The organism is Pacificoceanicola onchidii (assembly GCF_004804335.1).
Classification (GTDB): Bacteria; Pseudomonadota; Alphaproteobacteria; order Rhodobacterales; family Rhodobacteraceae; genus Pacificoceanicola; species Pacificoceanicola onchidii.
The window spans coordinates 225,397-280,667 of the sequence record NZ_SRXY01000007.1; the positions used below are offsets into that span (position 1 = coordinate 225,397).

Consider the following 55,271-nt stretch of genomic DNA (forward strand, 5'->3'; position numbering starts at 1 on the left):
CTTCATCTCGGCCTGTGCGCGGTTGAGATCGTCTTCATCCAGCTCGACCAGCATGGACAGACGTCCGATGACCTCGTCCACGTCCCCCGCATCCTCGCGCACCAGCGTGATCCGGTACGTCGGCTCGTTCTCGGCAATCACCCGGCCGTTGCGGTCAAAGATGCGCCCGCGCGACGGCGGGATAAGGCGGATGTTGATGCGGTTCTCTTCGGCCAGGAGGCGGAACTCATCCGCCTGATCCACCTGCATATGCCGCATCCGAAGGCCGAGCAGCCCGGCAAACGCCAGCTGCCCCCCGCCAAGGATCAACCCCCGGCGGGTGATGCGCAGGGCGCTTTCCGATGTCTCGCGTTGCGTCCGTTTCATAGGCTGCGTCCCATGGGATCGACCTCACCGGGCGCGCTGCGGCGCACCCGGAAAAGCACATGGCTCAGACCCACCACCAGCGGATAGGCCAGAACCGTCATGATATATTGCGTGATATACAGGAAAAGCGCACCAGCGGGCACGATCAAGATCCCGAGAGTGAGCCGATAGGCAAGAGTCAGCACAAAGAGCAACGTCGCCACGGTCAGCCATTCCGCGACAAAGGTGGTGTCGCGCATCCGCCGGTCGCGCCTCTTGAGCCATTCGGCACCGATCAGGATCGTCAAGGCCCAGAGCCCCGGAGGGCGACCAAAGAGCAGGTCCGCAAGCAGCATGACCCCGGCAATGAGCAGGGCGGGCACGTAGTCCGGGCGGCGCAGCGACCAGGCAAAGGTCAGCGCCACCAGAAGATCCGGCCCGGCGAACTGGCGGGGCAGGGTCTGGAGCGGCAACAGATGCAGGAAGATCACCAGCGCGGTGAGCGCCAGATAGGCCCCGCGCATGGCCCAGATATGGCCCGGCCCGCGCTCAACCATCGCCGCCCGCGCCCTCGTCTGTTGCAGGCAGCGGCTCGCCCGCGTCGGGCAGCTCTTCGGGCAGGATCAGGGCGCTGGGGCTGGAGACGCGGCGCGCGCCGTGATCGCGCAGCACCCGCAGGAATTCGAGCCGTTCATAATCCGCCGCCAGCCGCGCGCGCAGCCGCCCGCCGGGGTCTTTGGCCACCTGACCCACCAGCAGACCGGGCGGGAAAACCTCGCCATCGCCGGAGGTCACGATCCGGTCGCCCGCGCGCACCTGATCGGGGTCTTCGAGAAAGTCGATGGGCGGCGCGGCTGTGTTGTCGCCTGCCACCAGAGCGCGCTGGCCAGAAGGTTGAATTTCCACCGGAATCCGGCTGGTTGTGTCGGTCAGCAGGATCACCCGGCTGGTCTGTTTGCCCACGCCGCTGATCCGCCCCACAAGCCCGATTCCGTCCATGGTGGCCCAGCCATCGACAATGCCATCGCGGGAACCGACGTTGATCAGGACCGATTGCCGGAAGGGTGAGCCGGAGTCGGCCAGCACCACGCCGGTGATATAGGTCAGGCGCGGATCAAGCTGCACGTTGTTCAGGTCGCGCAGGCGGGCGTTTTCCTGTTCGAGCTGAAGCGCCGCCTCTTTCCACGCTGTCATCTGACGCAGCTCGCGCCGAAGTTCCTGATTCTGTTCGTGAATGCGCTGGTAGCTCTGGAAGTCGCGCAGGATGTTCACCGCGCCTGTCACAGGGGCCATGGCCCAGTCCATGCTCGGCACCACCGCGTCGATCACCTGGGCGCGGAAGCGTTCCACGCGGGGGCTGTCGATGCGCCAGACAAGGAAGATTCCCAGAAGACAAAGCACCAGAATCGCCAGAAGCAGACGCTTCAGCGGCGTGGTGAAATCATCGCTTTGTCGGTCCTGGGCCAAGGGCGCTCCGCTGCTGTGGTGTCAAAAGACTACAAGACGCGGCGCGCCCGGTACAGCCGGGCCGTCGCGCGGCGTCAGCTGTCGTAATCGATGGCGTGGCGGAGCTGCTTTTCGTATTCCAGCGCTTTGCCGGTGCCAAGCGCCACGCAGTTCAGGCTCTCGTCCGCGATGGAGACCGCGAGGCCGGTCTGTTCGCGCAGGGCCAGATCGAGATCGCCCAAAAGCGCGCCGCCGCCGGTGAGCATGACGCCCCGGTCGACGATGTCCGCTGCCAGATCCGGCGGGGTGGATTCGAGCGCGGTCATCACCGCTTCGCAGATGGATTGCACCGGCTCGGACAGGGCCTCGGCCACCTGGGCCTGGCTGATTTCCGTTTCTTTCGGGACGCCGTTCAGAAGGTCACGCCCGCGAATCTGCATCGAAGAGCCGCGCCCGTCGTCGGGCATGCGCGCGGTGCCGATGGACGTCTTGATCCGCTCGGCGGTGCTTTCGCCCACCAGCAGGTTCTGCTGACGGCGCAGGTAGTTGATGATGGCTTCGTCCATACGGTCGCCGCCGACGCGCACGGAGCGCGCGTAAACGATGTCACCCAGAGACAGGACCGCCACCTCTGTGGTGCCGCCGCCGATGTCGACAACCATGTTGCCGGTGGGATCGGTGATCGGCATGCCTGCGCCGATGGCCGCTGCGATGGGCTCGGAGATCAGGCCGGCCTTGCGGGCTCCGGCGGACAGAACCGATTGGCGAATCGCACGTTTTTCAACCGGGGTCGCGCCGTGGGGCACACAGACGATGACCTTGGGCTTGGAGAAGGTGGAGCGTTTGTGAACCTTGCGGATGAAGGCCTTGATCATCGCCTCGGCGGTGTCAAAATCCGCGATCACCCCTTCGCGCATCGGGCGGATGGCCTCGATGCTGCCCGGCGTGCGGCCCAGCATCAGTTTCGCGTCCTCGCCAACGGCCAGAACCTTCTTCACGCCGTCCTTGACGTGATAGGCGACCACCGAAGGCTCGCTCAGAATGACGCCGCGTCCCTTCACGTAGACAAGCGTGTTCGCCGTCCCGAGGTCAATCGCCATATCCGACGAAAACGCGCCAAGGAGTTTGTCCAGTCCAAACATTCGAGCTCTGCCCCATAATCCGATGGGCCCGCGACTCCCCAAGTCCGGACCGGGTGCTCTTATAGGGCCGCGCCTCCAAAGGGGGAAGGGGATGAATGACCCAAATCAGCGTGAAACCGCCGCAGGCGGGCCGCCTGATCCGCGCGCAGAGGAAAAACAACCTCAAATTGTCGAAACACGGTCCTGATATTGCCGAAATTCGCGGCTTCCTTGGGCGGAGTTTCTGAATGTGTCGCAAAATGGAGTGCGCGTCTTGTTTCGTAAGGGTTTGGGGATGGCGGCAAACTACATTGCCGGAATGATTGGCACCTTTGGGCTGGCCATCGCGGCGATCCTTTGGCTGGATTTCCATGAGCAGGCGATCGAGGCGCGGGTTTCGTCCGAGGATTACTCGATCGGGCAGTGGATGGGCACCTTTGTCTCGCGTGGGCAGTCCGTGGTGCGGCGCGGTGCCATGATGGTCAACCTCGGCGGGTCTCTGAACAGCTATTTCCCGGATACCACATCGGGTTGGCATCGCCGCGCGTGGAGTCCGTCTTATGAGCAGGCGCTGCACAAGGTGCGTAGCATGTCCGGCGATCTCACGGATGATCAGATCGGAATCCGGGACGACCCGCTGGGCTGGGCCGAGGAGAACGCCGAGCGCGCGTTGAAGGGAGCTTATGACAAAAGTCCGAAGTCGCGCGCGGCGGTCTATGTGAAAGGCGACAAAGTCCTCGTCCTGACTGCGCGCTACGCCAAGGCCAACCCCTTGTCGCAAACCGAACGCTGGCAGGCGAAGGCCATGCAGTACGAGTTTCGAGACGGCAAGTTGGCGCGGAGCTTTGGGGGCTATGCGTTTCACTACCTCAAATCTTTCGGCTGGCAGCACGAGTTGTCCGGCAAGGGCTATCGTCTGCGCGCGTCGATGGGGGGCGAACTGGAGCTGATCGTCGTCACCAACGCGCCGCTGTCGCAGGCCAGCCAGGTGCTGGCATCCATTGACTACGCGGGGCTTGGTTCCGTTGTTGGCATCTCCGAGGAAGACGCGCAGGCCCGGCAGGGCGAGCTGAACGCACAGCTTGAACGCCAGACCCGCGAGGCGCAGCAAAAGCAGGCGCGTATTCAGGCCGATATCGAAAGACGGCTGGCGTCCAAGGCACGGCGCGCGCGGGGAAGTGGTGTTCAGGAGGTCTGCATCACGCAAGGCGGTCAGAACTACTGCGCTTGGGTGGACAATTGATCCACAGCCGCAGGGCAGCCGTGATTGCGGTGACTCTCTGAAATTTCAGAAAAATTGCGTCAAATCGCCGGGGCAATGCCCCGGTCTTGCCGTTTTTCGGCGTTTCTAATGTGGAAACAGACGGCGGATTCGACAAGGAGTGAGTTGCGGTGTTTCGTGCAGGTTTTGGAACGGTGGCGAATTTCATCATCGGCAGCCTTGGTGCGATCTTTCTGACGATCATCGGGCTGGGCGTGATGGATTATCACCGGCAGGCCGTGGTTGCGGGGGTTGCGCCTTCGGAGTTCGGCCTTGCGGGCTGGACCCAGAGCTTTGTCGAACGCGGCAAGGACGCCGCGCGCCGGGCACAGATCGAAACCCGCCGGGACGGGCCGATGAACAGCTACTTTCCGGGCGATACCGGAGGCTGGCAGCGCTTTGAGTGGAACGAAGGGTTCGACATTCTGCTGGCCGGACCGGACCGGGAAATGCCGGATTGGGAAAAGGATTTCAGGGCGGAGCTGGAAAGCAATACACACTTCAAGGCGCTCAAGGCCGTGGATCATGCCGCGGGCAGTCTGCGCAATCGCGGTAAGGGGCGGAACATTGCGGTCTACCTCAAGGGCGAAAAGGCCATCATTCTGCGTGCCCGGATGAAGGCGGGAAAGTCCGGCTTCATGGCCGCGCTGGAGGCCAATATCGCGGGCTCGGCCCTGACTGACAAAAAACGGCTGGTCAAAGCCTACAGCGGCGTGGCCTTCGAGCAGATCTCCCGCTCGCGCAACAAGAGCGGCGGCTACACCACGCGCCTCAAGGCGCTGATCGGGGATGAACTGGAGATTTCCGTAAAGACCAACACATCGCTGTCCGACATCGACAGCGTGCTGCGCCATATCCGGTACAAGGATCTCAAGGCGCTTGTCGGTGCCGAAGCGGACAACTCCGGAACCCGGCAGCGAGATCTGACGGCGGAACTGCGACGGCAGGAGATGGAGCGCAAGCGCAAGGCGGCGGAAACCAGACGCCGGATCGACGAGCGTCTGGAACGCGAAAAACGCTTTGCGCGCGGCAGGGATATCGCCGAGGTCTGCATCACCGAAGGCGGCAAATCCTATTGCGCCTGGGTTGATTGACCGGACCGCCGACCCATCGAAGAAAAGTATTTGAGAATATCGGACAGAAAATGAGCAGTCACCCCGATCCCCAGTTTCGCAAACCCGCCGTGCCCGCCTTTGTCTGGGCCGGGCTTGTGGTGGCCGTCTTCCTGATGGCCCTGCCGATCGTCGATTTCATGATGTTTTCGGTTGCGGGCAAGAAGTTCGGCCGGCCGACGTCTTTCATGGCCTACGTGGAATACCGGCTTGATATCGACATTCCCGGTGTCGGCGCAGAGCAGGTGGCGCAGACGGCGGAGCCGGAGTTCTCCGACAAGCCACTTGGCGCGATGACTATCGAGGAAAAGCGCGCCTTTGCCAAACATCTGGATGATGTTCTGCCCGCTTCGCATGATGGCTGGACGCGGCGGTCCTATGAGAAGGCGGACTACTACCGCCTGAACCCCGATCTCGCGCGTTGCATGGACCACAAGATCCCCGCCTGTCCAAGCGGGACGTCCGGCAGCTACGTCACGGTCTATGAAAAAGGCGACAAGCTGATCGCCGTGCGCCTGCAATTCCAGCGCGACCGCGATTTCCGCAAGCCCGGCGTGTACATCCCGCCCGGCAAGATCAAGTCGCGCGGCAAACGCCGGGGCATGATCAGCCACATGTTCGGCGGGGTCGGGAATGGCTCGTATTGGGACTACAAATACTACAAACCCTTCATGCGGCGCGGGCAGTTCAACTTCGTGCAGCGTGAGCGGCAGAACGCGGACTATACCGGCGTGCTGATCAACTATCCCTACCGGATTTTCATGCGCCAGCGGCATGACGGTGTGTTTGACGCCTTCATCGTGTCCAACGCCGAAGGCTATGAGGTCAAACGCTTTATCCAGAAATGGGACTGGGAGCAGATCTCTGCCATGATCGCCCCGGTCGCCTCTGGCCTGCGCAGCGGCTCCCAGATCGAGGCGGAGACAGGGGGCAGCGCCCATACCAGCGTTTGGCGCAAACCGGCCCCGGCCAGCAGCGCGACACATCAGGATTCGGGCAATGACAACTGCCCGAAACTCAGCTCGGACGAATACCGTGAACAGGCTGAACAGTTGCAGCGTCTTCTGCGCGAGCAGCGCCAGATGGGCGAACACGGCGGGCGCGTGGTGCGGCGCAATTGCCAATACGTGGTGGTGCGGAACTGATTGCCCACAGGTCCAGGGCCTGTGAGCAATCACCAGACCGCGCCAGTTTCAGTCAAAAATTGCTCAGTTCCAGGCATTTGAGCGCAGGAGTAGCCAGCTACTGCAAGCTCAAATAACGCGGAAATGAGCAATTTTTGCGAAATCCCTGAAGGGACGCGGCAGATTTTGCCTCCACCCTCCCGTCTCTTCGCTTCCGGGGATTTGCCCTGCTGCACTCAGAGACGGGCGCTGGCGGCAAAATCTGTCTCGCGCTGGCGCGAACTGGTGATTGCCCACAGGCCCTAAACCGACGTCCAAGTCGGTTTTGAACCGGCAAAGGTCGGCTGGGCCGCGCAGGAATCGGCTCATCCTGTAAACGTCTTTGTCAAAGAAGCGTTTGTCGGAGTCCCGCACTGATGAAAACCCATGTGAAAGCTCTCGTTGTTGGCGGCGGTGCCGTCGGCACCTCCATCGCCTATCATCTTGCCAAGGCCGGTTGGGACGATGTCATGCTTATCGAACGCGATGAGCTGACCTCGGGCAGCACATGGCACGCCGCCGGCCTTCTGCCGCTGTTCAACATGTCCTATGCGACAACCCACATTCACAAGTATTCGGTCGATTTCTACAAGACGCTTGAGGAAGAGACCGGGCTGAATGCCGGCTTTGCCGTGGTGGGCAACCTGCGCATGGCGCAGACGCAGGATCGCATGGACGAATACATGCTCTATGCTTCCACCGCCGAGACCTGCGGCGTGGCCTATGAGTGGCTGACCCCGGAGCAGATCAAGGAGCGCTGGCCGCTGATCGAGACCGGCGATCTCAAGGGCGCGATCTATCACACCGAAGACGGCTACATTAACCCCGCTGACGTGACCCAAGCCATGGCCAAGGGCGCCCGCCAGCGCGGCGTCGAGATCGTGCGCAAGATGCAGGCCGATGCCTTCCACTGGACCGGCACCCATTGGGAAGTCACCTGCACCAAGATGGTGGAAAAGGGCGGCAACCTGATTGAATCGGATGAGCAGGTTGTGATCACCGCCGAGCATGTTGTCACCGCCAGCGGCAACCACGCGCAGCGCACCGCCAAGATGCTGGGTATCAAGATGCCCGCCATTCCGGTGGAGCACACGTTTATCGTGATGGACAAAGACCCGGAGCTGGTCAAATGGCGCGAGGCGGGCAACCCGGAGCACCCGGTTGTGCGCGATGCGGACAATGAGAGCTATGCCCGCGAAGAGCGCGGCGGCTGGATCCTCGGTATCTACGAGCACGGAGCACCTGCGCGGTTCGAGCATGGCGTGCCGGACAGCTTCCGCGCCGACCTCTTCCCGCTCGATCTGGACCGGATTGCCGATCAGTACATGGCCATGGCCGAGCGCGTGCCCTCCTGTGCCGAGAGCGGTCTCAAGGACGATTTCAACGGCCCGATCTGCTACACGCCCGACGGCAACCCGCTGGTCGGCCCGGCGCCGGGGCTGCGCAACATGTGGCTGGCTGAGGGCTTCTCCTTCGGGATCACCGCCGCAGGCGGCACCGGCTATTACCTCGCGCAGATGATGGTCGATGGTGAGGCCGAGATCGACATGGCCTCGCTCGACCCCAAGCGCTATTCGTCGAACTGGATGACCACCGAGTTCGCGGCACGCAAGAACGAAGAGTGTTATGAGCACGTTTACATCCTGCACCACCCGGACGAAGAGCGCCCCGCCGCACGGCCGCTGCGCTGCTCCCCCGCCTATGACCGCCAGGCCGCGCGCGGCGCGCAATTCGGCTGGGTCAACGGCTGGGAACGCCCGAACTACTACGGCCCCGTCGGCGCGCCGGAGGACTTCGATGCGCAGGCCCGCTCGTTCCGCCGCGGCGGTTGGTGGCAGCATGCCGTGGAAGAGGCCAAGGCGATCCGTGAGGGTGTTGGCCTGATCGACGCCACCGCCTTCACCAAGCATATCGTAAAGGGCGCGGGCGCAACCGCGTTCCTTGATTGGTTCACCTGCAACAAGCTGCCGAAAGTGGGCCGCATCAACCTGACCTATGCGCTGACCGCGCTGGGCACCACGCGCACGGAATACACCATCGTGCGCCTGAGCGAGGACGAATATTACCTCGTCTCCGCCGGGGCCTGGTCCGAATATGACGCCGACTATCTCAGGAAGGCGATCGAGGACAAGGAAGCCGAGTTTGGCCGCATCGAGATGCAGGACGTGACCACGCAATGGGGCGTTTTTGCCATCGCCGGGCCGAAATCGCGCGATGTGCTCAAAGAGGTCATCAAGGACGCCGATCCCGAAACCGCCCTGTCGAACAAGCGCTTCCCCTGGCTCTCCGCCCGCCAGATCGAACTGGGCATGTGCCCGGTCAACGCGATCCGCGTGGCCTACACCGGCGAGCTTGGCTGGGAGCTGCATCACCCGATCGAGATGCAGAACTACCTCTTCGACCTGCTTGAGAAAGCCGGTGAGAAGCATGGTATGAAGCTGGTCGGCGCACGGGCGCAGAACTGGCTGCGTCAGGAGAAATCCTACCGCGCCTTTGGCAACGAACTGGGCCGCGACGCAACCCCGGCGGAGGCCGACCTGCCGCGTTTCATCGACCTGGGCAAGGACTTCTACGGCAAGGACAAGCTGGTCGAGACCGGCGTGCGGGTGAAGTGCTGCACGCTGCTGATCGACGGGCCGGAGGACGCCGATCCCTGGGGCCGCGAGGCGCTCTATACGCCGGAAGGCGAGCGCGCGGGGCGTCTGACATCGGGCGGCTACTCCGTGGCCTTCGAGAAGTCCATCGGCATGGGCTATGTGAAGCCGGAGCAGGCGGTGGAAGGGACCAGGCTGAAGGTCAAAATCCTCGACCAGCTGTGGGACGCGGTTGTCACCTGCGACAGCCCCTATGATCCCAAGAACGAGACCATCCGCAAGGATGGGTGAGCTATCGGATTAAAGATCGAAAGGCCGGGCGCGCAAGTGCCCGGCCTTTTGCATTACATCGGGAGCCGCGCCACGCTCAGCGCCCGCCCCAGAAGACTGCCGGACAAAAGCCCGACTGGCACGCCCCAGCCGAAGCCAAAGGCCAGCCCAGCCGTCACCTCCGGCGCGATGCTTTGCCCGGCCCCTGCAATGAAGTTCGCGCAAAAGAGCACCAGCAGCGTGACAAGCGTCAGCCGCTCCCCGCGCAAATGCACCCGCGCGCCTTCCCGCCGGACGGTCCAGCGTGGTTGCAGGTGCAGACCCACCCAAACCCCGGCGCAGGCGGCCAGAAGCAAAAGCCCAAGCGCAACCGGGCCAAGAGACAAGGCACGATTGACGGACAAGAGCCCAAGCAGCGGCATCAGGTATAGCACCCAGACCGGCGTGAGGCGGTCCTTGCAAGCGCGCAGACCAAGCAGGATCAGGACAATGAAAAGGGGGTAAACCCAAAGCGGGATGTTCACAAATATCTGGGCCATGGTGGTCTCCTTGAAGGCGTGACACCATCAAACCGGCATGGGGCGAGGGCTCCAGCGCGGATGCGCGAACAGCGGCGCCATCGCGCCTGTGACAGCTCCCGTAACTGGCGCATCGCGAATGGCGGGTTGTGTTTGAGCTTTTCGGACCTAGGTTCGGGACAACGCAATCCAAAAGGAGACCCGACATGGGCCTGAATGTTTACCTGTCCGGCGAGATTCACACCGACTGGCGCGAGCAGATCATCGAGGCCTGCCAAGGGCTCGACGTGAGTTTCTCTGCCCCCGTCACGGACCACGCCGCCAGCGATGATTGCGGCGTGGCGATCCTTGGCGAGGAGCCGAACAAGTATTGGCACGACCACAAAGGCGCGATGGTCAACGCCATCCGCACCCGCAAAGGAATCGAGGATGCGGATGTGGTCGTGGTGCGCTTTGGCGAGAAATACAAACAGTGGAACGCGGCGTTTGATGCGGGGTTTGCGGCGGCGCTGGGCAAGTCGCTGATCATCCTGCAACAACCCGAGCATGACCACGCCCTGAAAGAGGTGGACGCCGCCGCGCTCGCCATGTGCCGCACGCCGGGGCAGGTGGCGGAGATCCTGCGCTATGTGCTGACCGGCGGTTTGCCAGCGTAACCTGATTTGATTCTTTCGCATCAGTGGAACAGCCGGTAGGGCGGGGCTAAAAAGCGCTTCGGGCTTTTGTTGTGACACGAATGCTCTGCCGCGCCTGAGGCGCTCTCAAGCCATTCGTGTCGCATTTTTTGGTAAGCCCGAAACGCGGCAAGCCCCGCGCCCGCCGCAGCAGGAGCGCTGGACGGGTTTGAGCAATTCCATGATGTGAAGCCTGAAAAGAGGCGGCCGCCAAGATACGGATAACGTGGCCGGGGCGTTTATCTCCCGGCGTATTCGCCTGATCAGATCGAACATCCCCCTGTGGGGCTGCCCGCGCAGCGTGGTGAAGGCCGCGCGGATCAATCCGAGTTTTCAGTTTGGATCCGGGGGTGATCCTGCGCGCAGGCAGTGAACAAGTGCTTACACCACCGCGCGGAGGTCCCGGGTCAGGCCCGGGACGCGCGCCCTCAACGGGGCGGTGTGTTCAGCCCGATCTGCACCGCGGGGCGCGCAAGGAAACGCTCCACATAGGCCACGCAGTTCGGGAAATCGCTCCAGCCGACGATCTCCTGCGCGCCATAGAATTCCAGCCCCCGCAGCCATGGTGCCAGCGCGATATCGGCGATGGAATACTCCCCCGCGATCCAGTCCCGCCCTTCCAGCGCGCCGTCGAGCACCGCCAGAAGGCGCTTTGCTTCGTTGATGTAGCGCTCGCGCGGGAGCGGGTCTTCCACCGCGCTGCCGGCGAATTTGGTGAAGAACCCGAGCTGGCCGAACATCGGGCCAACCCCGCCCATCTGGAACATCAGCCACTGGATTACCTCGGCGCGCTTTGCCGCGTCGGAGCCGATCAGCCGGCCCGCCTTGTCCGCCAGATAAATCAGGATCGCACCGCTTTCGAACAGGCCCAGAGGCGCGCCGGTTGGCCCGTTCGGGTCAATGATCGCGGGGATCTTGTTGTTGGGGTTTAGGCTCAGGAACTCCGGACTTTTGACATCCGCATCCGACAGCGTCACCCGGTGCGCCTCGTATGGCAGGCCAAGCTCTTCGAGCAAGATGGCCACCTTCACCCCGTTCGGCGTGGGGAAGCTATAGAGCTGAATGCGGTCCGGGTGCTGCGCGGGCCAACGTTTGGTGATCGGGAAGTCTGACAGATCCGACATGGGCGTTTCCTTGGAATTTGCAAAAAGGGGGGAGGGCGGAAGGTGGTTTCCCACTGCCGCGATGCTGCTTTTGTGGGGATATGGGGCGGTAAATGGTTAAGATCAACAGGCGGCGTTTGTCCGCGATGCGAACAGGACAGTGAGGGGCACATCCATGCTTCAGGAATTCAAGGACTTCATCGCCAAGGGCAATGTCATGGACATGGCCGTTGGTATCATCATCGGCGCGGCCTTTACCGCGATTGTCACGTCGCTGGTGGGCGACATCATCAACCCGCTCATCGCGCTGTTCACCGGCGGGATGGATTTCTCGGGCTGGTTCTATGCGCTGGACGGCGGCGAGTATGCCTCGATCACCGCAGCCGAAGAAGCAGGCGCGCCGATCTTTGCCATTGGCCGGTTTGTCATGGCGATCACCAACTTCCTGATCATCGCCTTCGTGGTGTTCATGCTGGTGAAAACGGTTAACCGCGTCAAGGAAGCCGCGGAAGAGGAAGAAGCAGCAGCTGAAGAAGAGGCACCGGCGGGCCCGAGCGAGCTGGACGTTCTTCTCGAAATTCGCGACTCGCTCAAGAAGTGACGCGAATAGGTTCGGTAACGAGTTGGCCCGCCTTTTGGCGGGCCTTTTTCATCTGTGGCACTCTTCGAGCGCCATATAGGCAGCCAGCCCCTGTTCCGGGTGATTATCGAAATGCGCATCGGTCTCCCAAAGCGAGACGATGCGGTCATTGCGGAAGGTTCGGAAGTCCTGCCGCAGGCGGCACCAGCCCGCGACCATCCAGCCCACGGGCAGATCCCACACCACCAGCGGGTTGATCTGGCGTTCCTGCGCGGGGGCATCGTTGGTGCGGTAAGACAGGCCAAGCACGCGCCGCTCCCGGATGGCTTTGCGCACGGTAGAGAGCGCCTCAAGGCTGCTGTCCTGCCGGTGCAGCGAGTAGTAGGGCGCATCCAGAAGCCGCCGCTCTTCGGGGGCGGGCAGACCGGCCTGAATCTTGGCGCGGGCTTCACGGGCGGCGGCGGCGAGGGACGGATCGCCGGTACGCTCGACAAAAGCCAGCCCGACGGCGAGTGCGTCAAGCTGGTCATGGGTGAAGGTCGGGTTCGGCAGATCGAAGCCGGGGCGCAGCACATAGCCAACCCCGGCCTCCCCGTCGATTGGCAGGCCGGACGCCTGAAGGTGAGCAATGTCGCGGTAGACCGTGCTGAGACTGATCTCGAACCGCTCTGCCAGATCGGAGGCGCGGGTGACGCCGGAGGCGCGCAATTCGTTGACCATTCGGAAAAGGCGTTCGGCGCGGCGCATGGCGGTCTCCTTGGTTTGACGGGAGCATGACCCTGGGGCGGGTCATGCCACACGAGGTACGAAGTCAGGCCAGAGCCTCTGCCTCAATCTCGAACATCAGAGGCGCGATGGCCAGCCGTGTCACGCCGAGCAGGGACATGGGCGGGCGGACACCTTCCGGGCCGAAGGTCCTGCCGAGCAGGTCGAAGTTCTTCAGGGCGGCGTCCACATCGGTGGCGTATATGCGCAATGAGACCACGTTGGCCGGGCTCATGCCAGCCTCAGTCAGAACGGATTTGAGGTTCTCCAAAGCCAGCGCGATTTGCGCGCGCATGTCGCCGGGGTGCTTCGGCGCGCCGGTTTCATCGACGGCGGTCTGTCCCGCGACGATGAGCCGCCGGGAGGCTCCTGTCACCACTTCACCCTGATTGTAGCCAAGCGGAAGAGACCAGGGCCAGGGGTTGATTGCGTTTCGTTCCATGGGGTTACAGCCTTTCGTGCCTGTTGTGATAGCTCCTTTGACCACAGCCCTCCTGTCACCGTGGTGAGAGGAGTGTTTTGCAGCGATTGAGGACTGGTTGCCGCCCTGCGCGGGGGAGGCTATGACGCAGGCGGATTGCGGAGCCCCGGTATGACCAACGCCAAGACACTCGCTTTCGGCAGCGTGGCCGTTGCCCTGATCGTTCTGGCGATCAAGGCGCTGGCGTGGTGGGTGAGCGGCTCTGTGGCGCTGATGTCCGACGCGCTGGAAAGCGTGGTGAACGTGGCCACCGCCGCCGCCGCGCTCTGGGCGGTGCATGTGGCCTCGCAACCGGCGGACGACGATCACCCGTTCGGGCATCACAAGGCGGAATACTTCAGCGCGGTTCTGGAAGGGGTGCTGATTGTCATCGCGGCGATTTTCATTCTGCGCGCGGCCTGGGACGGCTTTACCAGTCCGCCGCCGCAGATCGAGGCCTGGCCTGGGCTCGCGATCAACATTCTGGCCTCGGTGATCAACGGCGCGTGGTGTTTTGTGCTGCTGCGACGGGGGCGCGCGCTGCGCTCGCCCGCGCTGGAGGCGGACGGGCGGCATCTGTTGACCGATGTTGTCTCTTCTGTCGGGGTGACGATCGGGGTGCTTCTGGCGGTGATGACCGGCTGGCTCTGGCTCGACGCCGCGCTGGCGGCGCTGGTCGCGGTCAACATCCTGTGGTCCGGCTGGCGGGTGATCCGCTCCTCGGTGGGCGGGCTGATGGACGAAAGCGTGCCGGTGGCAGACCTTGACGAGATGCGGGCGCTGATTGCGCAGAACGCGGACGGGGCGGTCGAGGCGCATGACCTCAAGGCGCGCCACGCGGGCCGCGCGACCTTCATCGAATTTCACCTCGTTGTGCCGGGCGAGATGACGGTGGACGAGGCGCATGACATCTGCGACCGGATCGAGGCGGCCCTGCAGGGCGCGATCAGCCAATGCACCGTGACGATCCATGTGGAGCCGGAGCACAAGGCGAAGCATTCGGGGATCGTGGTGCTCTGAGGGAGGAAAATTCTTCGGGGAGAATTTTGTGGGGGCCAGCCCCCGTCCTGCGGACTCCCCCGAGGTATTTGGAGCCCAAAGAAACAGGCGGGCCCGGGGGGATGGGCCCGCCTTTTGGGTTTTAGGCCGCGAGGGCCAGCGCTTCGGTGGTCTCGATCCCGAGCGCTTCGCCGACGGCTTTGTAGGTCAGCTTGCCTGCGTGGATGTTGAGGCCGTTGAGCAGGTGCGCATCGTCCATGCAGGCCTGCTTCCAGCCTTTGTCGGCGAGGGCCAGCATGTAGGGCATGGTGGCATTGCCGAGCGCGATGGTCGAAGTGCGGGCCACGGCGCCGGGCATATTGGCCACGCAGTAGTGCATGATGCCGTCGACGTCGTAGATCGGGTCCGCGTGGGTGGTCGCCCGCGAGGTTTCAAAGCAGCCGCCCTGATCGATGGCCACGTCCACAAGCGCCGCGCCGGGCTTCATCATGGGGAAGTGATCGCGGCGGACCAGCTTGGGGGCTGAGGCGCCGGGGATGAGGACCGCGCCGACAACCATGTCTGCCTGGGTCAGGTGCTCTTCGAGCAGGCCGGAGCTGGAGTAGCCGGTGCGGAAGACGGAGCCGAAGGTGTCGTCAAGGTAGCGCAGGCGGTCAAGCGAGCGGTCCAGAACGGTCACATCCGCGCCCATGCCTGCGGCGATACGGGCCGCGTGGGTGCCGACGACGCCGCCGCCGATGACCAGAACGCGGGCCGGGCCAACACCGGGCACGCCGCCCATCAGAACGCCGCGGCCGCCGTTGGCCTTTTGCAGGGTCCAGGCGCCCATTTGAGGCGCGAGACGGCCGGCCACTTCGGACATCGGCGCGAGCAGCGGCAGGCCGCCACGGGCGTCGGTCACGGTTTCATAGGCGATGGCGGTGCAGCCGGAGGCGAGGAGGTCGCGGGTCTGCTCCGGGTCGGGGGCGAGGTGGAGGTAGGTGAAGAGCAGCTGGCCTTCGCGCAGCATCTTGCGCTCACCGGCCTGCGGCTCCTTGACCTTCACGATCATGTCTGCGCTGGCGAAAATCTCTTCGGCGGTGTCCAGAATGGTTGCGCCTGCGGCCACATAATCCGCGTCCGCAAAACCGGCGCCAATCCCTGCGCCTTTCTGAACCACCACGCTGTGGCCGTGGGCGATGGCTTCCTGCGCCGCATTGGGCGTCAGGCCGACGCGGAATTCCTGCGGTTTGATTTCTGTGGGGCATCCGATTTTCATGGCGAGTCTCCTGTTCTCTTTGACAGAATGTCGCAGAAGGTGCGTGCAATTTGCTTCTGCATTTGAAGCGCCGTGTGTTAACTTTTCGAAGAATCCTTCGATGAAATGCGCTAACAGCGGGAGAACCTTGTGCCTGTGCAGATAGACGAGACAGATCGGCGTATTCTGCGGGTTCTGCAGAAGGAAGGCCGGATTTCCAATGCGGACCTGTCGGAGAAGGTAAACCTGTCGGCCTCGGCCTGTCACCGGCGGGTTCAGAGGCTGGAGAGCGATGGCGTTTTGCGCGGGTATGTGGCGCTGCTGGACGCGCGCAAGATGGGGTTTCCGTCGACGGTTTTTGTGGAGATCAAGTTGCAGGCGCAGGCGGACGACGTGCTGGACGCCTTTGAAAAGGCAGTCTCACGGGTGCCGGATGTGCTTGAATGTCACCTGATGGCGGGCACGGCGGATTACATCCTGAAAGTGGTGGCCGAAGACACCGAGGATTTTGCCCGTATTCACCGGCAATATCTGACGCGGCTGCCGGGGGTGGCGCAGATGCAGTCTTCCTTTGCCCTGCGTACGGTGTTCAAGACGACGGCTTTGCCGGTCTGAGTATTTTAGGGCTTGGGGTGGTCGTCGTACTCGCCGGACAGGATGCGCTGGGCGTCGCCTTCGGGATCGTCGTATTGGTTTGACCGGATCGTAAAGACGAAAAACGCAAGACCTGCGCCGCCGAGGACCAGAGAGATCGGGATGAGGTAGGTCAGGATATTCATCGGGTTACCTCAGGCGCAGGGCGTTGAGCGAGACGGTGATGGAGCTGGCCGACATGGCCAATGCGGCGATCAGCGGCGAGCACAGCCCGGCGATGGCGAGCGGTACGGCAATGATATTGTACCAGCTTGCGATTGTGAAGTTCTCGCGGATTCGCTTGACGGCTTTCTCCGCCGTCTGGGCGGCGTCCGGCAGGGGCGCAAGGCTTTTGCCGAGCAGCACGATGTCGGAGGCCACGCGGGCGGCGTCGAGCGCGGAGGCGGGCGAGATCGAGACATGGGCGGCGGTGAGGGCGGCGGTGTCGTTGAGACCGTCGCCGACCATGAGCACCTTGGCGCCGTCATCGGTCAGGGCCTGAATACGGGTGGCCTTGTCTTGCGGCAGGGCCTCGGCCAGCCATTGGGTGATGTTCAGACGGGTGGCGAGCGCCTCGACGGCGGCAGTGGTGTCGCCGGACATGAGGATCACGCGTTTGCCAGCGGCCTGAAGCGCGGCCACGGCCTCTTCCGCGCCATCGCGCAGACGGTCTGTGAAGGTGAAGGCCTGCGGCGTGCCGCCCTGGATGCTGAGCCAGGCGGATGTCATCTCGGAGGTGCCCGCGCCGACCCAGGCGGCGCGGCCAAGGCGGACGCGATTGCCTTGCCAGATCCCTTCGGACCCAAAGCCGGGGACTTCGGTGATCCCGGTCACTTCTGCCGGTTCAATCCCGGCCTCGCGCGCGGCAGAGGTCAAGGATTGGGAAAGCGGGTGGGCGGAGCCCATCGCCAACGCCAGCGCAATTTCGAGATCGCGGCGGGTGAAATCCTGCAGGTTTGTCAGTTCCGGCGTGCCTGCGGTCAGGGTGCCGGTCTTGTCGAAGACAACGGTGTCGACCTGTGCGAGACGCTCCAGCGCGGTGGCATCCTTGATCAGCAAGCCCTTGCGGAACAGGCGGCCGGAGGCGGCGGTGGTCACGGCAGGCACGGCAAGGCCAAGCGCGCAGGGGCAGGTGATGATCAGAACGGCGGCGGCGATGTTGAGCGCAATGCGCAGATCGCCGGAGTAGAGCCACCAGCCGACAAAGGCGAGGGCCGAGAGGATGTGAACGCCGGGGGCGTAGAGCTTGGCGGCCTTGTCGGCGAGCGAGGTGTAGCGCGAGCGGCCCGATTCCGCGACGGCGACCAGATCGGCCATGCGGTGCAGCGAGGTGTCGCGGCCCACGGCGGTGGCGCGGATCAGGAGGGGGCCGGTGAGGTTGACTTCGCCCGCGCTGACGTCGCGGCCCGGCTCGGCCAGAACGGGCAGGGTTTCGCCAGTCAGAAGCGAGCGGTCGAGTTCGGAGGAGCCTTCGGTGATCACACCATCGACGGGCATGCGCGCGCCGGGTTTGACATGCAGGATGTCCCCGATGGCAAGCTCGGAGACAGAAACCTGTTCTTCGACCCCGTCCACCATGCGCCACGCGCGTGGCACTTCGAGAGCGGCAAGCTCTTCGGCGGCGGAACGGGCGACGGAGCGGGTGCGGTGATCGAGGTAACGGCCTGTCAGAAGGAAGAAGGTGAGGGCGATGGCCGCGTCGAAATAGGCGTGCTCGCCCGATAGCGACGTCTCCCAAAGCGAGGTGCCGACAGCCAAAAGGATCGCCAGCGAGATCGGCACGTCCATGTTGAGCGCCCCGGCCTTGAGCGCGGTCCAAGCGTTTTTAAAAAACGGCTGAGCCGAGAAGGCGACAGCGGGCAGGACGATGGCGGCGGAAATCCAGTGGAAGAGATCGCGCGTGGCCCCCTCTGCCCCGGACCAGACGGCGATGGACAGAAGCATGACGTTCATCGCGGCAAAGCCGGAGACGGCGAGGCGCATCAGCAGATCGCGCCCGGCGCGGTCCGTGGCGGTGGCGGAGATGGCGGTCGAGTCAAGCTCGTGCGCCTCGTAGCCCGCCCCTTCGACAAAGGGGATGACATCGGCTGCGGACACATTCGGATCTGCTTCGATGCTGACCCGTTTCATGGTCAGGTTTACGCGCGAAGACCGCACGCCCGGCGCGTCCGACAGGGCGCGTTCGACCGAGGCCATGCAGGCGGCGCAATGGATCGTTGGCAAGGACAGGACGATATGCGCCTCTACGGGCTCTTGCGCGGCGGCAAGGGCTTCGGCGGCAGGCGCCGCGGAACAGGCCGGGCAGGCCGACGCGGGTGGGCGCATCGTCGCGGTCATCTCAGCCTCCGATCGTCATGGTCAGGCGTTGCTGGAACTCGGTGCCATCCAGCGAGACGGCCTTGAGCCAGACGTCCCAGTTGCCGGGGCGCAGGTCCACATAGGCCACGTAGGCGCGGCCGTTGTAGCTGAACTCCGGTGTGATGTCCTCTTTGACATTGGTCGGGCGGCCAACCTTGGCTTCGAGCTTGCCGGCCTGAACCGGACGGCCGTTCTCATCGGTGATCGACAGCAGAAGCATATCGCCGTCCAGCGTCGCCGCGATGTCCCAGCCGAGCGCTTCCTGTGCTTCCTTGCGGTCGTTGAAGGTCTGGCTGGCGATGTAGGAGTTTTTCACCTCCAGCCCCGGGAAGGTTTTCACCGCGTTGTAGGCCAGCGCGAGGTTGACACCGATGATGATCCCGAACGCGCCGACAAAGATCGCAAGGACGTGCCAGCCGGTGAGTTTCCGTTCCTTCGCAGTCGCCATCAGTTGGCCCTCCCGTTGAAGATCGTGTCGTTGTGGGCGCGGTCCCCGGTGGTCAGGTCTTCGACCCAGAAGCGGAAGTCCACCCGTTCGCTTTCCGCCGGTTCAGAGCCGCGCGGCGCGATCACGTAGACCTTTTGCAGATGGGTCTCGTTGGCCGGGACATCGACGGTCTCGTAGGGTGTGCCCTCAAGCTGCACCCGCAGGTATTCGTTGCCGGTCAGAGTAATCCGGAACGGGCGGGATTCGCCACGTTTGTTCAGCAGGCGCACATCGTAGGTGTTGCGGATGGAGCCGTCCGACAGGGTGACAAAGGTCGGGTTGCGCACCGGGGCCACGGTCATTTCGATCTCGGGCCGGATAAACAGGGCAAAGACCAGCCCGATCCCCACCAGCGACCAAAGCGAGGTGTAGAGAATGACACGCGGGCGGAAGATGTGCTTCCAGACGGAGCGCGGCTCGTGGCCTTCGCGTTCGCGGGTTTCGTCCGACAGGGCAAGGTAGTCGATCAGGCCGCGCGGCTTGCCGACCTTGTCCATCATGTCGTCGCAGGCGTCGATGCACAGCCCGCAGGTGATGCAGGCCATCTGCTGGCCGTCGCGAATGTCGATGCCCATGGGGCAGACGTTGACGCAGGCGGCGCAGTCGATGCAATCGCCAAGCCCTTCACGGTTCTTGCCTTTGCCGCGCGCTTCGCCGCGCCAGTCGCGGTAGCCGATGGTGAGCGTGTCCTCGTCCATCATGGCAGCCTGAATGCGCGGCCAGGGGCAGGCGTAGATGCAGATCTGCTCACGCGCAAAACCGCCGAAGAAGAAGGTCGTCAGCGTCAGAACCAACATGGTGGTATAGGCGACGGGGTGCGCATTCAGCGTGACAAGGTCGACAAGCAGCGTCGGCGCGTCGGTGAAATAGAACACCCAGGCCCCGCCGGTGGCGAGACCGATCAGGAACCAGACGGTCCATTTCGTGATGCGCAGGCGGGCTTTGCGGAAGTCCATCTTCTTTTGCCGGTGCAGGCGGAGGCGGGCGTTGCGGTCGCCTTCGATCCAGCGCTCGACAAGGATATAGAGGTCTGTCCAGACCGTTTGCGGGCAGGCATAGCCGCACCAGACCCGCCCAAGCGCAGAGGTAAAGAGGAAGAGGCCGAGGCCCGCCATGACCAGAAGGCCAGCCACGAAGTAAAATTCGTGCGGCCAGATTTCGATCCAGAAGAAGAAGAACCGGCGTCCGCCAAGGTCAAGCAGTACCGCCTGATCCGGCAGTTCCGGGCCGCGGTCCCAGCGCAGCCAGGGCGTGATGTAGTACACGCCCAGCATCAGCGTGAGCAGGACCCACTTGAGACTTCTGAAGTTTCCGGAAACGCGGCGGGGGAAGATTGGCTCGCGGGCCGCATAGAGGCTCGGCGCTGGCGTGTTGCTGTCGGACACGGGGGATTCGCTCCGTAAAGGATTTTTGTTGCTGCCCTTTTCCCAGCTTGCGCGCCCGGCCTCCTTGACCTGCATCAAATACTACATCTTCAATTCAGGTTTTGCGTGGCGGCAGCGTCGGCGTCTCGGTAGGCCGCGCGGCCTCGCGCCTGATCCAGCGGGTGAACGCACGCAGGGGTGGGCGCTGCACGCCGGGGCGCGTGACGAGGTGATAACCGGACTTGCGGGTGTCCTTGAACAGCACCTTGAGACGCCCGGCGCGGATGTCATCTTCGACAAAAACCCCGGCCAGCGAGGCGACGCCCTGACCTTGCCGCACGGCCTCGATCATCATGTTGCCGGGCAGCGCGGTGATGGCGCGGCCGGGCGCGCTGGTGACGCCATGCTCGGACAGCCAGTCCGTTGCCTCCGTGGTGCCAAACTCCTGAAGCCAATGGAAATCCCGCAGGTCCGAAGGTGTCTGAATGGTCTTGCTTTCCACGAGATGTGGCGCGGCGACGACCACCACGGCGGACTTGACCAGCAGTTCGGCCTCCAGTCCCGGCCAGTTTCCGTTGCCGTAACGCAGGGCGACGTCGATGCCGCCGGGCTCCAGCGCGCTGACCGCCGCGCTCGGATCGACCATCAGAGAAATATCCGGGTGCTGCTCGCGAAAACGGCCAAGCCGAGGCATGAGCCATGAGGCGGCAAAAGTGGGGGTGGTCGAGAGCAGCAGCGGGCGGTCGGCGTCCGTGCCGGTCAGAGATTCGACGCTCTGGATGATCTGGCCAAAGCCGTCGCGCAAGGCATCGGCGAGGGTGCGCCCCTCCGGCGTCAGGGCAAGGCTCCGCCCGCTGCGGTCGAGCAAGACAACGCCCATATGCGCCTCGAGCTGCCGCATTTGTTGACTGATCGCGGCGTGAGTGACGTTGAGCGCCTGCCCGGCCGCCTCGACAGAGCCGGTCTGCGCATAGGCGGCAAAGGCCCGGAGGGCGGTGAGTGGGGGAAGGTTGTTCCAGTTCATATGTAACCTTAGCTTACAGTATGAGAGTATTCCTGAGTCGCTTTATCACAGGTTTCAGCGCAGAAAAGAAACCGGAAAGGCGATGAAGAAAGGATAAGGCCATGTTTGGAATATTTGCAAAAACTTTCATGACGGCAACCCGCAGCCAGCCAGAGTTTCGCGATCGCCATGATCTGCCGAAACTGTCCTGGCGCGATGAAGATCTGCCGTTTCGCAGCCATGCGGGGCAAAGGCGGGGCCGCGATGATTGATCCGATCCTGTACATGCCGCCGCCTGTGCAGGGCGGGGCGAAGCCTGAGCGCCGGTTGCGCTGGATCGGGTTTCTGCTGGGAAAATGAAAGGACGCCGGTGCTTCAGGAAACGCGCGAACAGGACGAAGCACCGGCGTCAGGACCCCACCTTGTGAGCGGGGTTTTGGAGTAACCGGGGGGAGGGCCCCGGCTTATGGGCTGAGTTTTGCGCGAAAGGGGGCGGGCGACCTTGATGCAAATCAAGTCCATGCGCGTTACACGCCGGATTTTGAATATTATTTTTGATGTATGTTTTATTGGGTGTTTTGGCTTTGTGGGGCAGCCGTTCCCGGTGCCTCAGCGCGGAATCAAGGCCGCAGGCCGCCGCGCTGGAGGTGAGATGAACGTCCGCAAAAAGCGCACCTCTCACCAAAGCTGAAACGCCAACCCCTCCGCGCAGCGTCCGGAAAACCTCCGGTAATCCGGACTCCCTGTCCAGGCATCGGAAGGATAGTCTGACCCGAAACAGGGAAAGGGTGAGCATGCATTGGCTCAGAACGGGTCTTGCCGGTGTCGCTGGCACCGCAATTGCCTTCTTCGCGCATCTGGTGACGGCGGTGCGGGGGATCTGGGACGGGGTTGAGCCCGTGCCCGCGCAGCGCGTCTATTTCGCCAATCACACCAGCAATGGTGATTTTGTGCTGATCTGGGCTTCGCTCCCGCCTGCGTTGCGGGCCCGTGCGCGGCCTGTGGCGGCGGCTGATTATTGGCTGACGTCGCCGCTCCGGAGTTTCATCGGGCGCGACGTGTTCCGCGCGGTGCTGATCCAGCGTCAGGCAGAGGCGCGCGTGGATGACCCGGTGGGCCAGATGGCCGAGGCCATAGACAAGGGCGACTCGCTGATCCTTTTCCCCGAAGGCACCCGCAACATGGGGGATACGCCGCTGCTGCCGTTCAAATCCGGGCTGTTTCACCTCGCGGAGCGCTGCCCGGAGGTCGATCTGGTGCCGGTCTGGATTGATAATCTCAACAACGTCATGCCCAAGGGCGAGGTGATCCCGATCCCGCTTTTGTGCACCGTGACCTTTGGCGCGCCGCTGGAGCGCGCGCCGGACGAGGACAAGGCGGCATTCCTGAAACGGGCCGAGGCGGCCCTGCTGGCATTGGCGCCGGGAGACGAGACATGACAGCCCCTGCTGAATTTCTGCAACTGATGGCCGGGGTGCTGGGCATCCTTCTTGTCGCCTCTGTCATCGGGTTTGTGCTGAGCCTGAAGCTGAACCGGGACGGCAGCAATGCGACGATTGAAAACCTCAATGCCCGGATCAAGGCGTGGTGGGCCATGGTGGCGCTTCTGGGGCTTGCCATGCTGGCGGGGCGCACCGGGGTTCTGATCCTCTTTGGCCTGCTGAGCTTTGCTGCCTTGCGTGAGTTCCTGACTCTGACGGAAAAACGCCGGGCCGATCACTACGCGCTGGCGGGCAGCTTCTTCATCATCCTGCCGCTGCAATACGTGTTTATCGGCATGGGTTGGTACGGGATGTATTCGATTTTCATCCCTGTCTACGCGTTTTTGTTCCTGCCGATTGTGGCGGTGCTGCGCGGTGAGACGGACCGGTTCCTGATGCGTATCGCGGAGACGCAATGGGCGCTGATGATCTGTGTTTTTGCTGCCTCTCACGTGCCAGCCCTGCTGACGCTCGATATTCCCGGTTTCGAAGGCAAATCCATCCTGCTGATCGCGTTTCTCGTCTTCACCGTGCAGTTTTCCGACGTGATGCAATACGTCTGGGGCAAGCTGCTGGGCCGCCGGAAGATCGCGCCGAAGCTGTCGCCCTCAAAGACTTGGGAAGGGTTTGTCGGCGGGGTTCTGACCGCCTCGCTTGCAGGGGCTTTCCTGTGGTGGCTGACGCCGTTTGCCCCGTGGCAAGCGTTCTTGATGGCGCTGGTTGTGACCCTGATGGGGTTCTTTGGCGGGCTGGTGATGTCGGCGATTAAGCGGGACAAGGGAATCAAGGATTGGGGCCATCTGATTGCCGGGCATGGCGGCTTTGTCGACCGGCTCGATTCGGTGGTCTTCTCTGCGCCGATCTTCTTCCACCTGACCCGTTTTTTCTGGACCTGACCCATGACCGAGAGCCGACGCCCCCTGAAAAGCCGCGACACCGCCCTGGCCGCGCGTGCCGCGCAAAAGCTGGCCGCGACGCATGTTACGCCAAACCAGATTTCTGCCGCATCCATCGGGTTTGCCCTGCTGGCGGGTGGCGCGTTTTGCCTGTCGGACTGGAGCGTGTGGTGGCTGCTGCTGGCGGCATTGGGCGTGCAGATGCGCCTGCTGTGCAACTTGCTCGACGGCATGGTTGCCATCGAAGGCGGCAAGAAAAGCGCCACCGGCGCGTTCTGGAACGAAGCGCCGGACAGGCTGGCGGATATTCTCATTCTGGTGGGCATGGGGTTTGGCGCGGGCATCCCGGCGCTGGGCTGGGCGGCGGCGGCTCTGGCGGTTCTGACGGCTTACGTGCGCGAACTGGGTGTCAGTGCCGGGGCGCAGGCGGATTTCAGCGGCCCGATGGCCAAACCGCACCGCATGGCGGTGGCGACGGGGGCGGCTTTGCTTGCATTGGTTTTGCCCGTTGCCTGGCCTGTGCTGGAGATCGGCCTTTGGGTGATCACGCTGGGCGCTGGGGCCACGGCTCTGCGGCGCAGCGCTCGGGTGCTAGAATGGTTGAAGCGGAACGGGTAGTGGGCGCGACGGCGAGCTCCCGGATCAACTCCGGGACGGGCGCCGCACTTTGGTTCCACAAACGAAAGCGGGCCGGGAAATCCCGGCCCGCTTCGCAGTCTGAAGGGACGTCAGACCTTATTCGGAGGCTTCACCGCCGCCAAGGCCGTGCACGTAGGTGGATACGGCGCGGATCTCGGCTTCGGAGAGACGCTCGTTCCAGTTCGGCATAACGCCGTAGCGGGCGTTGTAGACCGTGTCATGCAACGTGTCGTAGTCGCCGCCATAGAGCCAGATCGCGTCATTCAGAGCAGGGGCGCCCTGATAGCGATCCCCGCTGCCGTCTTCGGCGTGACAGGACGAGCAGTTGTCGAGGTAGACGGTCTCACCGGCTGCCACCAACTCCGCGTTCTGCGGCTCGCCGCCCGACAGGGTCATGACGTAGTTGACCACCTGGTCGATCTGTTCGCCGTCAAGCAGCTCGTCGCGACCAAAGGCCGGCATTTCGGAAACCCGCGCCCAGTCTTCGTCGATCTCCGGGTTACGGATGCCGACGGTGACGGTGGTGTGGATGTCCTCGATGGTCCCGCCCCAGAGCCAGTCGTCGTCCAGCAGGTTCGGGTAGCCCTTGGCACCAGCAGCACCGGCTCCGTGACACTGGGCGCACCAGGTCTTGAAGACGGCGGCACCGGCGTTGAGCGCATAGCCGTTGAGTTCCGCATCCGCTGCAATCTCGGTCAGCTCGACAGAGGCGAGCTTTTCGTTGATTGCGGCGTTGCTTTCCTCGACGCGGGCAATCTCTTCCGCGACTTCACCGCGGGTCGAGTAGCCCAGCACACCGGCCGTGGCGGAGTTCACCAGCGGCCATGCCGGATAGGCGATGGAGTAGCCGATGCCCCAGACGATACAGACGTAGAAGGTCCACAGCCACCAGCGCGGCAGAGGCTTGTTGTACTCCTGGATCCCGTCCCAGCTATGGCCGGTCGTCTCATAATCGAGATCGTCGTTTTTCTTGTTGTCACTCATGTCCCGGCCTCCTTATTCGGCGGGTTTGTCATCGTGGCGGAACGGGATGTTCGCGGTATCCGTGTGGACCGCTTTGGATCCGGGCCGAAGGGCCCAGATCACGATCCCCATGAAGAAGGCGAACATGCCCAGAAGCGCCCAGCTGTCTGCGAGCTCACGCAGGAAGGAATACTGTTCCATAGTCTTCCCCCTTACCGGCTTGCGTCAGGCGTGAAGGTCGAGAAGTCGACCAGTGTGCCCAGCATTTGCAGGTAGGCGATGAGCGCGTCCGCTTCGGAGATGCCCGGCTGGCCATCGAAGTTGCGAACATTCACCTTGTCGCCGTAGCGTTCGAGCAGACCGTCAAAGTCGCTGTCCGGATCGGCCTGGGCTTTGAAGTCAGCCTGGGCAGACGCGATCATCTCTTCGCTGTAGGGCACCCCGACCATGGCGTTGGTCGCCAAAAGATCACCGATGTACTTGCCATCAATCATCTTGTTTTCGAGGTAGCCATACTTCGGCATGACCGATTCCGGCACAACGGACTGCGGATCGCGCATGTGATCGACGTGCCATTCGTCAGAATAGCGGCCGCCAACACGGGCGAGGTCCGGACCGGTGCGCTTGGAGCCCCACTGGAACGGGTGGTCGTACTGGCTTTCGGCCGCGAGGCTGTAGTGGCCGTAACGCTCCACCTCGTCGCGCATCGGGCGGATCATCTGGCTGTGGCAGACGTAGCAGCCTTCGCGCAGGTAGATCTCCTTGCCCGCCATTTCGAGCGGGGTGTAGGGGCGCATGCCTTCGACATCCTCGATGGTGTTGTCGAGGTAGAAGAGCGGCACGATCTGAACGATGCCCCCGATGGTCACCGCCAGGAAGGCGAAGACGGCCAGCAGGGTTACGTTCTTTTCAAGGATCGCGTGTTTATCAAGAATTGCCATGTGTCCGGTCCTCCTTATTCGGCCGGCGTGGCGTGAGCGGCGGCGGCATCGGCTTCAACAGCCGGGGCGCGACGCGCGGTCATCCACAAGTTATAGCACATGATCAGGGCACCAGCGAGGAACAGCACGCCCCCGAGGCCACGCACAACGTACATCGGGAACTTCGCGCCAACGGTGTCGGCAAAGGAGTTCACGAGGAAGCCATTGGCGTCCACTTCGCGCCACATCAGGCCTTCCATGATGCCGGTCACCCACATGGATGCGGCGTAGAAGACGATGCCGATGGTGGCGAGCCAGAAGTGCCAGGACACGAGGCTGAGCGAGTAGAGACGCTCACGGTTCCACAGCTTCGGCACAAGGTAGTACAGAGCGCCAAAGGTGATCATGCCGTTCCAGCCAAGCGCGCCGGAGTGCACGTGACCAATGGTCCAGTCGGTGTAGTGCGACAGCGAGTTCACGGCGCGGATCGACATCATCGGACCTTCGAAGGTCGACATGCCGTAGAAGCCGACGGAAATCACCATCATGCGGATCACGGGATCGGTGCGGAGCTTGTCCCATGCGCCCGAGAGCGTCATCAGACCGTTGATCATACCACCCCAGGACGGCATCCAGAGCACAACCGAGAACACCATGCCCAAGGTCGAAGCCCAGTCAGGCAGCGCGGTGTAGTGCAGGTGGTGCGGACCGGCCCAGATATAGATGAAGATCAGCGCCCAGAAGTGGATGATCGACAGCTTGTAGGAGAACACCGGACGTTCGGCCTGCTTGGGGATAAAGTAGTACATCATCCCGAGGAAGCCCGCGGTCAGGAAGAAGCCCACGGCGTTGTGGCCGTACCACCACTGAACCATGGCGTCCTGCACACCGGAGAAGACCTGAACGGACTTGGAGCCCCAGATCGAGACCGGAATGGCGATGTTGTTGAACAGGTGCAGCATGGCAACTGTCAGGATGAACGACAGGAAGAACCAGTTGGCCACGTAGATGTGCGGCTCCTTGCGCTTCACGATCGTGCCGACGAAGACGGCGAGGTAAGCCACCCAGACGATGGTCAGCCACCAGTCAACGTACCACTCGGGTTCGGCGTATTCCTTGGCGTGGGTCGAGCCGAGCAGGTAGCCGGTCGCCGCGAGGACGATCACCAGCTGGTAGCCCCAGAATACGAACCAGGCGAGATTGCCGCCCCAGAGGCGGGCGGCGGAGGTGCGCTGAACCACGTAGAAGGATGTTGCGATCAGGGCGTTGCCGCCAAACGCAAAAATCACCGCGGAGGTGTGCAGCGGACGCAGACGCCCGAAGTTGGCGAAACCCTGTGCCCAGTCAAAGTTGAGCGCCGGGAAGGCCAGCTGGAATGCGATAAAGGTGCCGACAAGGAAGCCCACGGCCCCCCAGAAGGCGGTTGCGATCACGCCGGCGCGGATCACGCCGTCCATGTATTCGTTTTGCGGATGCACCGTCACCGTGTCTTCGTCGGTGTTCCGGAGAACCCAGATGAACAGGCCGCCCGACACCAGCAAGATGATGAAGGCGTGCACCTGATAAGCCAGATCGCGGGCATAGTTGGTCGCGACCATCGCAAAGATCGCCACCAAACCAAGCACCACGAGCTTGATATAATTCGACATTTTTCGTCCCTTCGTCTGAACCTGCACGATTCGGAGTCCCGGCAGGCGGTTTTTAGACTGGGAGGGTTTTGCGTTGTCCCGGGAAAAGTAACCTTGATCTGCATCAATGGATTTCCGGTTGTCTCTTGATGCGTATCAAAGTGCGGCAATCTGCGCCCGGGTTAGCGTCTTACAATCAGACCATTCATGCGACCGAGGAAACGCCATGAGTTACAAGACTATACTGACAGTCGTTACGGACCCCGATCTCGCGGAAAGCATCGTCAGCCATGCCGCAGCGGTGGCGCAGGGCGCGCATGCCCATCTGGATGTCGTCTGCTTTGGCGTCGACCGGACCCAGACCGGGTATTACTACGCCGGGGCGAACGCGATGGTGCTTCAGGAAACCCTGAACCGTGCCACGACAGAGGCCGAAGCGCTGGCCGCGCAGGTGCGGGAGGTGCTGGGCCGGTTCGAGCTGCGCTGGAGCGTGGAACATGGCGTGGCACAACTGGCGGACATCGGGCGGCACGTCGCGGCGCGCGCCCGCTTCGCGGATCTGGTTGTCCTGCCCAAACCCTATGGCAAGAATCACGGGGTCGAGCTTGAGCCGGTGATCGAAGGCGCGATGTTCGAAGGTCAGGTGCCGGTGGTCGTGGTGCCCGACGATGTCGATCCGCCTTCTGCCCCGAAACGTGTGGTGATTGGTTGGAACGAAAGCGCCGAGGCGCTGCGCGCCGTGCGGGCGGCTCTGCCGGTGCTCAAGGGGGCGGAGCTTGTGCATGTGGTGGTCATCGACCCGCCGAAACACGGCCCGAACCGCTCCGATCCCGGCGGGATGCTGTCGCAATACCTCGTCCGGCACGGGATTCGGGCGGAGATCGACGTTCTGTCCAAGACCCTGCCGCGCGTGTCAGACGTGCTGATGCGGCATGTCACCGATGTGGGCGCTGACCTGGTGGTGATGGGAGCCTACGGGCATTCGCGTTTCCGCGAGGCGATTCTCGGCGGTGCGACGCGCAACATGCTCGAACAGGCCAATGTGACGGTCTTCATGGCGCATTAGAGCGTTTCCAGTTACGATTGGATCACCAATGCTCTGCCACGCTTCGCGTTCTCAAGCCATTGGTGATGCTTGTTGATTCAATGTAAACTGGAAACGCATTAACGCGCCTCGCCTTCGGAAAAAGAATCAGTCTGGGCGCCGCACGGTGCCCTGGCTGATGGAGACGGCAGAGCCGGTCAGATGCACGGCCGTAATCTGATCGCCCTGCATGGTGACCGCAAGGTCGAGCTGCGATGCGCGGCCCATTTCCACCCCTTGGTGAAGCACAAACCGGCTCTTGCCGGCGGCAAGCGCGCCCGCCGCCTTGAGTTGCGCGGCGAGGATCGCCGTGGCGCTGCCTGTGGCCGGGTCTTCGGGAATGCCTGCGGTGGGCGAGAACATCCGCGCCCGGAAATCGCAATCGCTGCCGGGGGTATAGAGATAGGCGCTGTCGACCCCGGCGGCCTCCATGACGTCCGTCCAATGCGGCTCAATCGGGCGGGCCTTGGCCAGCGCCGCCAAATCGCGCACGGGAATATAAAGGAAGGCAGGCCCTCCCTGCCAGAGCCCGGCCGCGTGGGTGTCAAAGCCAAGTTCCGGCTCTGTGAGCCCGACGGCGCTGGCCAAAGTGCCCGTCGGGGGCAGGGTGCCTGTCCCGGCGAAAGGCACCACCGGCGCTTTGAGTGTGGCCGAAACCGCGCCCGCCGTGCGGGTCACCGCGACAGGAACAATACCGGCCTCTTCTTCGAGCACGATCTGCTGTGTGAAGTCCCCTTCCGGCGCGGTCTCCAGAGCCAGGTGAATGGCGCAGCCGATGGTGGGATGCCCGGCGAAGGGGATCTCTCCATCGGGAAAGAAAATCCGCACCTTGGCTGAATGCGCGGGATTCGCCGGGGTCTGAACAAAGATCGTCTCCGAGAGATTGAACTCCCGCGCGACGATCTGCATCTGCTCCGTGCTCAGCCCGTCAGCCCTCCGAACGATAGCCAAGGGATTGCCCGCAAAGGGTTTTTCAGTGAAGACGTCGCAAGTAAAGAAACGCAGGTCAGGCAAATACGCCGCCGTCCGCATCGTCTCCGGCCTCTTCGAGCAGGCGCGTCAGGTCCGGGATCGTCACGTGGCGCTTGCCTTCAAGATGGATCACACCGTCCCGCTTGAGCGCGGAAATCTGGCGGCTGACCGTTTCCAGCGTCAGGCCAAGATAGTCGGCCATCGCCTCCCGTGTGAGAGGCAGATCAAACACCAGCGGCCCGTCAGAGCCCTTGAGTTTGAGGGACGCATCGCGGCGGGCAATGATCGACAGCAGCGAAGCAATCTTCTCGCGCGCGGTCTTGCGCCCGAGCACCAGCATCCATTCGCGCGCGGCATCCAGCTCGTCCAAAGTCATTTCGAGCAGGCGCTGGGCGATGTGGGGCGTGCGCAGCATCAGGTCCTCGAACGGGGACTTGCGGAAGCAGCACATCACCAGATCGGTGGTGGCGACGACGTCATAGGCCGCGCAGTCGCGCCCCGGACGGCCCACGAAGTCCGACGGCAGCAAAAGGCCCACCATCTGGGTGCGGCCATCTTCCATGGTCTGGGTCAGGCTGGCGATGCCGGACACGACGGAGCCGACGAAGTCCATGCGGTCGCCTGACCAGATCACCGTCTGGCCCGCTTCGAACTTGCGATAGTACTTGATGTCCTCAAGCAGCTCGAGTTCGTCGGTCTCACAGCGTGCGCAAACGGCCCGATGCCTGATCGGGCACGAATCGCATTGTTGCGAGACGGCAAGACTGCGTTCGTTTAGCATCGGGGCACCCGTGTTGATCTGGGTCAATGTCTTCTACCTAGTATGCGCTTAACCGTACGCGTATGGACTCGCGAAATCAACTCGCCCGGCTGGGCCTTTTTGACGCAAAAGTACCGCGTTACACCTCGTACCCTACGGCGCCGCATTTCGCTGGCGGCGTAGGGCCAGACCGCTTTGCCGCGTGGATTGAAGCGCTCCCCGTTAATGGGGAAGTTTCGCTGTATGTGCACGTTCCTTTTTGTCGCAGACTCTGTTGGTTCTGCGCCTGCCGGACGCAAGGCACAGCGACACTTAGCCCGGTCGAAGCTTATGTCGAGACGCTGAAGGCCGAATTGGCGATGCTGCGGCGGCATCTGCCAAAGGGAATCAAGCTGTCGCGGCTGCATTGGGGCGGCGGAACCCCGACGCTCCTGACGCCCGACATGATGAAAGATCTGCTGGGCGCGGTCCTTGAGACCGCCGAGTTTGGCGAAAATGCAGAGTTTTCCGTCGAGATTGATCCCAACGAAATCGACGGGGCGCGGCTGGATGTGCTGGCCGAGGGCGGCATGAACCGCGCGTCGATCGGTGTGCAGGATTTTGATCCGGCAATTCAGGAAACCATTGGCCGACCTCAGGGGTTCGATGTCACACGGGCGGCGGTGGACATGATCCGCGAACGCGGCGTCACCAGTCTGAACGCGGACATCCTGTTTGGTCTGCCGCACCAGAACCAGATGAAGATCACCGAAACGGTGCAGAAGCTGCTCAGCTTCAACCCGGATCGCGTGGCGCTTTATGGCTATGCGCACGTGCCGTGGATGGCCAAGCGCCAGCAGATGATCCCGTCGGATGCCCTGCCGACTCCGGCGGAGCGGCTTGCTTTGTTCGAGACGGCGCAGCGGTTGTTCCTCTGGGATGGCTATGAAGAGATTGGCATCGACCACTTTGCGCAGCCCTCCGACGGGCTTGCGATTGCCAAGAAGGTCGGCAAGCTGCGGCGCAACTTCCAGGGTTACACCGATGACACGGCCTCGGCGCTGATCGGGGTTGGGGCCTCGTCCATTTCGCGTTTCCCGCAAGGGTTTGCCCAGAACGCTCCGGCGACGTCCGCGCATACCTCTGCCATTCGGGAAGGGCGTTTCTCGACCGCACGCGGCCATGCCTTTGCCGGAGAGGATCTGCTGCGCAGCCGGTTGATCGAGATGGTCATGTGCGATTTCCGCATCGATGTTGCGGAGATTCTGCGCGACCACGAGATCACGCGCCCGGCGCTCATGCGGATTTTGCGCGATGCGGCGGGGCAGTTCGAAAACCTGCTGGATGTGACGCAGGATGCCCTGATCATCCCGCCCGATGCGCGCCCGCTGACCCGGTTGGTCGCCCGCGCGTTTGACGCCTATGATCTGAGCAAGGCGGGGCACAGCTCCGCGATCTGATCAGTCTTTTTGAAGACCCGCGCCCCAGGTGCGCAGCAAGGCGTTCAGCGCCTTGCGTTCGTCCGGGTTCAGTGATGCCACCAGCGCGTGCTGGTTTGCCACGTGCTCCGTCACTGCCGCGTCAATCGTCTGAAATCCCTGATCCGTCAGTTTCACGATAAAGCCGCGTCCGTCGCCGGGGTTGGGTTGGCGCGCCAGCAAGCCTGCCTTCTCCAGCTTGTCGAGCCGGTTCGTCATGGTCCCGCTGGTCACCATGGTGGAGGCAAGCAGGCTCTTGATGTCCAGAGCATGCGGTGGCCCGGCGCGGCGCAGCGTGGCCAGAACGTCAAAGCCGGCCGCGCTCAGCCCATGTTTTTCAAAGACTTTTCCATGCGCCTCTGCCACGGCCTTGGCCAGCCGCGCAAGGCGCCCGATCAGCGCCATCGGGCCGACGTCGAGGTCTGGGCGCTCGGCGGTCCACTGCGCGATAATGCGGTCAATATCATCCATGAGCGGACTCTACACAGGTTTTGCGAAGAGCTGAAACGGGTGATTTTGGCTCATGTATCTTGACGTCGAGATAAATGGATATATCTTGATGTCAGGATAAATGACCTGTTGGACGAAAAACCATGACCCGCACTCAAGACATACTCCTGACAGCGCTGGCCCCTGCGGCCTGGGGCGCGTCTTACATCATTTCATCCGAACTCCTGCCCGGCGCGCCGCCAGTGATGGTGGCCGCCTTGCGCGCGCTTTCGGCCGGGGCGCTGTTGCTGCTGGTCACACGGCAAGTCCCGCGCAAGGACTGGATCGGGCGGCTTCTGGTGCTGGGCGTTCTGAACTTTGCTTTGTTTTTCAGCATGCTTTTCATCGCCGCTTATCGCCTGCCGGGCGGCGTGGCGGCGACCCTGGGCGCGACGCAGCCGCTGTTTGTGCTGTTCCTGGCGTGGCTCTGGCTGTCTACCCCCTTGTCTTTGGCTGCCATCGGCGCGGCGGTGACTGGGCTCGCGGGGGTCGGTCTGCTCATCCTTGGCCCGAATGCAGTGTTCGACTGGATCGGCATCGCGGCGGCGCTGGCTGGGGCAGTGTCCATGGCGGCGGGCACGGTTCTGGCGCGGCGCTGGCAATTGCCGGTTGCGCCGCTGACCTTCGCCGCCTGGCAACTGCTGGCGGGCGGGCTGGTCCTGTTGCCGATTGCGCTGCTCGTTGACCCACGCCTTCCGGTTCTGGATACGCGCGGTGTTCTGGGCTTGCTCTGGCTTGGCACTTTTGGCGGCGCCTTGGCCTATTGGGCTTTCTTTCGCGGGATCCGTCGGCTGGGGCCTGCGGCGGTGGCCGGGCTCGGCTTCCTCAGCCCGCTATCCGCGGTTCTGCTCGGCTGGGGGATTCTCGGCCAGGCGCTCACGCCGATGCAGATGCTCGGTGCGGCACTGGTGCTTGGATCGGTCTGGGCGGGACAAAGGGCAAATCGCCCGGCTCAGCCCGCCCGTTCGAGGAACGCCGCGTTGAACAGTGCGCGGGTGTAGGGATCCTGCGGGTTGTCGAAAAGGTCAGCGGCCTCGCCCGCCTCAACCACGTCACCTTGCTTCATCACGATGACCTTGTGGCTCATGGCGCGCACGACCTTCAGATCGTGGCTGATGAAGAGATAGGCGAGGTTGTACTTGGCCTGAAGCTTGCGCAGCAGATCGACGATCTGCACCTGAACCGTCATATCAAGCGCGCTTGTCGGCTCATCGAGCACCACAAGCCGGGGCCGCAGCACCATGGCGCGGGCGATGGCGATGCGCTGGCGCTGACCGCCGGAAAACTCGTGCGGGTAGCGGTGCATCGTTGCCGGATCGAGGCCAACCTCGGTCATGACTTCGGTCACAAGCTCCCGCGCCGGACGTCCATCGGGGGAGCCGTGCACGCCAAGCCCTTCGGCGATGATCTGCTCGCAGGTCATGCGGGGGGAGAGGGAGCCAAAGGGATCCTGAAAGACGATCTGCATCTCCGAGCGCAGTCGCCTGAGTTCGCGCGTCGACCATTTGCGCAGATCCTGCCCGCGATAGGAAATGCCGCCCTCGGAGCCGATCAGCCGCATGATGGCGAGCGCCAGCGTGGTCTTGCCTGACCCGCTTTCACCCACGATCCCCACGGTTTCCCCGGCCCGGACCGCCATGGAGGCGTCATTGACCGCCTTCACGTAGCCCACGGTGCGTTTCAGCAAGCCGCGCTGGATCGGGAACCAGATTTTCAGGTTCTCGGTGCGGGCGATTTCCTCGGCATCGGCGGGGACTGGCTCGGGCAGGCCCGTGCTTTCCGCCGACAGGAGCATTTGCGTGTACGCATGTTGCGGATTGTCGAAGATTTCCAGCGTCGGCCCCTGTTCGACAATCTCGCCGTTCTTCATCACACAGACCCGATCCGCGAATTTGCGCACGATGGTCAGATCGTGGGTGATGAACAGAAGGCTCATGTTTTCCGAAGCTTTCAGCTCCGCCAGTAGCTCCAGAATCTGCGCCTGAATGGTCACGTCGAGCGCCGTTGTCGGCTCGTCCGCGATCAGAAGCTCTGGCCCGTTGGCCAGCGCCATGGCGATCATGACGCGCTGGCGCTGCCCGCCGGACAGCTGGTGCGGATAAGAGGTGAGGCGGTTTTCCGGATCGCGAATGCCGACCTTGTTGAGCAGGTCGATGATGCGGGCGCGGGCCTTGTCGCCGGTGAGGCCCTGATGCAGCAGCAGGCTTTCGGCGAGCTGTTTTTCGATTGTGTGCAGCGGGTTGAGTGAGGTCATCGGCTCCTGGAAGATGAAGCTGATGTCATTGCCGCGCACGTCGCGCAGAAGTTTGTCCGGCGCGCCGATCATCTCCTGATCGTTGTAGCGCACGGAGCCTTCGACGGTTGCGGCATCCCCGAGAAGGGAGACCGTGGAGAGCGCCGTGACAGACTTGCCCGACCCGGATTCGCCGACCAAGGCCACGGTCTCGCCGCGCGCAATGTCAAAGCTGACGCCTTTGACGGCCATGGTGCTCTGACCGTCCTGCGAAAAGCTGACCTTGAGGTCTTTCACTTCAAGGATGTGGCTCATGTGAAGGTCTTTCGCGGGTCAAAGGCATCGCGCACGCCTTCGAAGATGAAGACAAGCAGGGAGAGCATCACCGCAAAGACGGTGAAGGCCGTGAAGGCGAGCCATGGGGCTTGCAGGTTTTGTTTGGCTTGCAGGGTCAACTCGCCGAGCGACGGGGCCGAAGAGGGCAGGCCAAAGCCGAGGAAATCGAGGCCAGCCAGCGTGCTGATCGTGCCGGTGACGATGAAGGGCAGCATGGTCAGGGTGGCGACCATGGCATTGGGCAGCATGTGGCGGAACATGATGGTCCAGTTCGACACGCCCAAAGCGCGGGCGGCGCGGACGTATTCGAGGTTGCGGGCGCGCAGGAACTCGGCACGCACCACGCCCACAAGCGCTGTCCAGCCGAACAGGATCGACAGGACCACCAAGAGCCAGAAACTTCGCCCAAGGATCGCAAAGAGGATGATGATCACGTAGATCGACGGGGTTGCGCCCCAGATCTCGATCACTCGCTGGAATATCAAATCCAGCCAACCGCCGAAGAAGCCCTGCAACGCCCCGGCGATGATGCCGATGATCGAGGCGCAGATGGTGACGATCAGGGTAAAGAGGATCGACAGGCGGAAGCCATAGATCACCCGCGCGAGCACGTCCCGTTTGGTGTCATCCGTGCCGAGCCAGTTTTGGTCATTCGGGGGCAGGGGGGCCGCGCCGGGGCGGTCCACGGGGGTGGTGTAGCTGTAGGGGATGAGCGGCCAGAGCATCCAGCCTTTCTCAAAGTCGCCTTCCAAAGCCTCGCCGCTGTCCACCGCTTCGATCAGGTCTTCGGGCGCGTCAAAGCAATCCTCCAGCCCGCCGGTCTTGATCAGACATTGCACCTCCGGGTCGCGGTAGGCGGCCTCGGTTCGGAAATCCCCGCCAAAGGCGGTCTCCGGGTAGAAGTTGAAGATGGGGGTGAAGTACTCGCCGCGGTAATTGACCACGATGGGTTTGTCGTTGGCGATGAACTCCGCAAAGAGCGAGAGGATAAAGAAGAACAGGAATATCCAGAGAGACCAGAACGCACGGCCATTGCGGCGGAAGTTGCGCCAGCGGCGTTGGTTGAGAGGGGAGAGTGCCATGTCGTCAGCCCTCCCGCTTTTCAAAGTCGATGCGCGGATCGACGAAGACATACATCAGGTCCGACAGGATATTCACCACAAGGCCGATCAGGCCAAAGATAAAGAGCGTGCCGAAGATCACCGGGTAATCGCGCGCCACGGCGGCTTCGAACCCGAGACGGCCCAGCCCGTCGAGCGAAAAGATCGTCTCGATGATCAGCGAGCCGGAGAAGAACACGCCGATGAACACCGCCGGAAAGCCCGCGATGACAATCAGCATGGCGTTGCGGAAGATGTGACCATAGAGGACGCGTTGTTCCGTGAGGCCCTTGGCGCGGGCGGTGATGACGTAGTGTTTCTTGATCTCGTCAAGAAAGCTGTTCTTGGTCAGCAGGGTGAGCGTGGCAAAAGCGGAAATCGTCGAGGCGATGACCGGCAGGGCGATGTGCCAGAAGTAATCGCCGATTTTGCCGATGAGGCTGAGATCGTCGAAATTGTCGGAGGTCAGGCCACGCAGCGGGAAGATCTGCCAGTAACTGCCGCCTGCGAAGAGTACGAGCAGGAGGATGGCAAAGAGAAAGCCGGGGATGGCGTAGGCGACGATGATCGCGCCGGAGGTCCATGTGTCAAAGCTGGACCCGTCCTTCACCGCTTTGCGAATGCCGAGCGGGATCGAGATGATATAGGCGATCAGCGTGGACCACAGGCCAAGGCTGATGGAGACGGGCATCTTTTCGATCACTAGATCAATGACCGAGATGGACCGGAAGTAACTCTCGCCAAAGTCCAGCGTCATGTAGTTCCACAGCATGTTCAGGAAGCGTTCGAGCGGCGGTTTGTCGAAGCCGAATTCTTTCTCCAGCTGCTCGATGAAATCCGGCGGCAGGCCTCTGCGGCCCACGCCGTCTTCGCCTGCGGCGGCAACCTCGCCGCCACCACCTGCGATGCCCTGGAACACGTCACCCTCGCCCTCGATCTGGGCGATGATCTGCTCAATTGGCCCGCCGGGGACAAACTGGACGAGGGCGAAGTTGATGATCATGATCCCGATCAGCGTCGGGATGATGAGCAGCAGTCGTCTGAGGATATAGGCGCCCATGGGGGGTTAAAGCGCCCCGGCGTCGCGCAGCGCCTGCGCCTTGTCCTCGTCCCACCACCAGATCGAGCTTTCACCCATGGACAGCGGCGGCGGGTTGTCGGCGTAGGGGCGGCCAAACACATCGCGGTAGGCGATGGTGTGCGTGCCCTTTGTCCATTGCGGCACCCAGATGTGCATGGCGCGCAGAACGCGGTCGAGCGCATGGACGGCCACGTCCAGTTCTTCGCGCGTTTTGGCATCGGCAATCACGCGGATCAACTTGTCGACGCCTTCGTTCGAAAGGCCCGCCACGTTCACGGAGCCGGGCGTGTCCACCGAAGCGGAGCCAAAGATTTGCTGAAGCTCATCACCGGGGGTCTGCGACATGGCGAAACGCTGGGTGACCATGTCGTAATCGAAATTCTTCTCACGCTCCTGCGCTTCGGCGGGGTCCACGCGGTTGGCGGAGGCGTCGATGCCGAGGCGTTTCAGGTTTTCGATATAGGGGTTGATGATGCGGTCAAAGCTGGGGCTGTCGTTCAGCACCTCGATCTCCAGCTTCACGCCGTCCTTGTAGCGGAAACCATCGTCCCCCACGACCCAGCCCGCCTCTTCGAGCATCTTGCCCGCGCGCCGCAGGGCGCGGCGGTCTGCGAGGTCTGCGGCTTTGGACGTGGCCGGAACATAAGCCTCTTCTGTAAAGACGGTTTCCGGGAAGTACTCGCGCAGCGGCTCAAGGATGGCCAGTTCCGCTTCGGAGGGCATGCCGGTGGCCTCGAGGGTCGGGGAGTTTTCCCAGAAGCTGTCGGTGCGGTTGTAGAGGCCGTAGAACAGGCTCTCATTCGACCATTCGAAGTTGAAGGCCATGCCGATGGCTTCACGCACGCGCGGATCGCTGAACTTGTCGCGGCGGAGGTTGAACCAGAAGCCCTGCGTGCCGGAGGGGCGGCCATCGGGCAGCACTTCTTTCTGAACATAGCCCGCGTTCAGGTCCGGGAAATCGTAACCGGTGCCCCAGACTTTTGAGCTGTACTCTTCGCGGAAGAGATAGGCCCCGCCTTTGAAGGCCTCAAAGGCTGTGGTGTAATCGGCGAAGTACTCGAACTTGATCGTGTCGAAGTTGTTCTGACCCACGTTGATCGGCAGATCGGCGGCCCAGTAATCATCGCGGCGCTTGTAGGTTACGGATTTTCCGGGCTCGACGCTGTCGAGCAGATAGGCACCGGAGCCGAGCGGTGGCTCAAGGCTGCTTTCGGTGAAATCCACGGTCTCATAGTAGGCTTCCGACAGGATCGGAATGCCGCCGGCGGTCATCAGAAGTTCACGCAGCGGGCCTTCGGGATCGAAGGTGAACTTGATCGTGTGATCGTCGATCACTTCGACGGATTTGAAGTACTGGAAGGTGGTCTTGAAGGAGGGGCGGCCCTTGTCCTTCAGGATGTTGTAGGAAAACAGAACGTCCTGCGCGCGCACCGGGGAGCCGTCGCTGAACTGCGCCTCGGGCCGCATGCGGAAGATCACCCACTCCCGGTTTTCCGGATATTCGAGGCTTTCCGCCACGAGCCCGTACATCGCGTCCGGCTCTTCAAGATTGCCGGACATGAGCGTGTCATAGAAGACGGAGGCCCCGGCGGCGGCGTTGCCCTTGAGGATATAGGGTGTGAGGCTGTCGAAGGTGCCGAAGGCCCATGTGGAGAACTCGCCGCCCTTGGGCGCATCGGGGTTCACATAGTCAAAATGGGTGTAATCCGCATCGTATTTCAGGTTGCCAAAGGTCGAGACGCCATGCGCTTCGATCGTATCCCCTTCGGCGGAGGCGAAGGTCGCCGCAAAGGCGAGCACAAGCGCACCAAGCGCCACGGCGGTGGGTTTGACCCGGGATGGCAGCGTGATGCTCTGGCTGCGGGCTTCGTGTCTGTCCATGTGCTCTCCCCTTGCGATTGGGGCCATTTTCGGCCTGTTAACCATGTTATTGGGGCTAGGCTTGCATTGATCAAGTTGAGATTGCGTAAACGTGAGCAATCTCACGCGCCATTTGATCAGTCTGCGTGACATGAATGCCGAACACGAAAAAGGGCCGCACCCTGTGGCGCGGCCCTTCGGAAAATCGGAAGTGTGGTTGAGATCAACCGCCGACGGACTGCAGATAGGCGATCAGGTTCGCGCGATCCGTGTCCTTCTTCAGGCCTTTGAAGCTCATGGTGGTGCCGCTGGCGGAGCCTTTGACGTCCGTCAGGAAGGTGTTCAGGTTTTCCGGGGACCATGTGTCGCCAACCTGGTTGAGCGCACCGGAGTAGCCGAAGCCGTCGATCGCGCCGATCGGTCGATCCACAACGCCATTGAGGTAGGGGCCGGTTGCGTTGGAGCCGTCGAGCTTGTGGCAAGCCTTGCACTTGCCAAAGACTTTCGAGCCCTTGTCAACGTCGGCCGCGGCAAGAAGCGTGGCGAAGTCAACCTCTTCTTCGGGCTCGGAGGAGCCGCCGGTTTCCACCTCGATCACATAGGCTGCCGTCTGCTCGCCGTGACCGTGGCCACCGCCGGTGTGGTATAGCACCTCAGCACCCCACTTGCCCAGCAGGAAAACCAGGAAGGTGCCGCAGACACCGCCCACGATTTTTGTCAATGTCATCGTATCCAGCATGAGTAGCCCTGTTTGTTCGAAACTTGGTTCGGCGGCTATCTACGGCTTCCCTTCGCACATGGCAAGGTATAGAAGCCGCGACCAATCGCCCGATCCGGGGATTTTGCACTTTTTGGGAGTGGCTGCCATGAGCAACTGCATCGCCTTTCAGGGGGAATTGGGCGCCTATTCGCACCAGGCCTGCGCCAACGCGCGGCCCGACATGGAACCATTGCCGTGCAAAACCTTTGAGGATGTGATCGACGCCGTCAAAAGCGGCAAAGCGGCGCTGGCCATGCTTCCGGTGGAAAACACGATCTATGGCCGTGTTGCGGACATTCACCGCCTTCTGCCCGAAAGCGGGCTCAAGATCATCGGAGAGGCGTTTGTGCGTGTGCACATCAATCTTCTGGGGGTGCAGGGCGCGAAGCTCGAAGACGTGAAAGAGGCGCATTCCCACGTTGTTCTCTTGCCGCAATGCGCCGGATTCCTGAAGGAGCACGGGATTCGCGGGCGGGTGAATGCGGACAATGCCCGCGCCGCGCGCGAGATTTCCGAGCGCGGTGAACCTGCGGTTGCGGCGCTTGCGAGCGAGCTGGCGGCTCAGATTTACGGGCTCGACGTGCTGGCACGGCACATCGAAGACACCGATTCCAACACCACCCGCTTCTTGCTCATGGCCGATCAGGGCGACAACGCGCGCCGGGGTGAGCACGGGATGATGACAACTTTTGTCTTCCAGGTGCGCAACATTCCGGCGGCCTTGTACAAGGCGATGGGCGGTTTCGCGACAAACGGCGTAAACATGACCAAGCTCGAAAGCTACATGGTTGGCGGCTCTTTTACCGCAACGCAGTTTTATGCGGATATCGAAGGGCACCCGGAGGATCCGGCCGTGAAACGGGCGCTCGAAGAGCTGGAATACTTCACCTCGATGCTCGAAATCCTCGGGGTGTATCCGCGCGATTCGCAGCGCGACTAGATCAGCAGGGACGCGGCCCCCTCAAGGCGCAGCAGTTGCACCTTCGTCTCGATGCCGGTGCCGCCCGAAAAGCCGCCCAGTCCGCTTGCGCCCAGCACGCGGTGGCAAGGGATGATGATCGGGATCGGATTGCCGCCGCAGGCCTGACCGATGGCCTGCGCCGGTACACCCAGATCACGCGCCAGATCCCCGTATTGCCGGGTTTCTCCAAAGGGGATTGCGGACATGGCGGCGCAAACGGCGCGCTGAAAATCGCTGCCGTTGACCTGCAAAGGCAGATCGAAGGTCTCGCGCGCCCCGGCACAATAGGCCAGCACCTGCGCTTCGGCTTCGCGCAACAGGGGCGTGTCCTCTGCATCGCCATCCCGCCAGGCGAGTTTGGTGATGGCATCATCCGTTGCAACAACTGTCAGCCGTCCAAACGGGGTGTCGAAAGCGCGTTCCATACCGTGATTTGCCTTTTCGTCACGAGTTGCGCATTCAAATTCGCCCAGCGAGGCTGTAAGGGCAAGTCAACGATAGGAGGCAAGAGCCATGGATCAGAACGAACTGGCGCGCATTGGCGCATCCGCGGGACGGCGCGTGATTGGCGTGGGCGCGCTTTTGGGTCTGGGGGCTTTGCTGCTTTACGTGGCGCTTGTGACCCCCTTTGCCAATGTGATCTGGCAGGGTGCGATGATTGCCTGCGGGCTGGCGGCGATCTGGGGCTCGCAAGCCATGTGGCGCGCGACAAGCATCGAGTTGATCCTCACCGAAGAGGGTTTGTTCGAAGACAACGGCGCCGTGCTTGCCCTGATGGACAACGTCGAGAAGGTCGATCGTTCGCCTTTTGCGATGAAGCCGTCCAACGGTTTCCTGATCATTCTGCGCGAGCCGATGCCGCGCGCCTGGCGGCCCGGTCTTTGGTGGCGCACCGGCAAGCGGGTTGCGGTTGGCGGGGTGACATCTGGCGGCGTGACCAAACCCGTCGCGGACATCATGACGCTTCGGGTCAAACAACGCGACGGCAGCATGGAGCTGTGACGCGAAAAACCCCCGGCCTGCGCCGGGGGTTTTTGTTTGCAGAGCGTTTTGGCCTCAGTTCAGACCGGCAACCACCAGTTTCGGCGTATAACGCGGGCGGGTGAAGCTGTAGGCGGTGATGGTGAAGGCATCGAGGCCGATGTTGAACACCGGATCATGCGCGTCCCAGGTCTCCACGAGAACCAGCTGATCACCGGCAAGCCCATTCGGCAGACGATCCTGGAAGTCCGCCATGTCGGCGCTGGACAGTGCAGCCATGTCACCGCGGGTGTCGGACCACAGGAAGCTCCAGGACGCGGTGTCGCCGTCATATTCGACAAGCGTCAGGCGCAGCGCCGTGCCGGTGGGTTCGGCCTGGGTCAGGACCCGCAGCAGCTCATAGGTGCTGTCGACATAATCGTCACCGATCTCGTTGGTCTCGCGGGAGAGCATGTCGGAGATCACGAAGTTGGCCTTCTGGTTCACCGATTGCTGGCGGAATGCATCGAAGTAGACCCAGCAAGCGGCAAAGAGCCAGAGCAGCACGGGCATGATGATGATGGCTTCAAGCGTGACGTATCCATCTTCGTCGCGGCGGAAGCGGCGGAGAAGTTTGGCGGGGGCTTTGATATCCATGAGGCCTCTCCTTAGCTGGGTTCGTTGACGAAGGCGGTGGATGTGACGATGGCGGTGTAGCCTGCCGCATCCTTGGCAAGGCTGGAGCTGAGCGTGCCCGCCGGGGTGATCGGCTGATACTTGTAGCAGGCGCGGAGCAGCATGATTTCCTGATCGCCACCACGGTAGTAGCTGCGCACCGGGTTGATGTCCTGGCTGACGTCGACGCAATCGGCGCTGGCTTCGGGCGCGGACCAGTTGCGCATGTCGAGGCTGACCATTTCGAGGCGCAGCATCTCGTCACAGGCGGGCAACACGGCGGCGGTGGCGCAGATCTGGGCCTTCAGCTCGTCGTGGGTCGTCAGGGCGCTGCTGTCGAGCCGCAGATCGCGGACCGTATCGTCCATGGCGCGTTCCAGCGCCGTCTGGCGGATCGTCACGGTGCCCAGTTCGATGGCCGAGAGGATCAGCACGAGGAAGACCGGGGTCCAGAGGGCGAAGGGCACCACCATGGAGCCGCTTTCCTCCGTGCGGAACCGGGTGAAGGCGTTGGTTACACGAGCAATCATTGGATCAACCTCAGGGTCTGGAGGGTGCGGGCGATGGCAGAGAAGGTCTCATTCAACTCGCTGCCATTCACATCGTAGTAGTGGGCCGGGGAGGTGGCGCAGTCGCTCATGGCCGCAAGACCGGCCGCGGGGGCTTCGACACCAATGGCATAGATCACCACGCCGTTGTCCTTGGCCGCGCCGCAGACCTGGCTCAGGTAGGCATCGGCGGTCGAGCCGTTTTGAGTGACTTCGTAGGCGTAGTAGGCGTCATAGTAGTCGCTGTAGGAAATCACGCCGCGGGAGTAGGCGAACCAGTAGTAGCTGTTACCGATGGCGCTGGTCTTGAGCCGCGCGTGCAGCTCGGTGTTGTCCATCTGGCGCGGCCCGCCGCCCTGGGCGAACTGGTAGCGCGAGGCCATGATGTCCATCAGCGTGCAGGATCCGGCTGTCGTATCGCAGTCGGCGTATTCCGCCATTGCCGCCGAAAGATAGGCTGCCCAGCCAATCGTGGCGCTGGTGTCATAGTCCGGATCGTTCTGCGTCCAGGAATAGGGCTGGTTGCGGAAGGCGTTGTTCGGATCGCTGCTGATCAGGTGCGTCCAGAGGTAGACGTCGTTCGCATCACCGGGGTTGTCGACCATCTTGATCGAAATCCGGTCATCCGAGACGTCAACCGTTCCGTGATCGTCCACCCAGGCATTCGACATGCCGTACTTGCGGTCCGATTTCAGATCGTACTGCGAGGTGTTCTGGCCGTCGGTCATCACCACGATGAATTTCATCGTTTCGGTGTCTTCGAAGGTAGACGGGCGCGGCGTGGTCGGGGCGCTCATGGCGCCGGAGCTGACCATGCCGTCAATGATCGGGCGTGCCGAAGGATCGAGCAGGGACGCCCCCCATTTCACGCCAAGATCAATGGCGGTGTTGCCGTTGGCGACCAGCGCGTCGATCTCTGCCTTGAGCAGGGTCGCATCGCTGCTGTGCGGGATGATCCGCGCGTTGTTGCCAGCGGGGCACCAGGATTCATTGGTCGCCGGGCCACCGCCGTAGGGGTCGAAGTGGGCAATCTGGTTCAGCGCATCCACCGTGTTGACGGCCGTGGTGGCGTAGTCAGAGGATTCGAAGCTCACGCAGTTCGAAAACGGATGCACGGCATCAATGTTGAAATAACCGGCCAGATCGTCGCCAAGGTTCACGGTCGCGCTGTAGGGCACGATGGAAATCGAAACCAGCGGATCGGGGTTGTCGGCGGGCAGCAGGGTGTCCACGAAGGATTTCGCGGCTTCCTTGAGCTGATCCACCTTGGACACGCCCGCGGAGTTGGTGATGTTCATGGAGTTCGAAATGTCCAGCACCAGCGAGATCTCGACGTTGCCCACACCGTTCACGGCGGTGGCAAGGCCGTCCGCCTGAAGCGTGTCGACGCCGATCAGACCCATCAGGTGCGAAGGCATGGTTACGCCGCCGACCGCCGTGATCTGGCGGTTGTTCGCGTCCTGCATGACATCGACGCTTTGCAGCGCGTCCGACATGCCCATGGCCGAAAAATACTGTTCGACGGTTGCGGACGGGTCCATTTCATTGGTGACATTGGCCGCGGCGATCACTGCGCGGTCGAGCGTGTTCTGAACCTTGTTGCGCTTCAGCTCTGCATAGATCATGTCGATCCCGATGCCGCCAAAGACCATCATGACCAGCGCACCGACAACCGCGAAGTAGGACATGCTGCCGGACTGATCAGCCATGAACCGGCCGAGCCAGCCGCCGGTGGCAGACCGGGGTTTGCAGAAAACCGTGTTGGCGATGCGATCAAGACTGTCTGATACCATCTTCATTTCGTTACCTTCCTCCAGCCAGCCATCGGGGGCAGGGCCGCTGGGTCACATTGCGATGGCTGTTTTATGCGTGTGAAAACGGGCCAAATTGGGGCGATTTGAACTGCAATTTCCCCTATTTTTAAGGGTTTTGGTGGACAGTCTGACACCTTTTCGCATTTCTGTTTCGCCCCCGAAAACAGTTGCCCCAGTTTGCCCTCGGCGAGAGCAGAATCGGAGCGCGATTCAGGCGAAAAGATGATTGGGTCTTGGCGATGCTCTTGTTAGGCTCGCCTTGCAATTGGGAGGTGCACGACTGAGTCCCGCAATTCGTGCGGACGACGTGCACAGGAGGAGGCCCCAGCATGTCAGTTGTTCCAAGCAACGAACCAACGTTCCGTGAGTCTGTTGATCTTATGTATAATCGCGCGGTGGCGCTCATGGATCTGCCGCCCGGTCTTGAGGAGAAGATCCGCGTCTGTAACGCGACCTACACCGTGCGCTTTGGCGTGCGCCTGCGCGGCAAGATACACACCTTTACAGGCTACCGGTCTGTTCACTCCGAACATATGGAGCCGGTGAAAGGCGGTATTCGATTTGCTCTGGCCGTTAACCAAGATGAGGTTGAGGCGCTGGCCGCGCTGATGACCTATAAATGCGCTCTGGTCGAAGCGCCCTTCGGCGGCTCGAAAGGGGGGCTGTGTGTGGATCCGCGCGAATATGACGTGCACGAGCTTGAACAGATCACCCGGCGGTTTGCCTACGAGTTGGCCAAGCGCGATCTGATCAATCCGTCCCAGAACGTGCCGGCCCCGGACATGGGGACGGGCGAGCGAGAGATGGCTTGGATTGCGGACCAATACGCCCGCATGAACACCACCGATATCAATGCGCGTGCCTGCGTCACCGGCAAGCCGCTGAACGCCGGGGGCATCTCGGGCCGGGTCGAGGCGACGGGGCGCGGGGTGCAATATGCCCTGCGCGAGTTCTTCCGCTATCCCGAGGACAAGGCGGCTGCCGGGCTGTCCGGGAAGCTCGAAGGCAAGCGGGTCATTGTTCAGGGGCTCGGCAACGTGGGCTACCACGCGGCCAAGTTCCTGAGCGAAGAGGACGGCTCCAAGATCATCGGGATCATCGAGCACGATGGCGCGCTCTATGATGAGCGGGGGCTGGACGTCGAAGCGGTGCGCGACTGGATTGTGCGCCACGGCGGTGTGACGGGCTACCCGGACGCAACGCACACGGCAGAAGGCAGCAGCGTGCTCGAAGCCGAATGCGACATCCTCATTCCGGCGGCGCTGGAAGGGGTGATCAACCTTGGCAACGTGCACGCCATCAAGGCTCCTCTGATCATCGAAGCGGCGAACGGGCCCGTGACGGCGGGTGCGGATGAGGTGCTGCGGGACAAAGGCGTGGTCATTATCCCGGACATGTATGCCAACGCGGGTGGTGTGACCGTGTCCTACTTCGAATGGGTCAAGAACCTCAGCCATATCCGCTTTGGCCGGATGCAGCGGCGTCAGGAAGAGGCGCGCCACCAGCTTGTCGTGGACGAGCTGGAGCGGCTCGATGTGGCGCTGGGCGATGCCTGGAGCATGACGCCGAGCTTCAAGGAGAAGTACCTGCGCGGTGCGGATGAGCTTGAGCTGGTGCGCTCCGGTCTCGATGACACCATGCGGATTGCCTATCAGGCGATGCGGGCTGTCTGGCATGGGCGCGACGACGTCCGAGATCTGCGGACCGCCGCCTATATCGTGGCCATTGACAAGGTGGCGGCGAGCTACCGCGCCAAGGGCCTGTAGGTCCGGGCCCTACCAAAGCGCTCTTGGGCGCCCCGCTGCCACACCGGCAGCGGGGCGTTTTTTGTGGGACGGGGGCCCGGTGCAAAACCCAGGTCTGAACATGGAGCGCACCGCCCGGTCGGCGGACAATGCGGCGGGGTTTCATAAAATCCGCGCCTATGTTCACCCTCTCGCCACATTTCCGAACGGTTTGAATACCGTTTCCTTTCCTAATCTTCACCATACCGGCTGCGAGGCTGCGCCGGTTGCAGGAGCAAGGGGACTGGCATGCGATCCGAAGCCAGACAGAACCCGGCATTCTTGGGGGAAGAAGTCGGACACACCGAAACCATCGCACGCGCGTGGCGCGCTGCGATGTACCGGGTTTGCTACCCCGGTCGCCATGCTGTGTTGGTCAGACAGATCGAAGACGATGGCTCGGACTGCCGCAGAACCCGAGGGTTTGCACGCCCACACTGGACGCCGGGCAGGGCAAAGAGCACCTGCACGACGCGTCTGGCCTCATTCGCGCTGATATCAACCTGGGATTGCCAAAACCTATCCGAAAGGCGTGGTTTTGTTGACGCTCGGTCACCCCGGCAAATGGTTAATACCTTAATTTCGCGCGGCATCCGTACGATTTCCGCCCAACTCTCGGCGCATTTACCAATCATTAACTTATTCAACCCCGCAGCGAGTGAGGGGACGAACGCAAGGAAAACCACTATGAAACGGACGCTGCTTCACGTTGACGCCTTCGCGACTGACGAAGACGGCAACGTCACGATTTTCTCGGTGTTTATGGTCATGTTGATTCTGATCATTACCGGGGCTTCGATCGACATCATGCGCTTCGAAGCCACACGGGCCAAAATGCAGAGCACCATGGACCGTGCGGTTCTCGCCGCTGCGGATCTGGACCAGGAACAGGACCCAACGGCGGTTGTACATGACTACATGAACAAAGCTGGTCTTGAATCGGTTCTCGCCACGGTTTCTGTCGATGACGGACTGAACTACCGAACCGTTCAGGCGGATGGCACAATCGATCTTCAGACGTTTTTCCTAAAGATGTCCGGGTTTGACACGTTAACGGCGCCCGCCAGCAGCACTGCTGAGGAGAAAATCTCCAATATCGAGATTTCGCTTGTGTTGGACGTGTCCGGCTCCATGGGCGGCACGCGTATTGAAAATATGCGCGAAGCGGCATCGCAGTTTGTTGATACCGTCATTGAAGGCAACTCCGAAAGTGGACTGACGACCATATCGGTAGTCCCTTACAACGCGACTGTGAACCTCGGCGATGATGTTTCCACCTACTTCAATCTCGAGAATCTCTATGCAACCCGGTTCCAGAACAATGGCTGGGGGAATGGAGACCAGGACGCGCCAGGGAACTCCCTGTGCCACAACGCTGCCGAGAACTACGAAGAAGGCCAGGCCAGTGCGGCCTGTACTGACGGCGCGGAGCCGATTGTCCACTACTCGAACTGTGCAACATTCGAGGATGCCGACTTCCGCAGCGCCTCGATTGATCCGACGGATGTTCTTGGACGCCTCGCGCACTTCGATCGCTATTCGACGAACCAGTACTCCACATCCCTCTCCAGCCCGTGGTGCAAAACCGGCAGCACAAGCGCCGTGATCGCACACAGCTCGGACGGCACGCTACTGAAAAACCGTATCAACAGCCTTAACGCTGGCGGCAATACAGCCATTGACCTGGGCATGAAATGGGGCGTGGCGCTGTTGGATCCCGCGTTGAACCCGGTGGTTTCCCAGATGGCAACCGATGGTCTCGTGGTGGCGGGTGCTGCAGATCGCCCTTCAGCCTATGACAACGCGGAGGTGATCAAGTTCATCGTTGTCATGACGGATGGTGAAAACACCACCCAGTACGACCTGAAGGAAGAGTACAAGTACGGCAACTCGGAAGTCTATGTCGATGACCGTGGTACAGCGGACAAGAGCGATGACCGCTATTCGGTCAAGGTCATTGACCGCAACGGCGGACATGATGACACCTACTACTGGGTGCGCTTCCGGGATGGCAGCTACAGTGATCGGTACCGGACCTACCCGGACGGTGGCGCAAACGCTGTCCGATTGCCCAATGTCGAACTGTTCTCCCGCTTTGGTACCAAAGCCGCAGCCATCAAGTTCCTCGAAAAGCCCTACTACGACGGGAAAGTATCCTACAGCACTTACTCGAACATGTACTACGGCTCCGAAGCAACCGTGAACGGAAGCTCGGCAGACTCCCGGTTGTCCGCTATCTGCAAAGCTGCACGGGATGAGGGGATTGTCGTCTTTGCGGTCGGGTTTGAAGCCCCTGCCGGAGGACAGGCCGCAATGGAAGACTGCGCGTCCTCTGCCGCCCACTACTTCGATGTCGAAGGTGTTGAAATCACTGAGACGTTCCACGCCATCGCGCGCCAAATCAATAGCCTGAGGTTGATCCAATGATGTATCGTATGTCAGATCTTTTCTCGCGCTTCCGTCGTGACGAAGACGGGAACACGACGATCGAATTCGTAATCTACTTCACGGTCTTCTTCTTCATCCTCGCGGCTGGCGTCGAAGTTGCCTACATCAACCTGCGCCACGCCATGCTGGAACGGGGGGTCGATCTGGCAACGCGGGACATCCGCCTCAGCACAGGCCACATCCCGGCCTATGCGGACGTCCGCACCAAGATCTGCGAAGAGGCCTCCGTGCTGGATGACTGCGAGAACAACCTGCGCCTCGAAATGGTTCAGGTCGACCCGCGCGATCTGTCCGGTGCGCCCGCGGACGCCGACTGCCAGAATGCCGCAGAAGACCCGCGGCCCGTGCGCAGCTTTACCAACGGTCAGGACAACGATCTCATGCTGATCCGCGCCTGCCTGAAGTACAAGCCGATGTTGCCGGGTATCTCGCTGGGCAAGGAACTCAACACGGACTCTGACGGTTATGCACAACTGGTTGTGACATCCGCCTTTGTCCAGGAACCGAGGTAACGACAATGCTTAAGACGCTTCTATCCAAACTGCGCGCATTCCGCCGCGACGAAGCCGGCAACGTCACCATCGAAACGGTGATCTGGCTTCCCCTGATCATCGCCGTGCTTGGCGCCACCTTCTCGCTGCACGATGCGTTCCGTTACAAGAGCCTGAACATCAAGGCGGCTTACACGATCTCCGACGCGCTCTCGCGGGAAACCGATCCGATTGACGGGGCTTACCTCGACGGGATGGTGGACCTGCTGGCTTACCTGACACGCTCCGAAGGGCCGTATTCCCTGCGCGTCACGCTGGTGCGCTACAATGCCAAGAAAAGCAAATACGTATCGGAATGGTCCAAGACGCGCGGCGACTTCAGCCGCCTGCGGACCAAGGATCTGAAAACCATGCACGAGCAGCTTCCGACCTTGCTGCACAATGAGCGGGTGATCGTGGTCGAAACCGCCACGGAGTACGAACCGCCGTTCACAGTGCCCGGGCTGACATCTGACGGGTTGTTCTACAACTACGGCTTCACCCGTCCGCGTTTTGCTCCGAAAATCGTCTGGAGCGACGCCTGACGCCGCGGTGTCGCGCTCTGGCCCGGCTTTGTCGCAAACCGGGCGGGCCACCCCGGACAAGTTATTGCTAGTTTGAAACAGGGCTGCCACGGTGGCCCTGTTTTTTCGTTTGGAGGCAGAAATGCGGTTTTCGGGCCTGAAAGTGCTGAAAGAGGGGCTGACCGGCAACAAAGGCTGGACACCGCATTGGCGCGATCCGGAGCCGAAGGACGCCTATGATATCATCATCATCGGCGGCGGCGGACATGGGCTGGCGACGGCGTTTTATCTCGCCAAGGAACATGGGCTGACCAATATTGCAGTGCTTGAGAAAGGCTATCTCGGCGGTGGTAATGTCGGGCGCAATACGACGATCGTGCGCGCGAACTATGGCCTGCCCGGCAACTCGGAATTCTACTCTCATTCGCTGAAGCTCTGGGAAGGAATGGAGCAAGAGCTGAACTACAACGTCATGCATTCGCAGCGCGGTATTATCAATCTCTTCCATTCCGACGGCCAGCGCGACGCAGCCGCCCGCCGGGGCAATGCCATGGTCAACCAGGGCGATGACGCCATCCTGCTGGATCGCGAAGGGGTGCGGCGGATGCTGCCCTATCTCGACTTCGATACGGCGCGGTTCCCGATCTACGGCGGGCTGTACCATCCACGCGGCGGCACCGCGCGGCACGATGCGGTGGCCTGGGGATACGCGCGCGGGGCGGACATGCGCGGGGTCGATCTGATCCAGAACTGCGAGGTCACCGGCATCGACATCGAAGGCGGGCGGGTCACGGGCGTGCAGACCACGCGCGGGGCGATCCGGGCGAAGAAGGTCGGGATCGTGGTCGCCGGTCGCTCTAGTCAGGTGGCCGCCATGGCCGGGATGCGCCTGCCCATCGAGAGCCACGTTCTGCAAGCCTTTGTCACCGAAGGGCTGAAGCCGGTGATCGACCACGTGGTGACCTTCGGCATGGGGCATTTCTACATCAGCCAGTCCGACAAGGGCGGGCTGGTCTTTGGCGGTGATCTGGATTTCTACGCATCTTATGCGGCGCGGGGCAACTTGCCGATGCAGGAACACGTGATGGAGGCGGCGATGACGCTGATGCCGATGATCGGCAAGGCCAAGCTGCTGCGGTCCTGGGGAGGGATCATGGACATGTCCCCGGACGGCTCGCCGATTATCGACAAGACCGGGATCGAAGGCCTCTATCTCAATTGCGGTTGGTGCTATGGTGGGTTCAAGGCTGTGCCGGGGTCCGGCTTCAGTTTTGCGCACCTGATCGCGCAGGATCGCCCCCATGATCCGGCCGCAGGTTTCCGACTGGACCGTTTTGAGACCGGGCGGGGCCTGATGGACGAGGAGGGGACCGGTGCGCAGCACAACCTGCATTGATTCAATCGGAAAGGGTGGAGCTATGAGTATTTTTTCCAAGAAAACGCAGATGGTTCTGGCTTTGTTGTTTTGCACCGGGGCGGCCTCCGCCGAGGAAATCCGGCCCGGCTGTTATGAACGGGTGTATTCGGATGCGCATCTCGCGGGCCAGCCTGCACAGGTGGTCTCTGAAATTCGCTTTTATGTCGGCGAGTGGCTGACAGAGGTGGCCCGGCGCGGCGCGCTGGAAGTCATCGCTGCCAATCAGGGCCATGCGCGCCGGGATGACAACGCCGGGCGCGTCATGACGCAATTCCTGTTCTGCGGCAGCGAGACTGATGAGACCGTCTGCCAGGTAGAATGTGACGGTGGGTCCTTGTTTGTGACCAGGCAGACCGGAGACAGCCTGACGTTCCGCACCCGCTACCTTCTGGTCGGCAACAGCGAGGAATGCGGGGGGCAGATGGATCTGGCGGAAGTGCCGGGTCAATGGGTGTCTTATCGCCTCAACCGTGTGTCGACGTCTGTTTGCGAAGGTATGTAGCAAGATGAGAATAACCTGCCCGATCTGCGGGGAGCGGGACCGCCGCGAGTTCTATTATCAAGGTGCGGCCAGCATGCTGGACCGTCCGGACCCGGACGCGGACGGGCAGGTCTGGAGCGATTATCTGCACCTGCGCGACAACCCGGCCGGTCTGACGCGGGAGCTTTGGTACCATGAGGCGGGCTGCGGCGCTTGGCTGATCGTGGAGCGCAACACCGTGACCCATGAGATCATCGGCACGGAGCTTGTGGAGGCCGCCGATGCGGATTGAGGGCAAGGGGCGCATTGATCGTGGGAACAAGATTTCCTTCCGGTTCGATGGGCGGGATCATCACGGGTTTGCCGCAGACACGCTGGCCTCGGCCCTGATGGCCGAGGGCGTGCGCCTGATGGGGCGCAGTTTCAAATACCACCGCCCACGCGGCGTGCTGACGCTTGGCTCAGAAGAGCCGAACGCCCTGGTGACTGTGGGGCGTGGCTTGGCTGCGGACCCGAACACACGCGCAACGATGCAGGAGATCTACGAGGGGCTGGAGGCGCGCAGCCAAAACCGCTGGCCCTCGCTCGACTTTGACCTGATGGGCGTGAACGATCTGGCCGCGCCTTTTCTTGGTGCGGGGTTCTATTACAAAACCTTCATGTGGCCCAAGGCCTTCTGGGAAAAGCTCTACGAGCCGGTGATCCGCCGCGCGGCGGGGCTTGGTGCGCTGAGCGGCAAGGCTGATGGCGAGCGTTGTGACAAGGCATTTGCCTTCTGCGATGTGCTGGTGATTGGCGGCGGCCCGGCGGGTTTGATGGCGGCGCTCAGCGCGGCGCAGGCCGGGGCGGATGTGATCCTCTGCGAAGAGGAAAACGGGCTTGGCGGGCGTTTGCGTTATGAGGACGAAGAGATCGGCGGCGGCCGGGCGCATCTCTGGGCCGACGACATGGCGGAGCGGCTCGCCGCGATGGAGAACGTGCGGATCATGACGCGCACGGCGGTGACCGGGGCGTTTGATCAGGGCACATTCGGGGCATTGCAGCGTGTCTCGCACCATCTGGCCAAGCCCGGTAAACGCCCGCGCGAGACATTCTGGCGGATCGCCGCCAAACGCGCGGTGCTTTGCGCGGGGGCTCTGGAGCGACATATCGCATTTCGCGACAATGACCGCCCCGGCGTGATGATGGCGGGCGCGTTGCGCGGCTATCTCAACCGGTTTGGCACGGTGCCGGGGAGAAACGTTGCCGTTTTTGGAAACAACAGCGACGCCCATCGCACCGCGCGCGATCTGGCGCAGGCCGGGGTCAACGTGGTGGCGCTGATCGACAGCCGCCATGACGCCGAAAATCTGGCAGGGGATGTGCCGTTTTATCCCGGCGCTCAGGTGGTGCGGGGGCTTGGGCGCAAAGGGCTTGATGGGATTGTTTTGCGCTTGCCGAACGGGCGCGAAGAGCGGTTCGCGGTGCAGGCGCTGGGCGTGTCCGGTGGCTGGAACCCTTCGGTGCATCTGACCTGCCATATGAACGGGCGTCCGGTTTGGGATGAGCGCCTGCTGGCCTTTGTCCCAAAAGACGGGGCGGTTCCGGGCATGCGCGTCGCCGGCGCGGCGCGGGGCCGGTTTTCGACGGCTGAATGCCTGAAGGAAGGTGCGGATGCCGGTTTGGAAGCGGCCAAGGCATTGGGGTTCTCCGGCGACTTGCCTCGCGTGCCGGACGCCGAGGCGGGCCGGTATCGCATTGGACGGCTGATGGCCGTTGCGGGCAAAGGCCGTGCCTGGCTCGACTTCCAGAACGATGTGACCGTGAAAGACGTCAAACAGGCAGCGGCGGAAAACTTCCGCTCCGTCGAGCATATGAAACGCTATACAACGCAGGGCATGGCCACAGATCAGGGCAAGAGCTCGAACGTTCTGGCGCTTGCAGTGCTTGCGGACGCGACCGGGCGGGAAATCCCGGAGACGGGTACGACCACTTTCCGCCCGCCCTATACCCCGGTTGCGATTGCAGCACTTGGGGCAGGGGCCGAAGGCAAGGGCTTTGCACCGGAACGCTTGACCACTTCGGATGAGAGCACACGGGCGCGCGGCGCGCCGATGATCGAAGCCGGGCTATGGTATCGTCCGTCCTATTTCCCACGTGCCGGGGAGGAAACATGGCGCGACAGCTGTGATCGCGAGGTGCGCATGGTGCGCGAGAATGTCGGGGTTTGTGATGTTTCCACCTTGGGCAAGATTGCTCTGCAGGGGCGAGATGTTGGGGCGTTTCTTGACTTCGTTTATGCCAACACCTTCAGCACGCTCAAACCCGGCCGGGTCCGGTATGGAATCATGCTGCGCGAAGACGGGCATGTGATGGACGATGGCACCACAGCGCGTCTTTCAGAGACGTCCTGGGTCTTGACCACCACCACCGCGGCGGCGGGGCAGGTGGTGCGGCATCTCGATTGGGTGCGGCAGGCGTTTTGCCCGAACATGGACGTGCGGTTTGTCTCTGAAACGGAACAATGGGCGCAATTTGCCGTGGCGGGCCCGAAGGCGCGGGAGTTGGTGAACGACCTGTTGGACACGCCTATAGACGGCGAGGTTTTCCCCTTCATGGCCTGCGCGGAGCGACAGATTTGTGGGGTGAAGGGGCGGCTCTTTCGCATCTCCTTCTCCGGAGAGCATGCCTATGAGGTGGCGGTCCCGGCGCGCTACGGCGCCAGCTTGTTCGGCCTGTTGGCCGACCGCGCGGAAGCGATGGGAGGCGGGGCCTACGGGATGGAGGCGCTCAATGTGCTGCGCATTGAGAAGGGACATATCACACACGCGGAAATCCACGGGCGCACGACCGCCTTTGATATCGGCTTTCAGCGGATGCTGAGCGGAAAAAAAGAGTTTATCGGCAAGGCTTTGGCCGCGCGCCCAGGGCTTTTGGAAGAAAGCCGCGAGCAGCTGGTTGGTCTGCGGGCGCTCAAGCCGGAACAGCCGCTGCCCGC

At 62.3% G+C, this 55,271-nt stretch carries 57 protein-coding genes (2 of these 57 only partly in view); 27 read left to right on the plus strand and 30 right to left on the minus strand.

Annotation, left to right across the window (positions count from 1 at the left end; translation table 11 throughout):
- The 4 genes from mrdA to E4662_RS18345 form a co-directional block, all read right to left on the minus strand.
- Positions 1-366, minus strand: the beginning of a protein-coding gene (gene mrdA, locus E4662_RS18330) for a penicillin-binding protein 2 (RefSeq protein ID WP_136443058.1). Its footprint begins 1,551 nt before the window's first position; 366 of the gene's 1,917 nt are visible here — the first part of the coding sequence; it begins with the start codon at positions 364-366; its stop codon lies beyond the left edge, outside the window.
- Positions 363-902: a rod shape-determining protein MreD gene (locus tag E4662_RS18335; protein ID WP_136443059.1), complete on the minus strand. Its 540-nt coding sequence runs from the start codon at positions 900-902 to the stop codon at positions 363-365. Before E4662_RS18335 ends, mrdA begins: the two co-directional genes overlap by 4 nt.
- Entirely contained in the window at positions 895-1,812 is a 918-nt protein-coding gene (mreC, locus tag E4662_RS18340; protein ID WP_136443060.1) for a rod shape-determining protein MreC, read from the minus strand. The genes E4662_RS18335 and mreC overlap by 8 nt, the downstream gene beginning before the upstream one ends.
- Positions 1,813-1,886: 74 nt before the next feature.
- Positions 1,887-2,933, minus strand: a complete 1,047-nt coding sequence (locus E4662_RS18345; protein ID WP_136443061.1) for a rod shape-determining protein — start codon at positions 2,931-2,933, stop codon at positions 1,887-1,889.
- Positions 2,934-3,028: 95 nt separating this feature from the next.
- Between E4662_RS18345 and E4662_RS24435 the strand changes: the two genes are divergently transcribed.
- From E4662_RS24435 to E4662_RS18365, 5 genes are all read left to right on the plus strand, one after another.
- The gene (locus E4662_RS24435; protein WP_276606314.1) at positions 3,029-3,160 is read left to right on the plus strand and encodes a hypothetical protein; all 132 of its coding nucleotides are present in this window, start codon (positions 3,029-3,031) and stop codon (positions 3,158-3,160) included.
- Positions 3,161-3,207: 47 nt separating this feature from the next.
- Positions 3,208-4,155: a hypothetical protein gene (locus E4662_RS18350; RefSeq protein WP_136443062.1), complete on the plus strand. Its 948-nt coding sequence runs from the start codon at positions 3,208-3,210 to the stop codon at positions 4,153-4,155.
- A gap of 149 nt (positions 4,156-4,304) precedes the next feature.
- Complete coding sequence (locus E4662_RS18355; protein ID WP_136443063.1) at positions 4,305-5,267, plus strand: hypothetical protein; 963 nt, start codon at positions 4,305-4,307, stop codon at positions 5,265-5,267.
- A 50-nt stretch (positions 5,268-5,317) separates the two neighbouring features.
- Positions 5,318-6,430 (plus strand): hypothetical protein, encoded by a 1,113-nt coding sequence (locus tag E4662_RS18360; protein ID WP_136443064.1) that lies wholly within the window; start codon positions 5,318-5,320, stop codon positions 6,428-6,430.
- 395 nt (positions 6,431-6,825) lie between these two features.
- The gene (locus tag E4662_RS18365; protein ID WP_136443065.1) at positions 6,826-9,333 is read left to right on the plus strand and encodes a GcvT family protein; all 2,508 of its coding nucleotides are present in this window, start codon (positions 6,826-6,828) and stop codon (positions 9,331-9,333) included.
- 53 nt (positions 9,334-9,386) lie between these two features.
- Here E4662_RS18365 and E4662_RS18370 read toward each other — a convergent pair whose 3' ends face one another.
- Complete coding sequence (locus tag E4662_RS18370; RefSeq protein ID WP_136443066.1) at positions 9,387-9,851, minus strand: hypothetical protein; 465 nt, start codon at positions 9,849-9,851, stop codon at positions 9,387-9,389.
- Positions 9,852-10,036: 185 nt separating this feature from the next.
- Between E4662_RS18370 and E4662_RS18375 the strand changes: the two genes are divergently transcribed.
- Positions 10,037-10,486, plus strand: a complete 450-nt coding sequence (locus E4662_RS18375; RefSeq protein WP_136443067.1) for a YtoQ family protein — start codon at positions 10,037-10,039, stop codon at positions 10,484-10,486.
- Positions 10,487-10,932: 446 nt separating this feature from the next.
- On the opposite strand, the gene E4662_RS18380 is transcribed toward E4662_RS18375, so the two are convergent.
- Positions 10,933-11,628, minus strand: a complete 696-nt coding sequence (locus E4662_RS18380; RefSeq protein ID WP_136443068.1) for a glutathione S-transferase family protein — start codon at positions 11,626-11,628, stop codon at positions 10,933-10,935.
- 154 nt (positions 11,629-11,782) lie between these two features.
- Here E4662_RS18380 and mscL point away from each other — a divergent pair, with 154 nt between their 5' ends.
- Complete coding sequence (gene mscL / locus E4662_RS18385; protein ID WP_136443069.1) at positions 11,783-12,208, plus strand: large conductance mechanosensitive channel protein MscL; 426 nt, start codon at positions 11,783-11,785, stop codon at positions 12,206-12,208.
- A gap of 48 nt (positions 12,209-12,256) precedes the next feature.
- On the opposite strand, the gene E4662_RS18390 is transcribed toward mscL, so the two are convergent.
- A complete protein-coding gene (locus E4662_RS18390) occupies positions 12,257-12,934 on the minus strand; it encodes a helix-turn-helix transcriptional regulator (RefSeq protein WP_136443070.1) in 678 nt (225 codons plus the stop codon).
- 64 nt (positions 12,935-12,998) lie between these two features.
- On the minus strand, positions 12,999-13,394 hold the full coding sequence (locus tag E4662_RS18395; protein ID WP_136443071.1) for a RidA family protein: 396 nt from the start codon (positions 13,392-13,394) through the stop codon (positions 12,999-13,001).
- Between the two features lie 150 nt (positions 13,395-13,544).
- Here E4662_RS18395 and E4662_RS18400 point away from each other — a divergent pair, with 150 nt between their 5' ends.
- Positions 13,545-14,432: a cation diffusion facilitator family transporter gene (locus tag E4662_RS18400; RefSeq protein ID WP_136443072.1), complete on the plus strand. Its 888-nt coding sequence runs from the start codon at positions 13,545-13,547 to the stop codon at positions 14,430-14,432.
- Between the two features lie 121 nt (positions 14,433-14,553).
- Here E4662_RS18400 and ald read toward each other — a convergent pair whose 3' ends face one another.
- Positions 14,554-15,669, minus strand: coding sequence for an alanine dehydrogenase (ald, locus tag E4662_RS18405; RefSeq protein WP_136443073.1), 1,116 nt, complete (start codon positions 15,667-15,669; stop codon positions 14,554-14,556).
- 135 nt (positions 15,670-15,804) lie between these two features.
- On the opposite strand from ald, the gene E4662_RS18410 reads away from it, so the two are divergent.
- Positions 15,805-16,263, plus strand: coding sequence for an Lrp/AsnC family transcriptional regulator (locus tag E4662_RS18410; RefSeq protein WP_136443169.1), 459 nt, complete (start codon positions 15,805-15,807; stop codon positions 16,261-16,263).
- A 5-nt stretch (positions 16,264-16,268) separates the two neighbouring features.
- Here the strand turns inward: E4662_RS18410 and ccoS are convergent, their stop codons facing one another.
- The 5 genes from ccoS to E4662_RS18435 all read right to left on the minus strand — a co-directional run bounded on the left by ccoS (position 16,269) and on the right by E4662_RS18435 (position 21,514).
- Positions 16,269-16,427 (minus strand): cbb3-type cytochrome oxidase assembly protein CcoS, encoded by a 159-nt coding sequence (gene ccoS, locus E4662_RS18415; protein ID WP_136443074.1) that lies wholly within the window; start codon positions 16,425-16,427, stop codon positions 16,269-16,271.
- A 4-nt stretch (positions 16,428-16,431) separates the two neighbouring features.
- Entirely contained in the window at positions 16,432-18,618 is a 2,187-nt protein-coding gene (locus E4662_RS18420; RefSeq protein WP_136443075.1) for a heavy metal translocating P-type ATPase, read from the minus strand.
- Between the two features lies 1 nt (position 18,619).
- Positions 18,620-19,087: a FixH family protein gene (locus E4662_RS18425; RefSeq protein ID WP_206080310.1), complete on the minus strand. Its 468-nt coding sequence runs from the start codon at positions 19,085-19,087 to the stop codon at positions 18,620-18,622.
- Positions 19,087-20,511: a cytochrome c oxidase accessory protein CcoG gene (ccoG, locus tag E4662_RS18430; protein ID WP_136443077.1), complete on the minus strand. Its 1,425-nt coding sequence runs from the start codon at positions 20,509-20,511 to the stop codon at positions 19,087-19,089. The genes E4662_RS18425 and ccoG overlap by 1 nt, the downstream gene beginning before the upstream one ends.
- A gap of 94 nt (positions 20,512-20,605) precedes the next feature.
- Positions 20,606-21,514 carry a LysR family transcriptional regulator gene (locus tag E4662_RS18435; RefSeq protein ID WP_136443078.1) on the minus strand — a complete coding sequence of 303 codons (909 nt, stop codon included), beginning with the start codon at positions 21,512-21,514 and terminating at the stop codon, positions 20,606-20,608.
- A 101-nt stretch (positions 21,515-21,615) separates the two neighbouring features.
- Here E4662_RS18435 and E4662_RS24140 point away from each other — a divergent pair, with 101 nt between their 5' ends.
- The 5 genes from E4662_RS24140 to E4662_RS18455 all read left to right on the plus strand — a co-directional run bounded on the left by E4662_RS24140 (position 21,616) and on the right by E4662_RS18455 (position 24,488).
- A complete protein-coding gene (locus E4662_RS24140; protein ID WP_168798016.1) occupies positions 21,616-21,765 on the plus strand; it encodes a hypothetical protein in 150 nt (49 codons plus the stop codon).
- 233 nt (positions 21,766-21,998) lie between these two features.
- The gene (locus tag E4662_RS18440) at positions 21,999-22,184 is read left to right on the plus strand and encodes a hypothetical protein (RefSeq protein WP_136443079.1); all 186 of its coding nucleotides are present in this window, start codon (positions 21,999-22,001) and stop codon (positions 22,182-22,184) included.
- 103 nt (positions 22,185-22,287) lie between these two features.
- Positions 22,288-22,932, plus strand: a complete 645-nt coding sequence (locus E4662_RS18445; protein WP_136443080.1) for a lysophospholipid acyltransferase family protein — start codon at positions 22,288-22,290, stop codon at positions 22,930-22,932.
- Positions 22,929-23,870, plus strand: coding sequence for a phosphatidate cytidylyltransferase (locus E4662_RS18450; RefSeq protein WP_136443081.1), 942 nt, complete (start codon positions 22,929-22,931; stop codon positions 23,868-23,870). Before E4662_RS18445 ends, E4662_RS18450 begins: the two co-directional genes overlap by 4 nt.
- A 3-nt stretch (positions 23,871-23,873) precedes the next feature.
- Positions 23,874-24,488, plus strand: a complete 615-nt coding sequence (locus E4662_RS18455) for a CDP-alcohol phosphatidyltransferase family protein (protein WP_136443082.1) — start codon at positions 23,874-23,876, stop codon at positions 24,486-24,488.
- 117 nt (positions 24,489-24,605) lie between these two features.
- Here the strand turns inward: E4662_RS18455 and ccoP are convergent, their stop codons facing one another.
- Genes ccoP through ccoN form a run of 4 tightly spaced genes read right to left on the minus strand, consistent with a single transcriptional unit; the run spans position 24,606 to position 28,041 of the window.
- Complete coding sequence (gene ccoP / locus E4662_RS18460) at positions 24,606-25,493, minus strand: cytochrome-c oxidase, cbb3-type subunit III (protein ID WP_136443083.1); 888 nt, start codon at positions 25,491-25,493, stop codon at positions 24,606-24,608.
- Positions 25,494-25,505: 12 nt separating this feature from the next.
- A complete protein-coding gene (locus E4662_RS18465) occupies positions 25,506-25,673 on the minus strand; it encodes a cbb3-type cytochrome c oxidase subunit 3 (protein WP_136443084.1) in 168 nt (55 codons plus the stop codon).
- A gap of 11 nt (positions 25,674-25,684) precedes the next feature.
- Positions 25,685-26,413 (minus strand): cytochrome-c oxidase, cbb3-type subunit II, encoded by a 729-nt coding sequence (gene ccoO / locus E4662_RS18470; protein WP_136443085.1) that lies wholly within the window; start codon positions 26,411-26,413, stop codon positions 25,685-25,687.
- 14 nt (positions 26,414-26,427) lie between these two features.
- Positions 26,428-28,041, minus strand: a complete 1,614-nt coding sequence (ccoN, locus tag E4662_RS18475) for a cytochrome-c oxidase, cbb3-type subunit I (RefSeq protein WP_136443086.1) — start codon at positions 28,039-28,041, stop codon at positions 26,428-26,430.
- Between the two features lie 205 nt (positions 28,042-28,246).
- Between ccoN and E4662_RS18480 the strand changes: the two genes are divergently transcribed.
- Positions 28,247-29,086 carry a universal stress protein gene (locus E4662_RS18480; RefSeq protein ID WP_136443087.1) on the plus strand — a complete coding sequence of 280 codons (840 nt, stop codon included), beginning with the start codon at positions 28,247-28,249 and terminating at the stop codon, positions 29,084-29,086.
- 126 nt (positions 29,087-29,212) lie between these two features.
- Here the strand turns inward: E4662_RS18480 and E4662_RS18485 are convergent, their stop codons facing one another.
- Positions 29,213-30,136, minus strand: a complete 924-nt coding sequence (locus E4662_RS18485) for a PhzF family phenazine biosynthesis protein (RefSeq protein ID WP_136443088.1) — start codon at positions 30,134-30,136, stop codon at positions 29,213-29,215.
- Positions 30,111-30,857 carry a transcriptional regulator FnrL gene (gene fnrL / locus E4662_RS18490; RefSeq protein ID WP_136443089.1) on the minus strand — a complete coding sequence of 249 codons (747 nt, stop codon included), beginning with the start codon at positions 30,855-30,857 and terminating at the stop codon, positions 30,111-30,113. The genes E4662_RS18485 and fnrL overlap by 26 nt, the downstream gene beginning before the upstream one ends.
- Positions 30,858-30,919: 62 nt before the next feature.
- Between fnrL and hemN the strand changes: the two genes are divergently transcribed.
- Positions 30,920-32,275, plus strand: a complete 1,356-nt coding sequence (gene hemN, locus E4662_RS18495; RefSeq protein ID WP_136443090.1) for an oxygen-independent coproporphyrinogen III oxidase — start codon at positions 30,920-30,922, stop codon at positions 32,273-32,275.
- Here hemN and E4662_RS18500 read toward each other — a convergent pair whose 3' ends face one another.
- Complete coding sequence (locus tag E4662_RS18500; protein WP_136443091.1) at positions 32,276-32,764, minus strand: MarR family winged helix-turn-helix transcriptional regulator; 489 nt, start codon at positions 32,762-32,764, stop codon at positions 32,276-32,278.
- A gap of 122 nt (positions 32,765-32,886) precedes the next feature.
- Here E4662_RS18500 and E4662_RS18505 point away from each other — a divergent pair, with 122 nt between their 5' ends.
- The gene (locus E4662_RS18505; RefSeq protein ID WP_136443092.1) at positions 32,887-33,783 is read left to right on the plus strand and encodes an EamA family transporter; all 897 of its coding nucleotides are present in this window, start codon (positions 32,887-32,889) and stop codon (positions 33,781-33,783) included.
- Here the strand turns inward: E4662_RS18505 and E4662_RS18510 are convergent.
- From E4662_RS18510 to E4662_RS18530, 5 genes are all read right to left on the minus strand, one after another.
- The gene (locus tag E4662_RS18510) at positions 33,735-35,330 is read right to left on the minus strand and encodes an ABC transporter ATP-binding protein (protein ID WP_136443093.1); all 1,596 of its coding nucleotides are present in this window, start codon (positions 35,328-35,330) and stop codon (positions 33,735-33,737) included. The two genes, E4662_RS18505 and E4662_RS18510, sit on opposite strands and share 49 nt — an antisense overlap.
- Entirely contained in the window at positions 35,327-36,433 is a 1,107-nt protein-coding gene (locus tag E4662_RS18515) for an ABC transporter permease (protein WP_136443094.1), read from the minus strand. Before E4662_RS18515 ends, E4662_RS18510 begins: the two co-directional genes overlap by 4 nt.
- A 4-nt stretch (positions 36,434-36,437) precedes the next feature.
- On the minus strand, positions 36,438-37,511 hold the full coding sequence (locus E4662_RS18520; RefSeq protein WP_136443095.1) for a microcin C ABC transporter permease YejB: 1,074 nt from the start codon (positions 37,509-37,511) through the stop codon (positions 36,438-36,440).
- A 6-nt stretch (positions 37,512-37,517) separates the two neighbouring features.
- Positions 37,518-39,413: an extracellular solute-binding protein gene (locus E4662_RS18525; RefSeq protein WP_136443096.1), complete on the minus strand. Its 1,896-nt coding sequence runs from the start codon at positions 39,411-39,413 to the stop codon at positions 37,518-37,520.
- A 202-nt stretch (positions 39,414-39,615) separates the two neighbouring features.
- The gene (locus E4662_RS18530; RefSeq protein ID WP_136443097.1) at positions 39,616-40,131 is read right to left on the minus strand and encodes a c-type cytochrome; all 516 of its coding nucleotides are present in this window, start codon (positions 40,129-40,131) and stop codon (positions 39,616-39,618) included.
- Positions 40,132-40,258: 127 nt separating this feature from the next.
- Here E4662_RS18530 and E4662_RS18535 point away from each other — a divergent pair, with 127 nt between their 5' ends.
- On the plus strand, positions 40,259-41,092 hold the full coding sequence (locus tag E4662_RS18535; RefSeq protein WP_136443098.1) for a prephenate dehydratase: 834 nt from the start codon (positions 40,259-40,261) through the stop codon (positions 41,090-41,092).
- Here E4662_RS18535 and E4662_RS18540 read toward each other — a convergent pair.
- Positions 41,089-41,538 carry a methylated-DNA--[protein]-cysteine S-methyltransferase gene (locus E4662_RS18540; RefSeq protein WP_136443099.1) on the minus strand — a complete coding sequence of 150 codons (450 nt, stop codon included), beginning with the start codon at positions 41,536-41,538 and terminating at the stop codon, positions 41,089-41,091. The two genes, E4662_RS18535 and E4662_RS18540, sit on opposite strands and share 4 nt — an antisense overlap.
- A gap of 88 nt (positions 41,539-41,626) precedes the next feature.
- Between E4662_RS18540 and E4662_RS18545 the strand changes: the two genes are divergently transcribed.
- Positions 41,627-42,115, plus strand: a complete 489-nt coding sequence (locus E4662_RS18545; RefSeq protein WP_136443100.1) for a hypothetical protein — start codon at positions 41,627-41,629, stop codon at positions 42,113-42,115.
- 54 nt (positions 42,116-42,169) lie between these two features.
- Here E4662_RS18545 and E4662_RS18550 read toward each other — a convergent pair whose 3' ends face one another.
- The 3 genes from E4662_RS18550 to E4662_RS18560 are packed head-to-tail and all read right to left on the minus strand — an operon-like array spanning position 42,170 to position 45,095.
- Positions 42,170-42,730, minus strand: coding sequence for a TadE/TadG family type IV pilus assembly protein (locus E4662_RS18550; protein WP_136443101.1), 561 nt, complete (start codon positions 42,728-42,730; stop codon positions 42,170-42,172).
- 11 nt (positions 42,731-42,741) lie between these two features.
- Positions 42,742-43,278 carry a TadE/TadG family type IV pilus assembly protein gene (locus E4662_RS18555; RefSeq protein WP_136443102.1) on the minus strand — a complete coding sequence of 179 codons (537 nt, stop codon included), beginning with the start codon at positions 43,276-43,278 and terminating at the stop codon, positions 42,742-42,744.
- Positions 43,275-45,095, minus strand: coding sequence for a VWA domain-containing protein (locus E4662_RS18560; RefSeq protein ID WP_136443103.1), 1,821 nt, complete (start codon positions 45,093-45,095; stop codon positions 43,275-43,277). Before E4662_RS18560 ends, E4662_RS18555 begins: the two co-directional genes overlap by 4 nt.
- Positions 45,096-45,439: 344 nt before the next feature.
- Between E4662_RS18560 and E4662_RS18565 the strand changes: the two genes are divergently transcribed.
- The 8 genes from E4662_RS18565 to E4662_RS18600 form a co-directional block, all read left to right on the plus strand.
- Entirely contained in the window at positions 45,440-46,876 is a 1,437-nt protein-coding gene (locus tag E4662_RS18565; RefSeq protein ID WP_136443104.1) for a Glu/Leu/Phe/Val family dehydrogenase, read from the plus strand.
- Between the two features lie 705 nt (positions 46,877-47,581).
- Positions 47,582-49,321, plus strand: coding sequence for a TadE/TadG family type IV pilus assembly protein (locus tag E4662_RS18570; protein ID WP_168798017.1), 1,740 nt, complete (start codon positions 47,582-47,584; stop codon positions 49,319-49,321).
- 8 nt (positions 49,322-49,329) lie between these two features.
- Positions 49,330-49,854, plus strand: coding sequence for a TadE/TadG family type IV pilus assembly protein (locus E4662_RS18575; RefSeq protein WP_240705243.1), 525 nt, complete (start codon positions 49,330-49,332; stop codon positions 49,852-49,854).
- 5 nt (positions 49,855-49,859) lie between these two features.
- Complete coding sequence (locus E4662_RS18580) at positions 49,860-50,417, plus strand: TadE/TadG family type IV pilus assembly protein (protein WP_136443107.1); 558 nt, start codon at positions 49,860-49,862, stop codon at positions 50,415-50,417.
- Between the two features lie 121 nt (positions 50,418-50,538).
- A complete protein-coding gene (locus E4662_RS18585; protein WP_136443170.1) occupies positions 50,539-51,792 on the plus strand; it encodes a sarcosine oxidase subunit beta family protein in 1,254 nt (417 codons plus the stop codon).
- A 22-nt stretch (positions 51,793-51,814) separates the two neighbouring features.
- The gene (locus E4662_RS18590) at positions 51,815-52,315 is read left to right on the plus strand and encodes a hypothetical protein (RefSeq protein ID WP_136443108.1); all 501 of its coding nucleotides are present in this window, start codon (positions 51,815-51,817) and stop codon (positions 52,313-52,315) included.
- A 4-nt stretch (positions 52,316-52,319) separates the two neighbouring features.
- Entirely contained in the window at positions 52,320-52,586 is a 267-nt protein-coding gene (locus E4662_RS18595) for a sarcosine oxidase subunit delta (RefSeq protein WP_136443109.1), read from the plus strand.
- Positions 52,576-55,271 carry the 5' portion of a sarcosine oxidase subunit alpha family protein gene (locus E4662_RS18600; RefSeq protein WP_136443110.1) on the plus strand. 241 nt of this gene lie beyond the right edge of the window, so the window shows 2,696 of its 2,937 coding nt (coding positions 1-2,696); the start codon lies at positions 52,576-52,578; its stop codon lies beyond the right edge, outside the window. Before E4662_RS18595 ends, E4662_RS18600 begins: the two co-directional genes overlap by 11 nt.

Coding starts and splice junctions, on each gene's coding strand:
- E4662_RS18335 (WP_136443059.1), bottom strand. CDS start 902: ATGGTTGAGCGCGGGCCGGGCCATATCTGGGCCATGCGCGGGGCCTAT.
- E4662_RS18345 (WP_136443061.1), bottom strand. CDS start 2,933: ATGTTTGGACTGGACAAACTCCTTGGCGCGTTTTCGTCGGATATGGCG.
- E4662_RS24435 (WP_276606314.1), top strand. CDS start 3,029: ATGACCCAAATCAGCGTGAAACCGCCGCAGGCGGGCCGCCTGATCCGC.
- E4662_RS18350 (WP_136443062.1), top strand. CDS start 3,208: ATGGCGGCAAACTACATTGCCGGAATGATTGGCACCTTTGGGCTGGCC.
- E4662_RS18360 (WP_136443064.1), top strand. CDS start 5,318: ATGAGCAGTCACCCCGATCCCCAGTTTCGCAAACCCGCCGTGCCCGCC.
- E4662_RS18365 (WP_136443065.1), top strand. CDS start 6,826: ATGAAAACCCATGTGAAAGCTCTCGTTGTTGGCGGCGGTGCCGTCGGC.
- E4662_RS18370 (WP_136443066.1), bottom strand. CDS start 9,851: ATGGCCCAGATATTTGTGAACATCCCGCTTTGGGTTTACCCCCTTTTC.
- E4662_RS18375 (WP_136443067.1), top strand. CDS start 10,037: ATGGGCCTGAATGTTTACCTGTCCGGCGAGATTCACACCGACTGGCGC.
- E4662_RS18380 (WP_136443068.1), bottom strand. CDS start 11,628: ATGTCGGATCTGTCAGACTTCCCGATCACCAAACGTTGGCCCGCGCAG.
- mscL (WP_136443069.1), top strand. CDS start 11,783: ATGCTTCAGGAATTCAAGGACTTCATCGCCAAGGGCAATGTCATGGAC.
- E4662_RS18390 (WP_136443070.1), bottom strand. CDS start 12,934: ATGCGCCGCGCCGAACGCCTTTTCCGAATGGTCAACGAATTGCGCGCC.
- E4662_RS18395 (WP_136443071.1), bottom strand. CDS start 13,394: ATGGAACGAAACGCAATCAACCCCTGGCCCTGGTCTCTTCCGCTTGGC.
- E4662_RS18400 (WP_136443072.1), top strand. CDS start 13,545: ATGACCAACGCCAAGACACTCGCTTTCGGCAGCGTGGCCGTTGCCCTG.
- ald (WP_136443073.1), bottom strand. CDS start 15,669: ATGAAAATCGGATGCCCCACAGAAATCAAACCGCAGGAATTCCGCGTC.
- ccoS (WP_136443074.1), bottom strand. CDS start 16,427: ATGAATATCCTGACCTACCTCATCCCGATCTCTCTGGTCCTCGGCGGC.
- E4662_RS18420 (WP_136443075.1), bottom strand. CDS start 18,618: ATGACCGCGACGATGCGCCCACCCGCGTCGGCCTGCCCGGCCTGTTCC.
- E4662_RS18425 (WP_206080310.1), bottom strand. CDS start 19,087: ATGGCGACTGCGAAGGAACGGAAACTCACCGGCTGGCACGTCCTTGCG.
- E4662_RS18435 (WP_136443078.1), bottom strand. CDS start 21,514: ATGAACTGGAACAACCTTCCCCCACTCACCGCCCTCCGGGCCTTTGCC.
- E4662_RS24140 (WP_168798016.1), top strand. CDS start 21,616: ATGTTTGGAATATTTGCAAAAACTTTCATGACGGCAACCCGCAGCCAG.
- E4662_RS18440 (WP_136443079.1), top strand. CDS start 21,999: ATGCAAATCAAGTCCATGCGCGTTACACGCCGGATTTTGAATATTATT.
- E4662_RS18445 (WP_136443080.1), top strand. CDS start 22,288: ATGCATTGGCTCAGAACGGGTCTTGCCGGTGTCGCTGGCACCGCAATT.
- E4662_RS18450 (WP_136443081.1), top strand. CDS start 22,929: ATGACAGCCCCTGCTGAATTTCTGCAACTGATGGCCGGGGTGCTGGGC.
- E4662_RS18455 (WP_136443082.1), top strand. CDS start 23,874: ATGACCGAGAGCCGACGCCCCCTGAAAAGCCGCGACACCGCCCTGGCC.
- ccoP (WP_136443083.1), bottom strand. CDS start 25,493: ATGAGTGACAACAAGAAAAACGACGATCTCGATTATGAGACGACCGGC.
- E4662_RS18465 (WP_136443084.1), bottom strand. CDS start 25,673: ATGGAACAGTATTCCTTCCTGCGTGAGCTCGCAGACAGCTGGGCGCTT.
- ccoO (WP_136443085.1), bottom strand. CDS start 26,413: ATGGCAATTCTTGATAAACACGCGATCCTTGAAAAGAACGTAACCCTG.
- ccoN (WP_136443086.1), bottom strand. CDS start 28,041: ATGTCGAATTATATCAAGCTCGTGGTGCTTGGTTTGGTGGCGATCTTT.
- E4662_RS18480 (WP_136443087.1), top strand. CDS start 28,247: ATGAGTTACAAGACTATACTGACAGTCGTTACGGACCCCGATCTCGCG.
- E4662_RS18485 (WP_136443088.1), bottom strand. CDS start 30,136: ATGCGGACGGCGGCGTATTTGCCTGACCTGCGTTTCTTTACTTGCGAC.
- fnrL (WP_136443089.1), bottom strand. CDS start 30,857: ATGCTAAACGAACGCAGTCTTGCCGTCTCGCAACAATGCGATTCGTGC.
- hemN (WP_136443090.1), top strand. CDS start 30,920: ATGGACTCGCGAAATCAACTCGCCCGGCTGGGCCTTTTTGACGCAAAA.
- E4662_RS18500 (WP_136443091.1), bottom strand. CDS start 32,764: ATGGATGATATTGACCGCATTATCGCGCAGTGGACCGCCGAGCGCCCA.
- E4662_RS18505 (WP_136443092.1), top strand. CDS start 32,887: ATGACCCGCACTCAAGACATACTCCTGACAGCGCTGGCCCCTGCGGCC.
- E4662_RS18510 (WP_136443093.1), bottom strand. CDS start 35,330: ATGAGCCACATCCTTGAAGTGAAAGACCTCAAGGTCAGCTTTTCGCAG.
- E4662_RS18515 (WP_136443094.1), bottom strand. CDS start 36,433: ATGGCACTCTCCCCTCTCAACCAACGCCGCTGGCGCAACTTCCGCCGC.
- E4662_RS18520 (WP_136443095.1), bottom strand. CDS start 37,511: ATGGGCGCCTATATCCTCAGACGACTGCTGCTCATCATCCCGACGCTG.
- E4662_RS18525 (WP_136443096.1), bottom strand. CDS start 39,413: ATGGACAGACACGAAGCCCGCAGCCAGAGCATCACGCTGCCATCCCGG.
- E4662_RS18530 (WP_136443097.1), bottom strand. CDS start 40,131: ATGCTGGATACGATGACATTGACAAAAATCGTGGGCGGTGTCTGCGGC.
- E4662_RS18535 (WP_136443098.1), top strand. CDS start 40,259: ATGAGCAACTGCATCGCCTTTCAGGGGGAATTGGGCGCCTATTCGCAC.
- E4662_RS18540 (WP_136443099.1), bottom strand. CDS start 41,538: ATGGAACGCGCTTTCGACACCCCGTTTGGACGGCTGACAGTTGTTGCA.
- E4662_RS18545 (WP_136443100.1), top strand. CDS start 41,627: ATGGATCAGAACGAACTGGCGCGCATTGGCGCATCCGCGGGACGGCGC.
- E4662_RS18550 (WP_136443101.1), bottom strand. CDS start 42,730: ATGGATATCAAAGCCCCCGCCAAACTTCTCCGCCGCTTCCGCCGCGAC.
- E4662_RS18555 (WP_136443102.1), bottom strand. CDS start 43,278: ATGATTGCTCGTGTAACCAACGCCTTCACCCGGTTCCGCACGGAGGAA.
- E4662_RS18560 (WP_136443103.1), bottom strand. CDS start 45,095: ATGAAGATGGTATCAGACAGTCTTGATCGCATCGCCAACACGGTTTTC.
- E4662_RS18565 (WP_136443104.1), top strand. CDS start 45,440: ATGTCAGTTGTTCCAAGCAACGAACCAACGTTCCGTGAGTCTGTTGAT.
- E4662_RS18570 (WP_168798017.1), top strand. CDS start 47,582: ATGAAACGGACGCTGCTTCACGTTGACGCCTTCGCGACTGACGAAGAC.
- E4662_RS18575 (WP_240705243.1), top strand. CDS start 49,330: ATGTCAGATCTTTTCTCGCGCTTCCGTCGTGACGAAGACGGGAACACG.
- E4662_RS18580 (WP_136443107.1), top strand. CDS start 49,860: ATGCTTAAGACGCTTCTATCCAAACTGCGCGCATTCCGCCGCGACGAA.
- E4662_RS18585 (WP_136443170.1), top strand. CDS start 50,539: ATGCGGTTTTCGGGCCTGAAAGTGCTGAAAGAGGGGCTGACCGGCAAC.
- E4662_RS18590 (WP_136443108.1), top strand. CDS start 51,815: ATGAGTATTTTTTCCAAGAAAACGCAGATGGTTCTGGCTTTGTTGTTT.
- E4662_RS18595 (WP_136443109.1), top strand. CDS start 52,320: ATGAGAATAACCTGCCCGATCTGCGGGGAGCGGGACCGCCGCGAGTTC.